Below are 57,671 nucleotides of genomic sequence, written 5' to 3' on the forward strand. Positions count from 1 at the left end.
AAGTGGCTCAATTAGTCTCACAGTAATTAGTTCGGATATGGTGATTCTTAGAATCTTCCCATTAGTTCGGATATGTGTAAATAATTCTGCATGGCTACTTACAAAGCATATATGGCGCTTTGCACCTTATTTTTTTATAATAGCTTTAGAAAGCTTTGCAAAATTTTATTGGTACTTAATGACAACTGTTTTACCGAGTCTTCGTGAAGATGCGATCGCAACCAGTGCAATAGGCAATGTTGAATCTAGCCTAGATAAACTATCTCCTAATCAACAACTTCTGCCGTTAACTGCCGTAGTTAATTCCCATGATCACCTCGAAATTGGTGGTTGTGATGTCGTTGAATTAGTACAGCAATATGGTTCTCCGCTTTATATTTTGGATGAAGTCAGTCTGAGAACTGGTTGTCAACAATATCGTGATGCTTTTACAAAGCATTATCAAGGCAAAGCACAGGTCTTGTATGCTTCCAAAGCTTGGAGTTGCCTTGCAGTTTGCGCTATTGTTGGCGCAGAAGGATTGGGCATTGATGTCGTTTCCGCAGGTGAAATTTTAACTGCTCTTAGATCTGGCGTTTCACCGAGCTTGATTTATTTCCATGGCAACAATAAATCCGTAGATGAGCTGATCTATGCCCTAGAGTCTAACTGCACGATCGTAGTAGACAACTGGCATGAGTTAAAAAATCTGGCGCGTCTTGCTGAAGAACAATCCATCGAAGCCAGCTTCGCAGCACCAAGGATCATGTTGCGCTTGACCCCTGGTATTGAATGTCACACCCATGAATATATTCAAACGGGGCATATTGATAGCAAATTTGGCTTTGATCCCAATGAAATCGAAACGGTATTCGCCTTTGTTGCTGATTCTAAACTCAATTGCATTGGCATTCACGCCCATATAGGCTCCCAAATTTTTGAACTGCAACCACATCAAGATATTGGTGGTGTAATGGTTGAGTGGTTCAAGTTGGCGGGAGATAAATATGGCTTAAAGTTCACTGAGCTAAATATTGGTGGTGGGTTAGGAATTCGCTATGTGGAATCCGATGATCCACCTAGCATTGAAGACTGGGTGAAGACTGTATGTGCAGGTGTCACTGATGCTTTTAATCATGCAGGTTTAGCTTTACCCAAATTACTCTGTGAACCTGGACGCTCATTAGTGGGGGCAACTTGTGTCACTGCTTACACGATTGGTGGTAGTAAAACCGTGCCTGACATTCGCACCTACATCACCGTTGATGGTGGTATGTCAGACAATCCTCGCCCAATCACCTATCAATCCAAGTATCGCGCTGTGGTTGCTAATCATATGAGTGCTGCCTTGACTCAAACTGTGACGATCGCAGGTAAGCATTGTGAATCAGGCGATATTTTAATTAAAGATATCCAAATGCCTGAAACTCAGGCTGGTGATACACTTGTTGTCTTCGGCACAGGAGCTTACAACTACAGCATGGCATCCAATTACAATCGTTTGCCAAAGCCTGCGGCAGTTGTTGTCAAGGGTGGTGAGTCCAGCTTGATCATCAAACGGGAAACTCGTGAAGATCTATTACGTCAAGACTGTTTGCCAGAAAGACTGCGTCAGTAGTCGCATTGCAACATGAGTGTTGTTGTTACGCTTTTGTGAGTTCAACAACCAATCCAATAATGACTTTCAAAACTAAAAATGGCTATGCCATTTTTAGTTTTGGTATAAGTGCTGTATATTTTTCAGTTGTGAACGAGAGGGCTATGGATGCAGTGGTTTATCAACATCAACTCAATTGCATTCATCACAAGGATGATCGATATCCTTGCTGTATTTGGATTGATCTACTTAATGCTGTCTCTCAGCAACGATCGCCGCACTTTGTTGATGGTGCGCGGCATTATTTTCCTTCTCATTGCTAGTGTTGTTAGCGATCGCTTTGGGCTCAGATTACTTAACTTTGTTCTTGATAAACTATTAGTAGGCGCAGCCGTTGCCATGGCCGTAATTTTGCAACCAGAATTGCGAAGGTTTCTAGAGCGGCTAGGACGAGGAGATTTACTTTCCTTAATTCAATCCACAACTAATCGTCGGTCTCCTGTAGAAACTGACTCAGTGGTTGAAGAGGTTATTGATGCTGTGATTGAACTATCTCAAAATCGGACGGGAGCATTGATGATTGTCGAGACGGGTGAACCGATTGATGATCGCGATTTTTCGGTGCCAGGGGTACGCCTGAACGCTTTATTATCAAAGGAGCTATTGCATACAATTTTTCAAACCTCAACCCTGTTACATGATGGAGCAGTGTTAATTCGTGAGGATCGTATTCTTGCTGCTGGTGTGATTTTACCAATTTCTGAAAGAGCAGCTTCAAGGGAGATTGGGACTCGACATCGGGCGGCTATGGGCATTACCGATCGTGTTAGAAATTGCTTTTGCATTGTTGTCTCTGAAGAAACAGGTTCAATTGCGATCGCAGAAAATGGCATATTAGATCGTCCCTTATCGAGCAGCCGCTTGCGTGAAATATTAGAAACTAAGCTGGGCAATTATCGTCCAACAACATTAGGAAGAACCGTACCAAGATTTAACTGGCTTTTGTCAAACTTAAATCTCAAAAATATAGTAAGTCGAAAATCGTCAGAAAAGAAATGACTGCTAAGCTATTACAAACTTTGCCACCTGATCTCGACCGCCAACGCCTACCCAAACATGTTGCCGTAATTATGGATGGCAATGGTCGCTGGGCAAAGCAAAGGGGATTGCCAAGAATTGCTGGACATAAGCAGGGGGTCGATGCCCTTAAGGATTTACTGCGCTGTTGCAAAGATTGGGGAATTGCTGCACTAACAGTCTATGCTTTTTCAACGGAAAATTGGAGTCGTCCTGCCCAAGAAGTTGATTTCTTGATGGTTCTATTTGAGCGGATGTTGCGCCGTGAACTGGATGAAATGTGTAGTGAAGGGGTACGCATTTCCTTTGTTGGCGATCTCGATACTTTGTCTGATTCTTTGCGATCGGAAATTTTGCGATCGCAAACTGCTACAGCCAATAATCAAGCTATTCATTTCACAGTGGCAATCAACTATGGCAGTCGTCGTGAAATCGTCAGAGTTTGCCGCCAAATCGCTGAAGACGTTCTTCATGGGGATATTAAACCTGAAAATATTGATGAAAATCTGTTTGAGCAGCATCTCTATACCGCAGGAACTAATCATCCCGATCTCCTAATTCGTACTAGTGGGGAAATGCGCTTGAGTAATTTTTTACTTTGGCAAATGGCATATACAGAGATGTATTTCACCAATACCCTTTGGCCAGATTTTAATCGCAAAGAATTTCATCTGGCTTTAATCGATTACCAAGAACGTGATCGTCGATTTGGTAAAGTCTAAAAAATATTTAAAAACTAAAATCTCACGTAGTGAGATTTTAGTTTTACAACCAATGTTTTGGATAAGTGCGGTCTTCAGCAAAATTATTAAAGATTACAGCGCATGTTACCAGAATTATTGAGCCTTCCAATGTCGGTGTGACGAGAAATTGCCAGTTAGGTTTAGTCATCATGACGACTAGAGCCACTGCACCTGAAGGAGGATGTAGGGTATTAGTAATTTGCATTGTGGCGATTACTGTGGCTACAGCTAAGCCCATGGACAAAGGAGAAGATCCAAAAATACTGAGAATCGTCAAGGCGATTAGCGCCGCTAAGAGATTTCCCCCGATCACATTGCGAGGCTGCGCGAAAGGACTTTCAGGTATGCCGAAGATTAAAACACTAGTAGCTCCAAAGGGAGCCATGATCAAAGGAGAATTGCTAATTGTCGCTAAATATGCCGTTATGGCGATCGCACAGCAACTGCCGAACCAACTCCAAAAAACATGCTTGCGATGTGGTCTTTCAATCGGACAAGTGATGGGACACGATCGCCATCTGCCAAAAAGTTTAAACCAGTAAGTCTGCCATTTTGATTGTAATTTTCGGAAATTCAACATGGATGGATGAGAAATATGGGAGTAAAATGTTATAATTCTTTGACATTTTACTCTCAAAATCAGAAATTTAGTTCTGCGAATGTAGCGATTTTTACAGATTTTTTGTGCTAAGTTATATGCCTTTAATTAAAAATAGATGGCTTAGCGAAGTCTCAGCTCTATTTTTTATTTGAATTATCTATAAGTAAATTGGCATAATTAAAACCCTAAAACCTGTAGCGCACACGCTGCGTGCGTCACAGGTTTTAGGGTTTTATATTTAATTGCGCCCAGTTGCTTAATCAATTTTTTAGTAATGATTACCAATTTTGCGGTGATGGGCAGCAGTCAGCGAATCAGGTTTAGAAACTCGACCTTCTTCCGCGATCGCATAGATAATCCAATGATCACTGCATTCCATTCTACTCATGACTTCACACTCGATAAAGGCAAGAGCATCAGTTAGGATTGGTGCGCCAAAGGACGATAACTGAGTCTTGACTCCTTCAAAACGATCAGCGCCGGGGGCAAATCGTTTTAGAAAATGTTGCATCAATTTGGAATAATTACCATCTTCGAGAACATTTAAGACAAAGCGATCACCCACCTGCATAAACGATTCGATCGCCCGATCCTTTGCTACAGCAACGGTAAAGCCAAGAGGTTTGAAACTAGCTTGAGCCACCCAAGAAGCCAACATCGCGCTACGTGCGCCGCCTTTAGCCGCCGAGATAATATACAAACCACCTGCTAAACGCCCCAAAGCTTTATCAAGATCGGCATCAATTGCCTTTAGTTGTTTGATATTTTGCTTACGGGTGAGTAACTGTCCCATATCTGTACCAGCTTCATCACAGGTTTGGTAAGTCGCTTCGTTAGGATTTTCGCGAACACGAATAGCAGGGAAAGCATTAACCACCCCCAGATCCTTAAATCGGTTATTTAGCAGATCAATGGATGAGTCTTGATCACCGTGAGGTTCATACAGACCGATTACTTGCTTTTCACTTGCTGAGGCAAGAATTGCGCCGATCGCAGTTTCCACATGACTATTCGATGCAGGGGGCGTGCAAACAACCAAGCCTGACGCATGACCAACTAATTCCCGTAATTCCTGTAAGTCAATTGCCTTGAGATCAACCATTTCTACGGCAACACCAGTTTTGGCAACCCCACGGGCAATAGATTGCGATAAGCGATCGCAATATCCATAGTCTGACACATAGCAAACCACGACATTGGTTTCACCCTTGGTTTGCGCTTGACTCCATTGGCGATAGTTTTCCGTTAGTTCTTTAACGTTATGTCGTAGCAAAGGTCCATGCCCATTGGCAACGATTTCCGCCTGTGGCAATTCATCCATCCGCTTCATGGCCGAGATAACCGATCGCGCATTGGGAGCCATCAAGCATTCATAATAAAAGCGATAATCGGGAGTAATTCTCTTTAGATCCTCGTCGTAGACAGCATCACTGCAATAGTGCATTCCAAAAATATCGCAGGTATACAGGATCGATGTCCCCAAATCAAAGGTCATCATCGTGTCTGGCCAGTGCAGATTCGGTGCATTCACAAACTGCAAAATGTGACCATTACCTAAATCAACCTGATCACTATTTTTGACAACCTGCTGCTTAAACGGCTGATTGATCAGCTCACCCAAGAATTGCAATGCTACCTTTGTCGCCACCACGGTGACATTGGGCGCTAACTCCAAAATTTCCTTCACCAATCCGCTATGGTCTGGCTCGGTATGGCTAATTACTAAATAATCAATCTGTGCAGGATCGATTTGCTCTTTGATTGTTTTGAGATATAGCTCACGAAACTTAGCATGGGATGTATCGACGAGAGCTAGTTTTTCGCCACGAATGATATAGGAGTTGTAAGTAGTACCATTTTGCAAACCAAATTCTATATCAAAACGATCTCGATCCCAGTCTAGCGATCGGATTGTGGTTGTGTCTGCGGCAATCTCAGCAACCTGAATTGTAAGTCTCTTTTCAGAAGGCTTTTCGGTCATTTCTGCATTAGACGGAATCTCAATAACAGCTACCACAGTTTTGTCTCCCTATCTCGTTTTTATCTCCCTCCAGTCTAATCCCTACTTTTAAACAAGTCCAATTGAATGTCCTGATTGGTATTATAAATAAGTAGAGGGGTCGCTAGCGACCCCTCTACTTATTTATGATTTGCCACTATGTCAGACCTTTACATTTCATGGGACGAATATCACGCCAAGATTGAACTTTTGGCAGTCCAAATCTATCGATCACAATGGGAATTTGATCAAATTCTTTGTTTAGCTAGGGGTGGCTTACGCATCGGTGACACGCTCTCACGCATTTATAACAAACCTTTGGCGATTCTCTCGACTTCTTCCTATGGTGGCAAAGACTTTCAAGAACGTGGGAAATTGACGATCGCAAATAATATCACTATGACAACAGCGACACTAGGCAAGAAGATTTTGCTAGTAGATGATTTGGTGGATTCGGGTGTAACCCTTGCCAGAATTCTTGAATGGTTAAAGGAACATGAAGAGTTTGCAGTTACTGAAGTGCGATCGGCAGTTATCTGGTTTAAGGCTGTTTCTATCGCCAAGCCCGATTATTATGTAGACTTTTTATCCGACAATCCTTGGATTCATCAGCCTTTTGAGAAATATGAAAAGATGAATCTCGGTGAACTATAAGCTTTGGTTGGTGTGTAACATTTGTTGAATTAGAGCATTTGATAAAAATGCCAAACCTATATCAGCATTTTTTTATAATCTATGCTTATTGTTTTTTCTCCAACAAATATGAAACACTGCCCAATATATTATGGTCAACCTTCCCGAATAGGCGATCGCAGCCGCAAATAACAGGAGCTTCTTTAAGCTTAGAACAAGATCAGCCCAGTTACTTACAAGTTACTGGGCGCAATTAAATATAAAACCCAGCGCTAATTATGTGATTTGCAAACATGTTTATTGCGTTAAATCTGGAATCTCTCCCATCGCCTTAAGCATCGGCTGCATCGTTAGCCCTTGCACAAATACCGAAAAGGCAACTACTCCAAACGTAACCGTAATAATTTCCGTGCGGTGGGGGATCTCTACGGGTAGTCCTAAGGCTAGGGCAAGCGCTAAAGCACCACGCAGACCACCCCAAAATAGAGCATGTTGATGGGTCATTTTTATCCGCAAATCCGACCAAGAGAATAGCGCACATAAGGGATAGATTGCTAAAGCTCTACCAAGTAATACCACTGCGATCGCAATCACAATTGGCACAATAAACAGACCAAAAGATTCTTGAGATTCTTGAATGCCAATCAAGATGAAAATTAAAGAATTAACTACAAAGGTCGCATATTCCCAAAATGCTTCTACGGACTTGCGTCCGCGATCGGAAATAGAGCCAAGAGAACCTAAATTTCCGACCATTAGCCCTGCCGTTAGTGAGGCAAGTACGCCTGAACAATGAAAATATTCAGCAAGAAAAAAAGAACCATAGGCTGCCACGGTTGTGAATGTAATCTCAACTAGGGGATCTTCAGTTTGCCCTGCTAATAGAAGCAGTCCACCTGCAACGATCGCACCACTGAGAATACCGCCACCAATGGTTGTGACTAGCAACATAACCGTGCTAGATAAATCGGTGGGTTGTCCCATAGCAAAGGCAACTGCGATACCAAAACCCACGGCAGCCGTACTGTCATTAAATAGACTTTCTGCTTCTACCAATAGCCTTAGACGACCTTCTACACCTGTCTCCTTAAAGGTGGCAATGACCGCTACAGGATCAGTTGCTGTGATTAGAATGCCAAAAACCATCGCTATTTGCCATGACCATCCTGCTAGATAGTGCATTCCTGTGGCGATAACTCCTGCGGACAACAACACGCCCACCGTAGCAAGGGTTAGTACAACCAGAAAATCTTCTTTTAATTCTTGCCATCGAATATAAAACGCTGCCTCAAATACAAGGGCGGGCAGAAAAATTACAAAAATTAGTTCTTTGGATAGTCCGACATCGCTAGAAAAAGGAATGAAGGCGATCGCCAGCCCCGCGATCACTAAGCCAATGGTATAAGGAATCTTAATTAGTCTTGCCACCATCGCTACAATCGCCGCGATAAATAGAAAGAACTCAACTTGCTCAATATTTAAATTCATATTTGGCTGTTGGTGATGTTCAGCATGACTCTGGTTCTATTCTAATGAGCGTATCTTTACTCTTGTGCTGCGATCGCTTGATTAAGGTGCAGTAGCTTTTCGAGTAGGTCGTCACTGTCGCTAAAGCCGTAAAGTTGCATTACCAGTTTGTCGAGCTTGGCATGAAGTTTATAGAGTTGGCTAGCGGGTTCGTGAAAATATTCGTTATAAAGTTTGGTGATACCCCATTGTTTGCTCTCCATCTGCTCTGTGCGATATTGATGTAGCTCTTGCATCGCGGTGCGAATTTTAGCGACTAGAGGACTAGTTTTATTTTGTGGAAATGGGAATGTCTCGAAGCAAGTGTTATGGGTATAGCGTGTTGTTTCGCCTAATGATGAGCTTTGAGCTTTTACCCATAGTCTATGAGCTTGTGATGTCAAAATCCCAAGCTTATAGAAATCATCAGAAGCGAAAACTATATTCAAGTCACCTGCTAACCAATTTTTAGGAAAAGGAATAAAAACCGCCCATTTAGAAACTCTTGGCACTGCAAAGGCAAATTCTAAAGGTGCGAGTGCTTTTCTCATTGCTTCATTAGTACGTTTAAATCGCCACCATTTCTCTCTCATGACAGCTTCACGATTATTTTCACGCTCAGGTTTAACATTTGTTTTTACATGAGCAAACGGTAATTTATATTCACTGACATCTTCTAAAGCAAGATTAGAAAAGTCGATAATCCATCTCTCAGGTTGACCATGTGGATTTGATGCTAAGTTATCTCCCATTGAAAAAAGTTTGAGAACTTCTTGATTTTTAGGATCTGCTTTAATCCATGCTTTAACTTTATCTTCAGTCACGATAAATCCTTTACCTACAGGAATTACACCTTGAAAACATTGATTTGAATTTGCTTTGAGTTTTGCTGCTTTAGTTACATCTATTTCAGCTTTTAGCGATGAATTAATAAATAAAACTTCTTTACTATCGAGAAATTTACGACTGGTTTCTTGCTTACACCAATTAACAATACTCACATAGACAGCCGCATCACCAGACCATTCTTGACTTGATACAGCATCATGAATAACACCACCATGATCGACTGCATACTCTAGCGAGACTTTACGGCTTTTACCTTGACTAATTGAGTTTGTACCAACTAAACCAGCTCTAGTATTTTCTGAAAGCAGATCATGAGTTAGGCGAAACCAGTAAGCACAAAAATCTACATCTTTGATATCTGGAAACTTAGCAAAAATGCGATCAATGTACTCATCACTGAGATTTAACCTCATGTGCTTTGCGCCCAAAAATGGCGGGTTGCCAATAATTGCATCAGCCTCAAACCAATCCGAAAACAAAGCATCCTGACAAACAATATTTTTATCCAACGTATCCAAAGGTAAAGCAGGTTCAGATAGACCATGCTTATCGATCGCCACTTTACGAGCGATCATCAAAGTTACCCTAGCCAACTCAACCGCAAACGGGTTTATATCCATGCCAAAAAACTGATTAGGCGTAACTAACCCCATTTGGACTTGCTGCGAGATTGTTTTTTGCTTACTGGCTAACTTGGCTAATAACATCACCTCGATCCGCTTTAGCTCTTGGTAAGCAAGATATAGGAAGTTTCCAGAACCACAGGCAGGATCTAAAACTCGATAGGCTTGTAACTCTAACTGCAAAGCATTGAGATCAGCGATCGTATTCGCCGCGTCGATCTTCTCTTCCCAATACCGTGTGATTGTCGGTACGACAATCTTCATGATGTCCACTTCAGACGTGAAATGCATCCCCCTTGCATGACGTTCCTTAGAGTCTGAAGTAGCCTCAAAAATACTGCCAAAAATAGCAGGTCTAATTTTGCCCCAATTTTCTCTAGCCGCTGTATCTAAAATTTTTAATTCTTCATAATTTAATTCGATTGGATAAATTTCTGCAAACAAACCACCATTAAAATAATCAACACCCTTATAACGTCCTGCGGGTGTAATGCCCTTAAGGTTCATCTCTTGAAATAAACGACCCAAAAGATCGTAAGAACTTTCCCCATTGAGGCAATCTTGCACACAGGCAACAAACAGATCATCAGGCAATAGCCCCCGATCTTCTGCAAACATCGCTAACACACATTGCAAAATAAACTTTTGAGCAATTAGCTCTGTAAACCCATCCTTAGCGGCTCTAGTCTTAAGTAACCGATAAAGCTCTCCTAACCTTTTAGCAGTGTTGATCGTCACCTCAACCTGATTATTTCTAAATACAGGTGTCGTATTGACCGCAATTTCCATAAAGCGAAACGCACTAGACCGATCTGGTAAGTCAGCGATCGCAATAGTATCTACAGGCGTATCAACTTGCAGATTAAAGTCATAAATCCAAAACTCATCAAAATTGCATAGCACTACATATCTGGGGCGATCGGGTACAAGATAAGTCCAATATTGAAAAGCTTGCGAATAATGCTTATTGAGATCCTCACCCCGTTTTTTCATCTCGATCAAAACGCCGCCCTTGCCATTACTCTCAGGACGTTTCCAGACTAGATCGGCAAAGCCCGTCTTCCCCTTAGCACTACCCTTTTTAACCCTTTGCTCATACACAGCCCCCGCTTCAATCGCGCCCTTATGATGAAATGCTTGAAAAAAACGATCTAAAAATATCTGAGATTCTGACTTTTCATCACCATTTAAAGTGGCATGGAACTTAACAAAGTCTTGGAGAGCATCGGGCATTTTGATTTTGGCTTGCTTTAATGCATTCAGATATTAATCAGGTATTAAATTAACACTTCTGCCATGCGATCGCAAATTGACTTAATCAATTTACCCTCAGTCTACCAAGATAAAAATGCCGCTTCAATGCCTTGTTCACGCTTAATCTTGGCATCTCGCTCCACCCACTTGAGGATCTGTTCTACGGTCAAGTCTTCAATGTGAGTGTTATAAGACTTCGCGATCGCAATTAATGCTTGCATCGCCGAAATTACCATGCGGGTGAGAAATTTTTCATGACTGGAAAGATTGGCAGGTGTAACTTCATCCTGCCGCGTATCCGCAAACTCCAAATCAGCATCAGGATGAGGCGAAGCCCATTTCAAAAAAGCTGCCTCTTCACCTTGCTCTTTGCGTATTAATGAATCTCGTTCAATCCATAGCACAATCTGTTTAGCCGATAGATCTTCTCCGTGAATTTGGATGTCTTGGGCAATTTTGGTGATGATCCGCAAAGAGGAAATGGTGATGCGGGTCATGAATTTTTCCATAGTTGACAGCAGAGCGCCATCAATGGCGTGAGCTTCCGCTAAGGTCAAAAACTGCATGGGATCTTGGGATGTTGTCATAAAGTCACCTTCACACAATAAATGCGGGGACACAACGTGTCCCCGCATTTATTTGATTTTGCTTAACCGATAATTTGTAACAAACCTTTGCCAGTTACTAGCTCAATTACAATCAAACCGACAAACCCTAACATTGCCAAGCGACCGTTGATTAGCTCAGCATATTCAGTAAATCCAAAGCGATTGCTGCTTTGCTCATCAACATACATTTTGGGTTCGATTGCCCAGTTGTTCAAAATGCCACGATCGTCTTTAGTAAAGGCTGTGCGAGGCTTGGTAGTAGTTTGTTCAGTCATGAATGTTTACCTTGTGTAAGTCTTTAAATTTTTATTTTTATAGCTAGCAAACTAGGACAAATCTTGAGAATTTACGATCAAAAACCTGACTCTTTACAATTGCTTAGTATTGCTACATGAATCTTAATCTCCAAACAATCTTAGCGCTTAATGCCAAAAATCCACAAATATCCAAGGAGGTAGATTGCGATCGCTAGTAAAGTAGAGATCGCGCAAAGCGCAGTATTTACTTGATCTTTTTTATGTCCCACTTTTCCCATTTATGTGACCATTGGCAAACCACCCTTAACTGGTTGCCAACCCCTGAGCAACTTGCCCAATTTGAAAAGCTATACGAATTGGTTTTAGAGGGCAATAGTAAGCAAAATCTCACGCGGATTACGGAACCAGATGATTTTTGGGAAAAGCATTTATGGGATTCTTTGCGTGGTGTATTAGCTTTTTGGGATCGCGAAAATATTAAGGTGATCGATATTGGTACAGGCGCAGGCTTTCCGGGGATACCGATTGCGATCGCAAAACCATCATGGCAAGTCACCTTAGTTGATAGCAAACAAAAAAAAGTTGCCTTTGCCGCGGAAACAATTGAAAACTTACAGCTACCGAATGCCATTGCCCAGTGGGGGCGTGGAGAAGACATTAATAAACTTGCACAGTACAAAAAAAAGTACGACTTGGCGGTTGTACGGGCAGTGGGCAAGCCAGATCTTTGCGCGAGCTATTGTTTGCCATTTCTAAAAAGAAGCGGCACAGCAGTCCTATATCGTGGTCAATGGCTACCCGAAGAAAGTGAACAGCTAGATATCTTTTGTAATCAGGAAGAGTTACAAGTTGTCAAGCAGGATCGCTTTCAAACTCCACTTACAGAGGGGATTCGGCATAGCGTTTATCTCTCACCGCGATCCACCTCCATCTCGAATTCGTAGGGGGAGGCGAAGTTAGAGGAGTCATACAAAAATCGGATGACTTCTTCTTCGAGGCGGTGAATGTTATGCACTTCCATGGCGTTGGCAAAGCGCAGGGCCGATAAGTAACCATCTAAAAAGAGTCTCATTTCATCGGTCGTGCGATAACCACGTTCTGACATTTCGACTAAGGAGTCTGTGATCTTTTGGTAATGACGAATGGCGATCGCGTCTTGAAGCATAGGTCAAGCTGGAATAACTACCGTCTTAGGTGGATTTGCTGAGGTAATAAAATGGTTCCCCTCTAATCCTAGCTAGCGATCGCTAGTTAAGAAAATTCAACTTTTATGATCCCTTAGCATCGTAATTCTACCACTTTACAAGGCTACAGGAGGGTGACGGATTTACACACCCTAAAAAACTAAATACGAAAAATGATTGGCAGCGCATCGCGCCGCTGATCACTTCTCTAATTGCTAATAAAAAAGGGCGCGATGCGCCCTTTTTATAACTATTCATAGATTGGCAAAATATCTTGCCAACTAGGATAAATTCCTGATTGCCATTGCTCATGGGCAATCGATAACAAACTTTCAGACAGCGATAGCGGTGGCTCGGATTGTTGTGATTGCCGCTCAATCGTATTGCAGTCAATTCCGTATAGAGGAACATTTAACTGCTCGGCGATGGTTCTGGCAACCACAACACCGATCCTTGTACCAGTAAAACTACCGATACCCGTTGCGATCGCTAAAAAGGCGACATCAATCCAAGCAATATCATCCATAAACACACTCAAGCAGTCATGTAACTGTACAGATAGCTCTCTGCCTAGTTCCCATGACTGCTGCTTACGGATGATGTAAATCTGAGAACTGCGATCAGAATTTGGGTTAACTTCTGCGATCGCAAGCTCTAATTTGGTAGTCGTCGTATGTAAGGCAAGGGCAAATTTTTGGGTCATGATCTCTAGAATACTGGGATAAAATCACCAGAATCCGAGTTAGAACTTGCCAATGCCAGCGCCAGTATCCGCAGCACCAGTATCGGCTGCACCAGTATCCGCAGCTCCATTGGATTCAGAATCTTCAGGATCGTTATAGCTGCCCATTGGTCTTCTGCGTCCAAAGCGACCCATAGGGGTGCGCTTACGAAACTTACGCGCATACGCTTGGTTGCGAAGAGCTTTTTCTTTTTTCTGATTGCGGCGCTTAGCCATTTTAACCTACTGTACCCCTTAGAGATTGAGTCTACTTAAGCTAACACAAAACGAGAACTAGACAAAGCTAAATTTTTCTATAGACTTGCTATTTTGCCCTTAATTGCCTAATCAATCCATTCGTTATCCAGCTTTTCATCACGAAACAAAATGCGATCAAAGCCTTCACTAAGACTAGGAGGGTGATAGGTTAGGGTGCGATACATATCCACCACGACATCTTCAGGAACAATGCGATCGCGATTTTCATTACGCGATAGACAAATCCATAGAGGTACATTGAGCCAAATTCCTGTAATCGGTTTGAAGCCATGCTCTTTAGCAAGGTCAATCACATCTTTGCGGTATTCACGCCGATAGTTTGTGGCATCATATATTACAGATTGTTGCGATTTTGCTGCATTTGTAAATTCCTGTTGCACCTGCGCCCAAATCTCTGCCCAATTGCCCTGCGTGGCGGCTGAGCCATACAAAGAGGCACGAATGCGATCGGGACTGATTAACTGAGTCTGCCCATGGGTGAGGCTGCTACTATCACGATCGGCACTCCGATTAGATGCACGTAGCATTTGTTCCGCAAGGCTAGATTTGCCACTTGCAGGTACACCAATCAGGATAATTACACTTGCCATGAAGATCGCAACGAAACGCTAAGTAAATGATGTTAGCAATTCTCAAACCCAGCTCACAAGGAAAATATGTCCACACTTTACGATCTCAAAGTTACCAATATCGACGGGCAACCAGTTGATCTCAGCCAATACAAAGGTAAGGTTGCTCTTGTCGTCAACGTTGCCTCTAAATGTGGTTATACCAAGCAATATAAGGGTCTAGAAGCTCTGTATCGTGAATACAAAGACAAGGGTTTCGAGATTCTTGGCTTCCCTAGCAATGACTTTGGCGCACAGGAGCCTGCTCCCGAAGCAGAAATCAAAAATTTCTGCTCACTCAACTATGATGTTACCTTTGATATGTTCAGCAAAGTGAAAGTCAGTGGCACAGGCATGACTGAAGCTTACAAGTACCTGACGGAAACGACAGGTAATCAAGTGCAATGGAACTTCAATAAGTTCTTGGTTGATAAAGAAGGCAAGGTCGTGAAATACTATCCTTCCAGCGTTGCTCCTGAAGATGCAGATCTGCGTAAGGATATTGACGCGCTTTTAGGCTAGGTTTTTGCAATATAGCTGCCGCCAATCGCTTTTGGGATTTTGAATTATCCTAGTGCATGTGACTACAGCTATATATCAAGTAAATAAAGAACAATGAAAATAGTCTGATATTCCTAAAAAGGAAAGGATTTATTGTAGTAAGGATGGGCGGCGCTTTGCGCCGCCCATCCTTACTTATTTAGCACTACCAATAGTCTCAATCATCGCCCTTTATTTACTTGATGGTGTTTAAGCTCACACAGTAATTTTCCATATTTCGCTAGTCTATAAGTATCTAAAAACCTCTGATGCGAGCGCCACAGGTTTTAGGATTTTATATTTAACCGAGCTATTTATAGCGGTTTTTAGTTTAGTAAGACACACATGGTTTTATCTAAGCTAGCTGAACAAAGGGCTTAAGCCACCTGTCTATAACTCACCTGTATGAGAATAGCTATATCAATAGAAATGTAAATTAGTTACTTTTCATTTGGAAAATAGCTGAGAATTAGTTAAACACAATAAATTAAGACGGTATCTTGATCTGTATGCCTAGACCTAAAAAAGATGTAAGCCAAATAAGTGTAGAAGTTAACCCAGCAGAATCTGACATAGTTGCGATTAAAACTGAGTCGGCAGAGGTCTCAGTATCTAAACTAGAAAAAGCGGTCAAAGGTACAAATTCAAACACAAATTTAAGCAAGTTAGAATTAATTGAGCCAGAATTTGAAACATCCCTAGATCAGTCAATTCCCTTGTTTAATCGTGAGCTAAGTTGGATTGCTTTTAATAAGAGGGTTTTAAGTGAGGGTATTGACTCTCGCACATCCTTACTAGAACGGGCTAAGTTTTTTGCGATTTTTAGCACTAACCTTGATGAGTTTTTTATGGTTAGAGTGGCAAGGGTCAAGAAAAAATTGGCTGAACAAATTGATGTTGTCTCCGACGACGGTCTCAGCCCTGAACAACAACTAGCGTTAATTCGTGAAGCACTAGTCCCGTTGATCACGATGCAGCATGAATTTTTTGAGAATACCCTGCGTCCTGAGTTATATAAACATGGTGTAAAGCTGCTGGACTATAAGGATATTGATAAAAAACATCAACGCTATCTCAAGAATTATTTCCAAGACAAGCTATTTCCTGTACTGACCCCCTTAGCTGTCGATCCTGCTCACCCATTTCCATATATTTCTAATCTCAGTCTCAATTTAGTGGTGATCGTTTGCGATCGCGAAACCAAGGAAAAAAACTTTGCGCGGGTCAAAGTCCCCAATGTATTGCCCAGATTTGTCAAAATCCCTGAAACCGATGACCATACCTTTGTCCCCCTAGAGCAGGTCATTGCCCATAACCTCGAAGCCTTATTTCCGGGTATGGAAATAGTCAGTTACTATCCATTTCGGATTACCCGCGATGCTCAGTTGGACATCGAAGAAGAAGAAGCTGACGATCTCATTTCCGCACTACAAGAGGAACTACGCAAGCAAAAGTTTGGATCTGTGGTGCGGATGGAAATTGCTAAGGATGTTCCCCCAGAAATTCGGAAGGAATTGATTGAACAACTGGGAATTACCGAAGCGGATGTCTATGATATTCCGGGGCTAATTGGCTTAGGTGGGTTGATGTCGATCGCATTTTTACCGATGGAAGAGTATCAAGACAAACCTTGGAAATCAGTCACCCATCCACGCCTCAAGGAAGGCTATGAAGAGGATAAAAGTTTTTTTGAAATCATCCAAGAAGGTGATTTTCTTGTCCATCATCCCTATCAATCCTTTACGACGACGGTACAGCGTTTTATCGAAGAAGCTGCCAATGATCCTGATGTCTTAGCGATTAAGCAAACCCTGTATCGCACCTCTGGCGACTCACCGATCGTTCATGCCTTGGTACGTGCTGCTGAAAATGGTAAGCAAGTAGCGGTGTTGGTCGAACTGAAGGCAAGATTTGATGAAGCAAATAATATTCTTTGGGCAAAGAAGCTAGAAAATGCAGGTGTGCATGTAGTTTATGGATTGAAAAATCTCAAAACTCACACCAAAACTGCTTTAGTTGTGCGTCAAGAAGGTGATCGCTTAGTTCGCTATGTCCATATCGGTACTGGCAATTACAATCCTAAAACAGCAAGATTTTATAGTGATCTAGGTATTTTTAGCTGTAATGATGATTTAGGCGCTGATCTTACCGATTTATTCAACTATTTGACTGGTTATTCGCGTCAGCGTAACTATCGCAAATTGCTCGTTGCTCCTGTGAATATGCGTGAGAAATTCTTGAAGCTAATTCATCGCGAAATTGAGCATCAAAGGCAGGGATATCCTTCCTATATCATTGCCAAGATGAATTCTTTGGTTGATCCTGAAATTATTAATGCCCTCTATGAAGCTTCACAGGTTGGTGTAAATATTGATTTAATTATTCGCGGTATTTGCTGCATTCGCCCAAAAGTAAAGGGACTAAGCGATCGCATTCGCGTCATTAGCGTAATTGGACGATTCCTAGAACATTCACGTATCTTTTACTTTAGCAATGCTGGCGAAGAGCAGGTGTATATCGGTAGTGCGGACTGGATGCCTCGAAACCTTGATGCAAGGGTTGAGGTAATTACACCCGTTGAAAGTCCAATTTTGGTAAAGGAACTCAAACAGATTCTGGAAATCATTCTTGCGGATAATCGTCAAGCTTGGGATCTTAAGGCAGATGGAACATATGTTCAGCGAATTCCACAACAGGGAGAACCAGAAATGAGTTCGCAAAAACATTTCATGTCTCAAGGCAGACCCGAATTCGCATAAAAAAAGCTCCCCTAGGGGAGCTTTTTTTATGCGAATTCCTTGGGTTTCACACCAAGTTTTTCAAACATAGCCACATCATCTTGCCAATCGGGATTGGCAGTTGTGAGTAATTTCTCGCTGGAAAAGATGGAGTTTGCACCAGCAAGGAAGCATAGGGCTTGATCGGATACACTGAGGCGATCGCGACCTGCGGATAGTCTCACCACCGCTTTTGGCATCAATATCCTCGCGGTTGCAACCATTCGCACTAACACTAGCGGATCAATTTCGGGAATATCGCCAAAGGGTGTACCTTCTACGGCAGAGAGGGCGTTAATGGGTACGGATTCTGGCTGTGGGTTGAGATTGGCGAGAGTGTGCAGAAGATCAATGCGATCGCAATCAGTTTCACCCATACCAACGATGCCACCACAGCAAACTTGAATACCTGCATCGGCAACATGCTGAATTGTTTCGAGACGCTCGCGATAGGTGCGCGTCGTAATGATTTCGGGATAGAAACTTTCAGAAGTGTCGAGATTGTGGTTGTAAGCGGTTAAACCTGCTTGAGCTAAACGTTGTGCTTGATCAGGACGCAACATCCCCATCGTCACACAGGCTTCCATTCCCATGCCTGCAACTGCTTCCACCATTTGTAATACCCGCTCAAACTCTTCACCATCAGGAGCATTGCGCCATGCTGCACCCATGCAAAATCTAGTCGCGCCATGCTGTTTGGCTTCTTGGGCTTGACTGATTACTTCATCAAGGGGCAATAGAGGATAATTTTCTACCCCCGTTGGATAGCGAGCGCTCTGAGGACAATACTTGCAATCTTCAGGACACCGCCCTGATTTAATATTCGATAAAGTACACATCTGCACGGCATCGGTTTGATGGTACTGGCGATGGATAGTCTGAGCCTCAAAGATCAGAGACAGCAGAGGACGATGGTAAATTTCGGTGACTAGTTCAAGGGAAATCAAGAGAGTATTTATGCTTACGACACAATGATTGCGATCGTTATTGTACTGCGAAGCAATGCCGTAGTCTTAGACACAAAGGTAAAAGTTTGTTAAATTAGGATGAGATGGGATGGCTTAATCGCATACATCTAAAACGAACGGGGAAACTTTCGTGTAGCATACTCATGCTGAGATTTAAATGATTCCTGCCCAAGAACCAACCAATGAACTAGAAAGGATCGCCGCTTTATATGAGTGCAGCATCCTAGATACCGAATCAGAGCAGGGCTTTGACGATATCACACAACTAGCTGCGGATATTTGTAAAACACCGATCGCATTGGTCAGTTTGATCGACAAGGATCGACAATGGTTTAAATCTAGGGTGGGTCTGGGTCAGACAGAAACCTCTAGACAGGTATCATTCTGCGCCCATGCCATTCTTCAAGATGACATTTTTATCGTTCATGACACTTTAACCGATCCAAGATTTGCGACAAATCCGCTAACTCTAGAACCACCCCATATCCGATTTTATGCAGGCGTGCCGATCAAAACTAGCGCAGGATATCCATTAGGTACACTCTGCATAATTGATCATCAACCTAGAGACTTGAATCAAGAGCAAATTAACGCACTTAAGGCTCTTGCCCGTCAGGTTGCTTATATTATTGATTCCCGTCGCAGCCTCTTAGCAATCAACCATTCAGTCCCCATCAGCGATCTTCAGAGCAATGTCCCTAAGGGAACTTTTGTGAAGAAAATTGCGTTATGGAGCATTACAGCGGCGGCGATGGTGACTGGTATGGGCATAACTGCCTTAATGAATATTGGCTATGTCGAGAAATCAAATAATGCAGTTATTCAGCAAAATGAGACTCTAAGTAAAATCAATCAGCCCCTCAATCATCTGCGCGATCTAAAAGTAGAGACTACTAACTATATTTTGTCAGGTAGTCCTGAAAGTTTATCAAAGCAGAAAATTTTGATTAAAAACTTAGAACTAGAATTAAAAGAACTAAAGGCAATATCTCAAGATTCGGGTTTAAAAAAATACACTCAATTACTAGAAAATCCTAAGTATAAGGCTCGGTTTCAATCAACAGTCTCTTTGTTGGCTGAGCAAATTGAGAAACAGTTAAATGAATCTCAGCAGATATCTATGCTGTATCAATCCGCAGGAACTGAGGCTATTCGCAAAAAAATATTTGATCTCAATAGTAGCTCTAATGAATTCAACATTGCTGTTACACAGTTAGAAGATCTAGTTGAGATCGAGAGCGCTGATTTAACAAAGCTACAGAAAGAAATTCAAGATTTGACTAGTAATTCTATACGCATTTCTATATTTACGTTAATTGCAACCTTGGGGGTAATCGGTCTATTATTTTACCTCGTACAACGGGAAGTCACTGCCCGTCGGCACCTAGCCAATAGACTAAAGCAGGAACGTGATTTTACAATTACGATTTTAGATAATGTCAGCGCACTGGCTTTTGTTTTAGATGCCAATGGACATATCATCAGATTTAATCGTGAATGCGAGAAAGTAACGGGCTATCACTACGAAGAGATTAGAAATCAATCCTTTTGTAAAATTCTTTTATTGCCTGAAGATGTTGATTCGGTTAGCAGTAGTCTTAGCAAGCCAGCACATAATAAAAAGCTTCTCAATTCCCTTGAAAATTATTGGGTCACAAAAAGTGGTGAGCATCGCTTGATTTCTTGGTCAACGACAGTATTGGTCAATCAGAATAATGAAACTCAATTTATTATTGGTACTGGCGTAGACATTAGCGATCGCAAACGGGTGGAAGAAGAAATCCGCCTTCAAAATTGGCGCGCCCTTGTTTCATCGCAAATCACCTTAAAGATTAGACAATCTCTTGACGTTGGGGAAATTTTGAGTACCACAGTCTCAGAGGTGCGAAAATTTCTCAGAGCTGATCGAGTCATTGTTTACAGCTTTAATGGCGAATGGGAAGGCAATGTAGAGGTGGAGTCGGTCATAGAGCCTTGGACTCCATCATTAGGTACAGAGGTAAAAGATTTATGCTTCCGTCATGGTCTATGGAGTGACTATCGCCAAGGTCGCAAGGTGGTCAATTCCGATGTTCCTAATTCCGATACGCCAGATTGCTACAAAAAATTGATGGCCCAGTTCCAAGTCCAAGCAAATATTGTTGTTCCTATTTTAGAGAGTGATCGTCTTTGGGGACTCCTGATTGCTCACCAATGCAGTGAGCCAAGACAATGGCGCAGTTTTGAAGTGGATTTTCTGACAGAAACAGCTAGCCAAGTGGGGATTGCCCTCTACCAAGCAACCCTACTAGAGCAAGAAACTTTACGCCGTAAGCAGCTTGCCCAGCAAAATATTGAATTAGAAGAAGCACGCCATCAAGCCGAAATTGCTACTCGCATGAAGAGCTCTTTCCTTGCCACGATGAGCCATGAAATTCGGACTCCTATGAATGCTGTGTTGGGGATGACGGGATTGTTGGCGGATACCGAGCTGTCTCAGTTGCAGCGTGACTTTGTCGAAACAGTGCGAATCAGTGGGGAGAATCTACTGACATTAATTAATGAAATTCTGGACTTTTCTAAGCTTGAAGCAAATGAAATGGAACTAGAGGAGATTAATTTTGATTTAAATACCTGTGTCGAAGAAGTAACCGATTTGTTAGCGATGTTGGCACAGTCAAAGGGCATAGAACTCGCTTCTTTAATCCATCAGAATGTGCCTATTTATCTGTGTGGTGATGTATCACGATTACGGCAAATATTAACTAATCTCGTTAGTAATGCAATCAAATTTACAGCCCAAGGCGAAGTTATAGTCAAAGTTTCGCTATTAGGTGAAACAGCATCGAATGCCAATATTGAATTTCGGGTTATTGACACAGGTATTGGGATATCTCCAGAATCACAGAAGAAACTTTTTCAGCCCTTTACTCAAGTTGATGCTTCTACAACCCGCAAGTATGGTGGCACTGGCTTAGGCTTGGCAATTTGCAAACAAATTGTTGATTTAATGGGTGGAGAAATCGGTATTGATAGCGAAGAAGGTAAAGGTTCACAGTTTTGGTTCAAGCTCCCGTTTGTTAAGCAGTCAGAAGCAGCAATCGTGGCTCGTAAACCAAGGCGAGATGTTGCTCTCAAAGATATTCGGGTTTTAGTAGTTGACGATAATAAGACGAATTGTAAAATTCTCTCCTATCAGCTTACTGCTTGGCAAATGCGCGTAGATGCAGTGCAGAGCGCCGTGGAAGCAATTCCGATCATCCGTGCCGCCATTACCGCAGGCGATCCTTACCAAATTGCCATTTTAGATATGCAGATGCCAGATCTTGATGGTGAAATGTTGGGCGCACAGATCAAGTCCGATCCCAGTCTTAAAGATACAAAGTTAATTATGCTCACCTCTTTAAATCAACGGGGTGGTGTACATCGCGTCAAAGAGATGGGCTTTGAATTCTATCTTGTCAAGCCAGTTAAGCAATCTCGTTTATTTGATGTCTTAATGGAAGTTGCTTCCTCCAATGCTCAACTTAATACAATCATGGATATTCCTACCCAGCCTGTGCCTCAACCAAAACCTACTAGTACATCTAAGCTCAAGATATTGATAGCTGAAGATAGTCCGATTAATCAAAAAGTGGCGCTACACCAATTACGCAATTTTGGCTACGACGCTGATGTTGCAGGTAATGGACATGAAGTTTTGCAATTGCTTGAGCATATCCACTATGACTTGATTTTGATGGATTGCCAAATGCCAGAGATGGATGGCTATGAAGCCACTAGGGCAATTCGGAATCTTGATTCTGAGAAGAGCAAAATTGCAATTGTGGCGATGACTGCTAATGCGATGAAAGAAGATCGCGATCGCTGTCTTGCCTGTGGTATGGATGATTATGTGAGCAAGCCCATTCGTAAAGAGGATCTTGCTCAGAAGATTGCTGAATGGGAGAAAAAAATCAATTCTAAGAATGTAAATATTGTGACTGAAGATAGTGCTTGCAGTCTTGACATCCACAAGTACGATGCTGTGCCGCTAATTGATTGGGACTATATTGATAGTCTGGTTGATGGTAATGACCATTTTAAAGAAGAGATATTTCAGACTTTTTGTGATGCGATCGCAAAAAACATAGGGCAGTTAGAGCAGCAGATTATGGCTAATGATTGGGGCGAAATCAAAAAAACTGCCCATATGATCAAAGGTTCTTGCAGTAGTTTAGGGGTTTTATCGATTGCTGCGATCGCATCTGATATCGAGAAAATGGGACAAGGTGAAAACCAAAGTAATCTCACCTCCTTATTCTTAAAAATGCAAGAATTCTTTGCTCAAATCCAAGACATTTACAAAAATGGATTCTAAGCAAAAAAACAAAGAGAGTTGCGGCGCTTCGCGCCGCAACTCTCTTTGTTTTTTTGCTGTAGCTATACCTAGAAAACTTGTTCGATTTCAGCAATTTCAGGAATCTCTTCCTTCAACTTGCGCTCAATTCCCATTCTTAAAGTCATAGCCGAGCTAGGACAAGAGCCACAAGCACCTTGCAAACGCAATCTGACAATTGGGCCTTCAATTTCAACTAGTTCTACATTCCCACCATCAGACATGAGATAGGGACGCAATTCATCGAGAACATTTTCAACGTTATCTTTGGTTAAAGTTAAACTCATATTTTTTCCTGTTGTGTTTTTTAACCGAGATATCGTACTGCCTGCGTAGCAGGCAGTACGATATCTCGGTTTTGGTTTATACCAATGCTAATTCAATTAGCATTGTTTGTGGATGTAAAGCGAATAACTAACAGCTATTCGCTTGATCATGGATTAAGTAACCACAGCGATGTTCTCCATCCACCATCCAGTGAGTCCGTTCCACAGGACAATCTAGGACTGTCGCAAACATTTCTAGCTCATGTCCACACACGCTAGGGAATGATTCGGCAACATGGGCAATCGCACAGTTATATTCTGTAAATATAAAATTCTGCTTTTGTTGATCATTTCCCTCAACAGGGAACCACTCTGTCACATAGCCCTCAGCGCGGCGAATTTCAGCTAATTTTTCTAGTCTGTGTTTGAGTGAACCGCTACCCAGTTGAGATTTGTAATGCTGGGCTTTGCGTTGCCATTGCTTCTGCAATACTTCAGATACTTGTTCTTTACCTAAAGTATCAATTAGCGTATCGAGGAAATTTACAGCAAATTGATTATAACTATCAGGAAAGCGATCTCGCCCCGCCGCCGTCAACGCGTAGATAAATTGAGGACGACCCATGCCCAACTGCTCAGCCGTATGATAAATCAATCCTTCAGTTTCTAAATCCTTTAAATGTTTCCGAATTGCCTGTGGGCTAATATCTAGCTTTTCTGCCAAGTCCTGCGCTGTGACCTCCCCACGTTTCAGCAAGTGCTGCAAAATATCATGCTTTGTGTCGTGCTTAGCATCTTGTTTGTGGTCTAGCTTTAGGTCTGGGTTACTGGAAATCATCTCAGCAACACCGATGGGAGTTTTCATGAATTATAAGCTCCTGATGGCAACTGACCCTATCCATAGAGTCAAAACTCAATTAAGTTACAAAGTCATCAGAAAATTGACTTTGACAACTCGTATGTTGTTAATGTAACCTACAATTAGTAAAGAAACAAGCAAGTTGTTTTAATCCCGTGATTACTGCGCTTCGCGCCTTAATCACCCATAAACTATCAGGAGCCTTAACTGACATGACTGCAACGGTTCAAGCACTTGTCAACCAACCATACAAATATGGATTTGTTACGTCCATTGAGTCGGACACTATCCCTCGCGGACTGAGCGAAGATGTCGTCCGCATGATTTCGGCTAAGAAAAATGAGCCAGAATATATGCTGGAATTCCGACTCAAAGCGTATCGCCAATGGTTAAAGATGCAAGAACCGACTTGGGCGCATGTGGATTATCCTGCGATCGATTATCAAGATATCGTTTACTATTCCGCACCCAAGCAGTCCAAGAAAAAGGCAAGTCTCGATGAAGTCGATCCCGAATTATTGGACACCTTTGAGAAGTTAGGTATTTCTCTCAACGAGCAAAAGCGTCTCGCCAATGTCGCCGTAGATGCGATCTTTGACAGCGTTTCTGTTGCCACGACATTTAAAAAAGATTTAGCCAAGGTCGGCGTGATCTTCTGCTCGATTTCCGAGGCAATGCACGAATATCCTGAACTAATCAAAAAATATTTAGGCAGTGTCGTACCAATCGCTGACAACTACTTCTCGGCACTAAACGCTGCCGTATTTAGCGATGGTTCTTTCGTATATATCCCTAAAGGCGTGAAATGTCCGATGGACTTGTCCACCTATTTCCGCATTAACAATGGGGATTCGGGACAGTTCGAGCGCACCCTGATCGTTGCTGAAGAAGGGGCCTATGTCAGCTATCTCGAAGGCTGTACTGCGCCAATGTTTGATACCAATCAACTTCATGCGGCCGTTGTCGAAATCGTTGCCCTTGATGATGCTGAGGTCAAATATTCCACAGTGCAGAACTGGTACGCTGGCGATAAAAATGGCAAAGGTGGAATTTATAACTTTGTGACCAAGCGCGGCTTGTGCCAAGGCAAAAACTCCAAAATCTCTTGGACGCAAGTAGAAACTGGCTCAGCGATTACTTGGAAATATCCAAGTTGTGTATTAGTTGGTGAAAATTCTGTTGGTGAGTTTTATTCGGTTGCTCTCACAAATAACAAGCAACAAGCGGATACAGGCTCAAAAATGGTGCATATTGGCAAAAATACCCGCAGCAAGATTGTTTCTAAGGGTATTTCCGCAGGTGGCTCGCAAAATAGCTACCGTGGCTTAGTAAAAATTTCGCCTAAAGCGGAAGGTGCAAGGAATTATTCACAATGTGACTCGATGCTAATCGGCGACTGCTCTCAGGCTAATACTTTCCCCTATATCCAAGTTCAAAACAATACGGCTAGGGTCGAGCATGAAGCTTCTACTTCCAAAATTGGTGAGGAGCAACTGTTTTACTTCCAACAACGTGGGATTGCGATGGAAGATGCTGTGTCTATGATCATTAGCGGATTTTGTAAGGAAGTATTTAATGTACTACCTATGGAGTTTGCAGTGGAAGCAGACAAGCTTTTAGCGTTGAAGCTAGAGAATAGCGTGGGTTAAAATAAAGTTGATGCTTTGCGTCAACTTTGCAGCTACTAACCACAAGTTAACAGGAGAGAAGTTAGATCAATTCGAGTCAACCTTAAAGCTGACTGGGATACGATGGCGATTAATTTATTTTTAGTTTGCTGAAGTTGCCCCATCTTTACTAAAGCATGGTCAGACAGAAGAGACTACAGCTCCGCTATTCGAGGCTTTGTTAAGATCAGAACGTCAAACTATGAATTGCAGTAATGCGATCGGCTATAGCACAATCTCTATTATTCAAAAGTGCTAAAATCTTGTCATGACTGTATCTGCAAACTAAAAGACATGAATACGGTAACGCTAAATCTTGCACCAATCGCGAAGTTGGCTGATGAGCAGTTTTATGAGTTATGTCTAGCCAATCCTGATATCAAGTTTGAGCGCAATTCTAGAGGAGAGATAGTTATTTTGGCTCCTACGGGTGGAGAGACAGGAATTTATAATGCAGGTTTGATTGCTCAGTTTTGGATTTGGAATAATCGCCTTAAGCTTGGAAAAGTGTTTGATTCATCGACTTGTTTTAAGTTGCCTAATAATGCTAATCGATCGCCTGATGTGTCGTGGATTAGTTTAGAGCGATGGAATGCGTTAACTAATTCTCAAAAAGAAAAGTTTCCACCGATTACACCTGATTTTGTTTTGGAGTTGATGTCACCAATGGATACGCGCAAGGAGACTCAAGCGAAAATGCAGGAATATGTCGAAAATGGCGCAAGGTTAGTTTGGTTACTAGATCGCAGGAAAAATATTGTTGAGATTTATCGCCAAAATCAAGCGGTGGAAGTTCTCACTAATCCTGATGTGTTATCTGGTGAGGATGTCTTGCCTGAGTTTAGTTTAGACTTGCGATCAATTTGAGAATAAATGTAGTAATGAGCTATGCAAACTGGAAAAATCTCCAAAAACTATGATTGTAATTAAAGCATCATAAAATCATCGATATAACTAATGAATTTCCCAAGACTAGGAATAATACCAGCAAGCTGCAAGTATAAAAATTCGTAATCTAAGTTTGAAACCACTCTATTTACCTGATTCTCTTTCTTTCTATAAGATTTACCCACAAGCTGATAAGCTTGATGTAAATCTTCGGCAGGATGATTTCTATTCTCCATATTGTCTACCTCAGGATTAAATCCCAGATTTGACTGGATTAACGATGTGGTGAGGTTTACGTCAATCTTCAAAAAGTGCTTCCACTCTGCCAAGAACCATGCTTCTACTTCCATTATAGCAAGTACTATATGTGAAGAAACACTTCCTCTTGGTAGTACTGTGCGTAAACTTCCCTCTAAAATACCCTTGTCTGCAATTGGAATTGGATAAACATCTCTTAAGCCAATTATCTTACTGTAACCAGAGCTAACCAAGCTAGCATACTGATCACGGATATCAGAAACAACACTATTATCACTGCCAGAATTACATATTAGAACGTAATATTTGGTTTGAGCAGTAACAGGATCACTCATAGTCAATACTGTGAATCTACTATTCTGTTTGCCTTGCATATCTTGCTCAGCAATAGCAATGTTGCTTTTACCTGCGATCTCTTCAAGCAATTTTCTAACAAAAATTTTCTCTGTTTGTCCCTCTACAAAAATCGCAAGTCTTTTCACTAATTTTCTATCTCCTCTTCACCAAACCCGTCAAGATAAAACTGAGAAGAGAAAAAGTCAAAATTGTTCAACCCCGTAAACTTGAAGTCATCAAAAATTTGTTTTGAATTATACATGTTATGTAGTTTTGCTAAGCTAGATTTACGCTCAATTACTGACCAGTACTCAAGAGGAACACCATTCATAATAAAGCGATCGTTAGTTGTCATTATTAGTTGCACTAAACCAGATTCTGCTTTGCTAATCAGTACTTTAATCATAGCTGAAGCTCTCTCAAAATCAAGACCTTCGCCAATGTCATCAATTAATATACAGCTAGGTTTTTCAGCAAGAAGTGAATAGTTAATTTGAATTATTAGAGATAATGCTCTGAACATTCCTTGTGACATAGATCCCTGTTCAGTTTTTTCTGTCAGATCAACTTCCTGAACATATAAACATTGAGCTTCTCCTTCTGACCAAACCTCCTCACTTTCATTAAGTATAAATGAAGGGATCTTAGTTCCAATATCAGATATTGTATAACCTACGAGCTTCATATCCAACTTTATATTTTCAATAAAACTATCTCCCAATTCTTCTCCTAACTTGAAAATACCAATTACTTGATCGGCATCTTTAAAGTTTATACTTTCTCTGATAGCATCAAGTTTTTGGGTTCTCATAACGATCAAGCTAGATCTACCTAAATCTGTTCCAAATTGATAGTATCTTAAAGAACTAGCCCAATTATAGATTTCCTCAAAAAAAGGATGTTGAATAGAGTCCCTTCGTTTTAGAGCAGCTACTTCATCAACTGGAGTTTGAAAATCTATATCCTGATTTAATCTCTCCGCCCAAACTTTACCTATACCAGATGTTTGTCGATTTAGGTATTGCTTTGCTCCAACAGTAAAACTCTCTTCAACTACTTTCCCAGACTCGATTTTTAATACATACACTTTTTTGTTTTCTTCGTCATGAGTGTCAAAGAAAAGCTTCCACTTTCTTGAACCTCGGCTCGGTTTAAGATCTGCTTCACCTGATAATATTCCTGCTATAAGGTTAATAGCTCTAAGAATTTTGGTTTTGCCTGATGCATTTTTACCAACAATTAAGTTGATATTACCTAACTGACATCCTTCTAGAAGCCACTTGTCAGGTAAACCATCATTTTGGCAGTAATACATTAAATCTAGTTTCATATGGCATTATCTCGTTAAAATCTCTTTTTAGATATGGATTTAAAACATTTTGATAAAATTTAGATGCTATCTACTAAATTTTACCAAGCTAATATCTAGCATCCACTAACTTACAGCCCATTCTATTTGGAAATACCTTATTAGCGTTTTTGATGGTTGGAAATAGAGAAACTACGATTAGCTCATTATCTAAGCAAATCTTATCGACATCATTAAAGACTATACTGTAAAAATATGACAACTTAGTTAAAGAAAAGCAAAATATCATGTTAGCTCTAAGTTATCCACATATCGAAAAAAGCGACAACCAACCCGCAAGACTACAACGTTTACCGCGCATTCGAGTAGCGCAAATCGTCATGGACTATCTCGCCTATGGTTGGTCAGTCGAAGAAATATGTCGTCAGCACCTTTACCTAACACCCGCCGAAGCTCATGCAGCAATGGGTTATTACTTCGATCATCAAAAAGAGATTGGCCAAGAAATCAAAGAAGAATGGGAGAAAGTCCAAGGAAGTACTAGCCAATCTATGCGATCGCCATTTTATATCAGGATGAAAGCTCAAGGAGTTCCCTAAATCAACTGAACTGTTTAACAGAGATCTCGATCGTCAAAATTTGGTTTACACATCCATGCCAAAGCATTTAGCAACCAGTCCACAGGAGGGACTACATATTCTTCTAAATCTATAGTTAAATTTTGTTCCTTTAGTTGTAAAAACAGCCAGCGATTCCCACTAGTCACACAGCCAAAAATCCTGTCAATAGTATTCTCTCTATTCAAGTTAAATCTTTGTGCGGCAACCATTTCAGCAATACATTGACCTAAACCTGACTTCAAGTCATCCTTTTTCGCTTCCACGATCGCAACTACAGGTGCTTCTACAAAAAGTTGCTCGGTTGAACGACTAACCAAGAAATCACAAACCCCATTTAAACCAATGCTTTCATCAACATTAAACTCCTCTCCTGAAAAAAAGCTAATTTGACGATTAAGCTGTTTTCTCACTTCAAATAGAATTGGCGAAATAATTAATTCTGATCGTGCTTTTTCTGATCCCATCGCGATCGCCAAAGGAATACTTTCCTGTAGAAACTCAATCAAATTAGCACTGGGAGTAATTACATTTAAGTCAGGTAAAAATCTCACCCCTTCGACAAAATTGAGATTTAATTCTTCCTTAGCTTTGCGTAACGTAAAAGCGCTGTAAGCCATAGTTTCTCTCCCTTTTTATGCCAATATCTGTCCACTACATATTACAATATGAGATAGCCGTTAACAAAAAAGAAATGATTGTCGAAAATAGTGAAGTGATTTTATCAGTCAAGGATTTGACTGCCGAAGTTGATGGAGTCCAGATTCTCAAGGGGCTAAATCTAGAGATTAAAGCTGGAGAAGTCCATGCAATTATGGGACCCAATGGATCTGGCAAAAGTACATTCTCGAAGATTTTAGCAGGACATCCTGCCTATACAGTCACAGGTGGCGAGATTATCTATAAAGGTAAAAATCTTTTAGATTTAGAACCTGAAATTAGATCCAGAGAAGGTGTATTCCTTGCCTTCCAATATCCTCTCGAAATTCCAGGGGTAACTAACTCTGACTTCTTGCGCTTGTCCTACAACAATTTGAGAAAGCACAAGGGCTTAGAAGAATTGGATATCATTGATTTTGATGATTTCATCCAAGAAAAACTGGAAATTGTAGAAATGAATCCTTCTTTCTTGAGCCGTAGTGTTAATGAAGGATTTTCTGGAGGAGAAAAGAAGCGCAATGAGATTTTGCAAATGGCAATTCTAGAACCCACCTTGGCGATTCTTGATGAAACTGACTCAGGCTTAGATATTGATGCTTTGAGAATTGTGGCGGGTGGTGTTAATAAGCTTTCCACTCCCCAAAATTCTTCATTGGTAATCACTCACTATCAGCGCTTGCTCAACTACATCATTCCAGACTTCATTCATGTAATGGAGAATGGCAAGATTATTCTTACGGGTGGCAAAGACTTGGCACTAGAACTCGAAGAAAAAGGCTATGACTGGCTCAAGGAAGAAGAGGCGGTGTTAGCGTAATGACTATTCAAGTTTCTGAACAATTGGCAGACCAAGCAGAATTTAAAGGTGCTTCTAGTAATCGCAGTAAATTAGCAGTAAATGGTCAACAATTTGTGAATCAAATTGTCAATTTAGGTGCTGATATCTCTGCGGGTCAAGATACCAGTAACTTTGTCAAAGAGTTACGTCAATTGGCTAGTGATCATCTAGCGACGCTGCCTTTCCCAACTACCAAGGATGAAGAATGGAAATATACCGATATTTCTAGCTTAGGGAGGTTTCAGTTTACTGAGCATGAGCTGTCCTCACCTAAGGCAGAGGAACTATTGGCGACACATATGGCTCCTGAAGCAATTGGAAATTGCTTAGTGTTTGTGAATGGCAAATATAGTCAAGAATTCTCAGATCTGACCAATGTAAGTGAAGGCTTAATATTTGGAACTTTGTCTACCTTGGGCGATCGCATTTTGCCAAAACTGCGATCACATTTAGCGCAGCATCCCGATGCGAATGACTATTTTGCGAGTCTGAATACAGCTTGTCTGTCAGATGTTGCTGTAATTATTGTTCCTAAAAATTTAGTTGTCGAAAACCCAATTCAGATTTTATCGATCGCAGTTCCCAAAGAAGGCGATACAACCCTAGTCACCCAACCCCGCTGCTTAGTAATCGCAGAAAATCATAGCGAGTTGACCTTTATTCAAACCTTTGTTGGTAATGACGATCAGCCATATTTTAGTAATGCGGTGACCGAAGTTTGGTTGGCTGAGGGCGCACAAATAAACCATACCAAGGTGCAGCGGCAGGGCAACGAGGCGATCCACATTAATACAACTGCGATCGCACAGGCAAACAATAGTGTTTATAAAAACCAATCGATTGGATTTGGGGCGAAGATCTCGCGCCAGAATTTGCTAGTGCAGCAGATGGCTGAGCAGACGGAAACATCCCTAACTGGTTTGGCAATTACAGATGGTGAACAACTTGCCGATACACATTCTGCGATCGCCCACAATTATCCCCATGGCTCTAGTAAGCAGTTGCATAAGTGTATTGCGGATGGACGTTCCCATGCTGTTTTTAGCGGCAAAATCCAAGTTGCGAAATTAGCACAACAAACTGATTCGGCGCAGCTTAGTCGCAATTTATTGCTATCGGGCAAGGCGAGAATTGATACGAAGCCACAATTAGAAATTTTTGCGGATAATGTCAAATGCGCCCATGGGGCAACAGTCAGCCAGTTAGATGCTGATGAGATCTTCTATTTACAAAGTCGTGCCATTGATGCGGAGAGTGCTGCTAAGTTGCTCACCTATGCTTTTGCTGCGGAAGCAATCAGCCAAATTCCGATTGTGTCTGTCCAGAGATCATTAAGTAACTTTGTACTGGAAAAAACAAAGGCTTAAGATATTAGCAACAAAAAAGAGTTACTGCTCAGCAGTAGCTCTTTTTTGTTGCTAGTTCTAAGGAATGACTATACAAGGCTAGGGCTGATTAATATGATTTGTTCAGGATAACTTAGTTGGCGCAATCGTCGGCAAATTCCAATGGATTGATAATCTTGAATATCTACAATAATCTTGCTAGCAATAGCCTCGGCAAAGTTCACTGGTACAGCATTTCCCACCATCTTATAGCCATCATTAATATTTTTATATTTAAAAATAAATTCGTCGGGAAAACTTTGAATTCTTGCACATTCTCTAACTGATAAACGACGGTAAGGCTTAGGTGAATGAGGATCAAATATGCGCTTATCTTTCCCCATAAGTATCATTTTATTTGCTTGAGGATGAATTGGCGCATGTCTACCTCCTGCTTGAATTGTAAATGATGGCTCATTCCAAGTTCTCACCCGATTTCTAGACATGTAAATACTCGAAAAGCTACTATCTAAATATTCATGATTCGGAATTGGCGACACAATGTGACTTGAGCTTTTACTAGCAATCGGCTCAACTAAACTTAGATCATAGATAACATCTCTAAGCGTAGGAATTTTAGTATTTTCTTTCGGGAACTCGAAAACACCTCCAATATCACTACGATAGCCCACAATAATTACTCTTTTGCGGTCCTGAGCAACGTTAAAATTAGCAGCATTTAGTAATTTATAAGTTACTTCATAACCAGAATCCCTAAACATTCCCAAAATATTAGTAAAAGCTTGATGATGTTTTTCGGCTAGAATACCACTAACATTTTCAGCGACAAAAAATAATGGCTTTTTATCATTGACAATCCTTATATATTCATAAAAGACCTCTCCTCTTGAGTCATTAATTCCTCTCCCCGCACCAGCTTCACTCCAACTTTGACAAGGTGGTCCCCCAATAATACCAATACAATCAGGTATGTCTGAAGATGGGATATCTCTAATATTTCTGCGATCTAAGTGGCTATTTATATGGTTAGCTTCATAAGTTTCCCAGATTGATTTGTCATATTCGTTAGCAAAGATAATATTAAATCCTGCTTTTTGAAAACCAAGGTCTAAACCACCACATCCAGAAAATAGCGATACAATATTCATCTTTATTTTTTGTAAATAATTATTTTTGAATTTAGGATTTTAGCAGGATTATTTGGAGACTTAATCTTAATATCTCTAATTTTGATTTGATTAGTATCAGCTAGATTTTCTATTGCTTGCCTGTGTTGTTTAGAAAAAGATAAATACTTGCTTTCTTGCATGATAGCAATCATTTGAAAATTGCAGCTTTCATCATATTCTAAATCAAGATAATTATAGATACTGATAGGGTTTTCTATTCCCCACATACCCCTAACTCTTAGGTAGGTTATACCTAGAGGATCAACCCGATTAACCCTTGCTAGCTCATTAGTCTCGGCAAATTCAATCCCTGCGATTTGATTGACCCCATCGCAAATACCATTTCTAATTCTTTCATAGACTTGTTTTTCGGCGGCAAAGCAATCTCCATATACAAACCAGAGGAATTTTAAACGATTTTGTTGCTTAGGGACTACACCTATGGTGTAAATAATATCTTTTACCTTCCACGCATTTTCACAACTCCGACAGGCATTCGTAATCATGGAATCATTCGCAAAAAGCTGTGCCTTGGGATATGAGCTGTTTAATGCGATCGCAGTCTTCAGTGACTCTATTTTCTTAACCTCTACGGCATCCCCATCTTTTAAAATTAAATCGGGAGGATTATTGGAATTTCCTTCATAGGAGAAAAACTGCGGATAAACGTTGACACTTTTTTGTTTAATCTCCAGATTAAAAGAGTTACAGAAAGCATCTTTGATGAAAAACTCTAAACCGTCACCCACAGCATTAATTCTATTGTTGCTTTTAAAATAACTAGTTAAACTCAACTGATTGTTATTTACAATATTGATGATTGCAGTTAGTAAGTTAGTCATGCTTCTAAATGGATCTAGAGTTTAGTCAAAAATATTTATGCAAAATACTCGTCTTAGCACAATTGTTAGTGTCAGTGCTGCCCAACTCGCCAGATGGTCTAATAATCCTTGGCGGCGGACTTCTTTGATCATCATTAGCTTACTCGCAGGATTCTTTTTAGCATCTGTGATTTCTACATTTTCAGGAGTAAAATCTGAGCAAGATGTTGTCTCTGCTGCCATTGTGTTACTGCTAGTAGAACTGACTAATCGCTATGTCTATAGCACTAGGCGGATTCCCCTCAGTGATGGCAGCTTAGCACCAAGACTACTGACAACAGAAATATTGAATTCTATTAAATTGGGATTAGTATATGGTCTATTTCTCGAAGCCTTTAAGCTTGGCTCATAGATACTAACGATTAGCAACGCTTTGCCAATCGATTCTAGGTTTTAATTGCGCCGATGCGTAACTTGATCAGCATAGTCCGCCACACTCGTTGGCATTGATGAACCTGTGACAATAATATTGACCTTAGGCGATCGCATTTTTAGCACTTCTAACAACTCTTCTTCAGTAATTAGCGATCGCAATACCAATAAGTTCGCTTCATCAAGAATCACCAAACCTGCGCCCGCCGATTCAATGATTTTTTTAGCATAATGCCACAGTTCCAGCACTGCCGACTTTTCCGTATCAGTTAAGTCAATCCCATCCTTGGATATGTCACGCTCAGCTTCACAGCGCAGCCATTGCAAATTTTCGACAAGCTGTCTGGGATTGCCTAAGCCTTGGCTGATTCCTGTCTGAAAAAATTGAACTAGTAAAACCTGTGTACCCTGTCCTGCTACGCGCAGACCTTGGGCAATAATATCAGTGTAGAGATTACGGTGGGGTGCAATAAACACCTGTACGTTGCCTTGAAGTTGAGCCACCATAAACAAATTTAGCTTGTAAATTTCCACACAGGATCATAGCAGATGCGAAACTCAAAACGTCCTTTAAGCAGGCAAGAATCGTCAACCAAAACTCTAGATCTGACTTCTCTTCTTACTTTCTCTAATTCCACCAGAATTAAGTAGTTCAGCATAAACAACCTTAAACCCCAGAAGCGTGATTCGATTGCGAAACGAGCAAATCACGCTCTGATTTTTGGTTTTAATTATGTTTAGCCACTTAACAATTCATTGTATGATCTAAACCAGTTCATAACCTCATCAAGATTTTAATATGCTAGACAATCGTGACTATACGCTGATCATCGATAAAAGCGGCAGCATGTCGAACACCGATAGAGGCACAAACAAAAGTCGTTGGGAAATTGTTAAGGAGTCAACTCTTGCCCTTGCACGCAAATGTGATCAATTAGATCCTGATGGAATTACTGTCTATCTCTTTTCAGGTAAATTTAAGCGCTATGACAAAGTGACAGCCGCCAAGGTAGAGCAGATATTCCAAGAGAATGAACCGATGGGCGGAACCAACTTAACTGCTGTCCTCCAAGATGCTGTTAATCAGTTTTTTCAGCGTAAAAAAGCTGGTCAAGCCAAGGGGGGAGAGACAATTCTCATTATTACGGATGGAGAACCTGACGATCGTCGCTCTGTTTTTGAGGTGATTATTGAGACAACTAAACGGATGGATTCTGATGAGGAATTGGGACTTTCTTTCATTCAAGTTGGTTCAGATTCTGGTGCGACAGACTTTCTCAAAGCATTAGATGACCGACTCATGAGCATTGGTGCTAACTTCGATATTGTTGATACTGTAACCATCAGCGATATGGAAGATATGACCATTGCCGAAGTATTACTGAGTGCTATTAGTGACTAAATAATCATTATAGATGCCTGCTAATCGGGCATCTGTAATGGCTACTGCTCAGCAAGGCTATCGATTTTTTCACGAATTGATAACTGAACTAGAGAGCGAATTAATCCTAATCCAGAGAACCCTGCTCCCATAAAAATAGCTATTGCCCAGCCTCCATAAGCGTTAGTTCCTACCAATAACACAGCACCTGACAAAGCCAGAAATCCTGTTAAACAAGCATAAATTAGTGCTTTCACGGCAATATTAATACGTTTAAGGGTGCGATCGCTTTCTATGGACTTAACCTGAATCATCAATTCTCCGCGTTCTAGTCTTTCCTCCAATCGATCCAATAAAATTTCCATGCGACTAGGCTTGTTGAGTTGATAAATCAGGAAATCTTTTGCTTGTTGTGCCAAAGCACCCAAGGTGTTTCCTCTTCCCTTTGCCAATACAATGCTCTTGACAAATGGCTGAGCCGCAGTCGTAAAGTTATATTCTGGATCGAGAATTCTAGCGATACCATCGAGAGTTGTGAGAGATTTGAGCAAATAGGTCATTTGCGGTGGCAAACGGAAGGGCTGTTTTTCAAAAATAGCGACTACTTCCCCTTTAATTTGTTCAAATTCATAGATATTCACAGGACGCTCGGTAAAGCGATCTAAAACGAATTTAAGCATTCTTTTCACTGGACTCATATCTGCCACTGGCTCAATGAAACCCATACTCATCAAAGTGTCAACCACTTCATTTGTGTCCTTCCGCAACACCGCAAAGAAAGTCTTCACCATTTGATCCTTTGCCATGGTTTTCACTTCTGCCATCATGCCGTAGTCATAGAAAATTAGGCTTCCATCTTGACTAACGGCAAGATTGCCAGGATGAGGGTCAGCATGGAAAAAACCATCCTGTAGTAATTGTTTAAGATAGCAACAAATTCCCAATTGATTGATTTCTTTGGGATTTAGTCCACAGGCTTCCAGCGCTTGTCGATCATCAATCTTGATGCCTGGAACATATTCTAAGGTCAATACTTTGGATGTAGAATATTCCCAATAGACCTTAGGAACAACTATCCGTGGATAGCCTTCAAAATTTTTACGGAAGCGATCAGCATTATTCCCCTCGATCACATAATCAATTTCTTGATAAAGCACTGTAAAAAATTCTTTGTAAATCCCCTCAAGATTATATTTACGAGTCCAAGGCAAATAGCGGCGAAATATTTTGAGGAGCTTACCAACTGCGAGAAGATCTAGATCGAATAGATTCTTTAATCCTGCCCGCTGCACTTTAACGACAACCTCTTCGCCTGTGTGTAGCGTGGCGCGATGTACCTGTCCTAGACTTGCGGCGGCAAGTGGCACTTCATCAAAATCACGATAAATGATGTACAGAGACTTGCCTAACTCTAGTTCGATGATATCCCTAGCTTCTTTGGCACTAAAGGCAGGAACTTTATCCTGAAGTTGCGACAAATTACTAATGTACTCAACGGGTAGCAAATCCACACGGGTTGACAGGGACTGACCAATTTTGATGAAGGTTGGTCCCAATTCGAGCATGTTCCGCACTAGCCACTCGGCTCTTTTATTGCGGCTATAGGGTGTATCAATTTGCCAAAATTTATCCCACCAAATAAAAAACAAAAAAGTAAAAGAGGCTAGAAAAACTTCACGTTGTCGCGCAAGTGACGAATTTTTGAGTCTTTGCCAGCGTAGTTTTTTGGGAAATGATGTGGCGATCGCAGACATGATGTGCCGAACCAGATTTGTTTTTTAATTCCCAAAGATATCGTCACATTTTTGGGGATTGGTATGTAGCGCTTTTCAATCAAGGGGCAGAGTTGCTGCACCGCATTTGACGGTGCAGCAACTCTGAGTCAGAAACGCTATAACTAGCATGACAGAGATTCGTAAAGTTAGCTGCTCATCGCCAACTTTACGGATAGGAATTGATTATGTTCCTTCAGTCCATGAGTTGAGGTAGTGAATTTGCTCGGGGGTGAGAGTATCAATGGTGATGCCCATAGCTTGTAGTTTCAAGCGAGCAATTTCTTGGTCCACATCCTTAGGAATTGGGACAACACCTGCGGGCAAGTTGCCTTTGTTCTTAACCAAATATTCGCAAGCAAGGGCTTGATTGGCAAAGCTCATGTCCATAACGCTAGCAGGGTGACCTTCGGCAGCCGCGAGGTTAACTAGACGACCTTCACCGATGACGATGATCGACTTGCCAGACTTGAGCTTGTACTCTTGGGTAAAGTTGCGAACGAAGCTGGAGGAATCGGTAAGATTGTTGAGGGCAACGAGGTCGATTTCTAAGTCAAAGTGACCAGAGTTAGCGACGATTGCGCCATCTTTCATGGTTTCAAAATGTTCATGACGGATGACATGCTTGTTGCCTGTGACGGTGATGAAGATATCACCGACCTTAGCTGCTTCTGCCATAGGCATAACACTAAAGCCATCCATTGCGGCTTCTATAGCGGCAACTGGGTTGATTTCAGTGACAACGACGTTTGCACCCATACCACGAGCGCGGAGGGCTACACCCTTACCACACCAGCCATAGCCAGCCACAACAATGACCTTACCAGCTAAAAGAATGTTGGTAGCACGGATAATGCCGTCGAGGGTGGATTGACCAGTACCATAGCGGTTATCGAAGAAGTGCTTGGTTTCTGCGTCATTAACTGCGATCGCAGGGAAGGTCAGCTTGCCATCTCTAAACATGGCATTGAGGCGGACGATGCCTGTGGTGGTTTCTTCGGTAGTACCGATGATGTCAGCAACTTGATCAGCGTGGTGCAGTACCAAGCTGGTGGTTACATCACTACCGTCATCAACGATGATGTGGGGACGGTGAGCTAGTGCCATTTCGACGTGGCGGTGATAGGTGGCATTGTCTTCACCTTTGATGGCGAATACGGAAATACCGTGATCGTAAACCAATGATGCAGCAACGTCGTCTTGTGTGGAGAGGGGGTTGCTAGCAATCAACACGGCATCTGCGCCTGCGGCTTTCAAGGCGATCGCAAGGTTAGCGGTTTCGGTGGTGACGTGGCAGCAAGCCGCAATGCGGATACCTGCAAGGGGCTTTTCAGCAGCAAAGCGATCACGAATCTGACGCAACACGGGCATTTCGCGGCTTGCCCACTCGATGCGTTGTTTGCCTAGTGGTGCAAGAGTGATGTCCTTAATCTCGTGCTTAACGGTCACGGTTTCGGGCGCAATGGTAGTAGTCATGTATTGATTTGAATTTTTTACAAAATTTAACTTTATTATAAGTCACGCTCTCCAGATTACAGAGCTTGGCACTGAATTAAAACGCAGAGAAATTTTTGCTTAGGAAATAAACCCAAGAAGATGAGTTGCGGCGCGAATCGCCGCAACTCATCTTCTTGGGTTTTAGGCTAAAATAAGCAACCCAGAAGCACCTCACAATTCTCCCATGGACGCAAACGCACAAAATCATCCCACATTCCTATTAGTTGACGGACATTCCCTCGCGTTTAGAGCCTTTTATGCGTTTGGAAAACATCCTGAGGGTGGTTTGCGAACTTCGACGGGTATTCCGACTAGTATTTGTTTTGGCTTTTTGAAAGCATTGATCGAGATGCTCGATCGCGAAAAACCCACGGCAGTTGCGATCGCATTTGATCTGGCAACGCCAACATTTCGCCATGAAATTGATGACACCTATAAAGCCAATCGTGCCGAAACTCCTGAAAGTTTTATTCCTGATATGCAAAACTTGCAGCGAGTTTTAGCAGCAATGAATTTGCCTGCCATTACTCAAGCAGGTTTTGAGGCTGATGACGTTCTGGGGACTCTATCGCAAGCGGCGAGTGCCGAAGGCTACACCGTCAAAATTTTGAGTGGCGATCGCGATTTATTTCAATTAATTGATGCCGATAAGCGTATCTCTGTGTTGAACTTGGGACAGAAAGACAAGATTGTGGAATATCATGCGGATCAAGTCAAAGAGAGGCTGGGCGTATTACCCGCCCAAGTTGTTGACTACAAAGCACTCTGTGGTGATGCTTCCGATAATATTGCAGGTGTCAGGGGCATCGGGGAGAAAACCGCAGTTAAATTAATTGAAGAATATGGCAGTTTAGAGAATATTTTGGCAGCAGTTCCCCAGATGAAGGGAGCGATAAAAACTAAGCTAGAGCAGGGGATTGAAGCGGCAAAACATTCGCAGTTTATGGCGAGAATTAAAACCGATGTGCCGTTACCAATTGCGATCGCAGATTGTAAGTTGACGGGTTTTGATACTAATGAGTTAGTACCGTTATTGGAAGAACTAGAGCTAAAAGCCTTTGTCAATCGTGTGGATCAGATTCAATCTAAGCTATCGGGAAATTACGAAAAATCCTCGCCACAGGTTAAACATCAGGTTGTCCCCAAGTCTGAGCCAACAGAAGATGACGAGTTATGGTTTGATTTTGCTAAGCAGGAAGCAGAATCTGCGATCGCAAACTCTGCTTCTCTAAAACTAGATGTACAGATTATTGACACGAGCGCCAAATTGGAAAAGCTATGTGCAGATCTTCGCAATAGCAAAGAGCCTGTCGCATGGGATACGGAAACCTCGGCGCTCAATCCCTTTGACGCAGAATTAGTCGGAATTGGCTGCTGTTGGGGGAATGACATTGATCAGATTGCCTATATTCCGCTCAGTCATCAAGAGGGAAAAAATCTGCCATGGTCAGAGGCCAGAGATTTTCTCAAACCCATCCTCGAAGATGCCAGTTATCCAAAATACTTACAAAATGCTAAGTTCGATCGGCTGATGTTTAAGTCCGCAGGGATTGAACTAGCAGGCGTAGTTTTTGACACAATGATTGCCAGTTATGTGATCGACCCCGAAGCCAGTCATAAACTCGATGATCTGGCGATGGATTTACTCCAGATTCGCACCGTTAGTTACAAAAATCTGGTGGGCAAGCGTAAATCTATTGCGGAAGTAGATATTCCATCGGTTGCTCAATATTGCGGTATGGATACCTACATCACCTATCAGCTTGTGCCGATTTTGCGATCGCAATTAATTGCCGTGCCAGAACTTTGGGATTTGTTCCAAAATCTCGAAATGCCCCTAGAGCCACTTTTGGCAGCAATGGAATGGCGCGGCATCAGAATCGACAAAGACTATTTAGGTCTATTTTCCCAAGAACTCGAAAAAGATTTAGATAAGCTGGCGATCGCTGCTTATGCACAGGCAGGTCGAGAGTTTAACCTCAATTCCCCTAAGCAATTGAGCGAAATTTTAGTGGAGAAGCTGGGTGAAAAATTTACTAAGAAATCACGCAAAAGTAAAACGGGTTACTCCACCGATGTCGTGGTACTTAATAAGCTGGAAGGTGAAGATCCTCTCATTGACACCATTCTCGAAAACCGTACCCTTGCCAAACTTAAATCTACCTACGTGGATGCTTTACCATCACTGGTGCAGACTCAAACAGGGCGAGTACATACTGACTTCAATCAAACGGTTACAGCGACAGGTAGATTGAGTAGTTCCAATCCTAATTTACAAAATATTCCCATTCGCACTGCTTTTAGTAAGCGCATCAGAGCAGGGTTTATTCCTGAACAGAATTGGGTTTTAATGGCTGCCGATTATTCGCAAATAGAGCTGCGGATTTTGGCACACCTAAGTCAAGAGCCTGAACTAATTCGCGCTTTTAACGCGGGCGAAGATGTGCATACAGTCACGGCTCAGCTTCTATTAGAAAAACAAGAAGTTAGTAGCGAAGATCGTCGCCTTGCCAAAATTATTAACTATGGCGTGATTTATGGCATGGGCGCACAAAAATTTAGTCGTGATATCGGTGTTCCCATCAAGGTTGCCAAGCAATTCATCGAGAAATTTAACCAGCGCTACGAACGCATCTTTACCTACATGCAAAGCGTAGAAGTGGAAGCAGAACGCGATGGCTATGTGAAGACAGTATTAGGACGGCGGCGTTATTTCCGTGGGTTAAGTCAAATCAATGGCTATCAGAAAGCTGCTTTATTGCGATCGGCAGTCAACGCTCCAATTCAGGGAACTAGCGCTGATATCATCAAAGTGGCGATGCTGCGGGTAGATGATATTTTGCAAAACTATCAAGCTCGCCTATTGTTACAAGTGCATGATGAACTCGTATTTGAAGTTCCCCCTGACGAGGTTGATGAGTTACAACCCAAAATCAAAGCAGCGATGGAATCAGCCGTCGAGCTTTCCGTTAAGCTGGAAGTAGATATTCATACGGGCAGAAATTGGATGGAGGCGAAGTAATCCATTCGCGATAAACTCTACTTAGCAAAAACTAGCAAAAATCCCTATCATGCAAGGCAAATCTATACTGAATCCCCCGATCCACTTTGGTACTGACGGCTGGAGAGGGATCATTGCCGACGATTTTACATTTGATCGTCTTGCTGCGGTTGCCCCCATCGCCGCCCATATTTTAAAACAAACCTATGGTGCATCGGGCAGTAATACGATTATTGTTGGCTACGATCGCAGATTCATGTCCGATGCCTTTGCCCAAAAAACTGCCGCAGCCGTGGCGGCGATTGGCTTCGATGTCTTGATTGCTGAGGACTTTGCGCCCACCCCCGCCTTCAGTTGGGCAGCCTGCGATCGCAAAGCCCTCGGCGCATTAGTAATTACCGCTAGTCATAACCCTGCCAATTATTCGGGTTTAAAAATTAAGGGTGCTTTTGGCGGTTCTGTATCTCCTGATATCACTGCCAAAGTCGAGGAAATTCTCGCAAGCGGAGACTTTGTTTATAGCAGCAATCAAGCAGGTACGATCACCACCTTTGACCCATGGGCGAGCTATTGCCAAGCCTTACGCAGCAAAGTAAATATTGATGCCATCAAAACTGCGATCGCAGATGGCAAGTTAACCGTTTTCGCTGATGTGATGCACGGAGCGGCTGCTAGCGGTTTATCTCGCATTTTAGAACTACCATCCGCAACTGCTAAAAATCTAATTGAAATTAATGGCAACAGCGATCCTCTCTTCGGCGGCGGCGCACCTGAGCCACTTCCACGTTATATTGCCGAGCTATTCCGTCAAGTCAAAACCTACCATCGTGACCACCCAGAGAAAACACTAGTTGGTTTTGTGTTTGATGGCGATGCTGACCGCATTGCCGCCGTTGATAGTGAAGGTAATTTCCTCAGCTCTCAAATCCTGATCCCAATCCTACTAGAACATCTCGCCAAACATCGTGGATTTAAAGGGGAATTAATCAAAACCATTAGTGGTTCTGACCTAATGCCCAAGGTCGCTGCATGTTTTGATCTTCCCGTTTACGAAACTCCCGTTGGATACAAATACATTGCCGAGAGAATGCTATCAGGGATTCCTTGCCTCCTTGGTGGCGAAGAATCTGGGGGCATCGGCTATGGCAATCACATTCCTGAGCGTGATGCTCTACTCTCGGCTCTGTATGTATTAGAAGCGATCGCAATATCAGGCAAAGATTTAAGTGTGTTGTATCGCAATTTGCAAGCGCAAACCAACTTCTTTTCTCACTATGATCGCATCGACAAAAAATTGTCAGGCATGGCTGCTCGCTCAAGGTTAGTTAAAAACCTTGAGCAATCATCATTACAGGAAATTGCAGGCATTAAAGTGATCGATGTCCAAGCCCCCGATGGTTTCAAGTTTCGGCTAGAAGATGGCAGTTGGCTATTGATTCGCTTTAGCGGTACTGAGCCTTTGCTACGCCTATATTGCGAAGCTGCTACTCCTGAACTTGTGCATCAAAGTCTTCATTGGATTTCCAATTGGGCAGAACAATTTAACTAGGAAGACTAGAAGATTGTAAAGCCCACATAAATGAAGGCGGCACAAAGCGTTGTCTTCATTTATGTGGCGATTTCTTGCATGGCTAAAGAAGCAGATTTTTTAGATAGGGAGAGATCTGAAGGTAAAACAACGGTAAACTTTGTGCCCATATTAACTTCGCTTTCTACAGTAATCTTGCCATGGTGTGCTTCCACTGCTTGCTTGACAATATACAGCCCCATGCCCAAGCCTTTGATACTACCAACATTTTCTGCTCTCAGAAATGGCAGGAACAAATCATTGAGATATTGCTCAGGAATACCAATACCCTGATCGGCAATACTTAAAACCAAGCTTTTATCAGTACATTCAATCTCAATCTCAATAGTTCCGCCATTGTAAGAATATTTGATTGCATTAGAAATTAAGTTCATAAAGATATGCCAAAGCAGCTTTTTATCAACCTTGATTTTTTGGCATTCTCCCTTACTATGAAATTTAATTTGACATTTACGCGAATTCTCTTCGGTTTGGAGATTTTCAACTAGTTGTTGGCAATAGCTAATGGCATCAACACTTTCAGGCTTAAATGGAAATTTTCCCGATTCAGAACAAGCAATAAATTTAATTTCTTCAAGCAACCAATTAATATCTTTAATCGCTGACTGAATAGAATCGAAGTTTTTAGCTCTTCCCTCCTTTGTGAGTTGCTCTTCAAAGTTTTGCAATTTCCAGATCAATAACCGAATCACTGACATTGGCGTGGAAAATTCATGGGAAGCCATGGCAAGTAAACGTGACTTGAGAATATGTAATTCTTTCTCTTTTTCTAATGCTTCCTGTAGTAGTTGTTCTTCACGATGCTTTTTTAAAGCCAGCATAATTGCGACATTAACTTCACCATACCTTAGGGGCTTGGTGAGATATCCATAGGGAGAAGTTGCGATCGCTTTTTGCAAAGTATCCGCATCACTAAAGGCAGTTAAATAAATAACAGGAACTGGCGAAATTTTATGGATTTCATTGGTGGCAATGATGCCACTATCCGCTCCCTTTAGCTTGATGTCCATTAAAATAACATCTGGCATATGAGCCTTGGCCGCACTGATTGCTTTATCGCTGCTATCAACTATCTCTAGAACTTTATACCCTAAATCTGATAGGACATCAGCAAGTGCGTTTGCCGTTACTAGTTCATCTTCAACTATCAACACATCAGCGATCGTATCGGTTTTCACTGCCATGTTCTTTAACCTATCTTTAGTGATATCAGAATATAAAAATCTAAAAATTACTTATATTTTAATTATACGATTAATATATAAAATTAGGAAATGTGACGGAGCTGTAAATCAATCTATGGCTGTAGGCAAGTAAGTTAAGCCCAAAAGCCAAATAGAGAGTTGCGGCGCTTTGCGCCGCAACTCTCTATTTGGCTTTTGTTTTTGTCCTAACATAATTAGCTGTAAAGATATATATTCCATATTACTTAACCATACCCTAAATAATCGTGAAAGTCTTCACATCTAAGGTTTTGAGGATATTTATTTGCTCTAGCTAGCGTCTGTATTGCTATGCGCTCAGGGCTGTAAAAAATATTAATCAATGCTCCTAACAGGATATAATAGTAAATCCTTGCTTCTAAACTTTAAAATAATTAAAGCTAACTGAAGCCAAAATACTGACCGTAAGGAAGAAATTAAATGACAGTTAAGCGTTTGTACGAAACCATGTATATCTTGCGTCCTGACCTTCCTGATCAGGAAGCCGACGCAGCGATCGCAAAATATCAAGACTTCTTAGTACAGCAAGAAGCTGAAGATATCACGATTCAGCACCGTGGTAGACGGAGATTAGCCTATGACATTAAGGGGCATCGTGAAGGTATTTACATTCAAGTAAATTACACCGCAACTCCACAAACCATTGAAAGCTTAGAGAAATCAATGCGTTTGGCTGACGATGTAATTCGTTATATGACAATCAAACTCGATCCAGAAGCTCTTGAAGTAGAAGATGCTGAAGCAGTTATCCCTGATGCTGAAGAGCCAGTAGCTGTTGCTGCTGAATAAAAACAAAATCTAAGTATTGGCTTGCAATACTTAGATTTCGAGCATAAAAAAGCCGCGCAATGCGCGGCTTTTTTATGCTCGAAATATCAAAAAGACTTATAGAAGACCCCAGAAGTGGAGTACGCCTTGACCGCTAATTAGTTCAATTGCTAATGCTGATACAAAGCCAATCATTGCTAGGCGACCATTCCAGTTTTCTGCACCAGAAGTAAAGCCCCAATTCCATACATTACGGTTTTCGTCAGACATAATCGAATTACTTTGTTTGTGAGTTTACTTACATCTAGAAATGTAACAGATAGCTTTATGATTCGCAATCTTTCTTCATGTTTTCTGCCTTTAGGCAGATAAAATTGATATTCGTAAAGTAAGTCAAATACTATCTTTAGCTGCGATCGCTAACTTATTGGGTAGAATCTCAAAGACATTACCCACAATAATCGACGCAAGGAAGAACTTAACTATGCGAAAAATATGGATGAGGCTGCTAGCTGGATGCTTAGCGGTGTTGCTGAATCTCACCACCACAGGCTCAGCATGGGCTGCTATGCCTCAAAGGACTGGAGATCCTAAGTTTCAGGGCATACCTCTTCAGTGTTTTGTGTCATTGGCAGATGCAAGTCCATCCCCTGAGTCTAAAGTTGCTGCCTATACGGAAATTTCAGGTAAGTATCTGGAATTAGGGAAACCAGAGCAATCCAAGAAGGTTTTAGAAAAGAGCTTAGTTGCATCTAAGGATATTACGACACCATCCCTAAAAGCTTTTGCCTTGTTAGATACCGCAGGTCGTCTTACGAAAGCATCTCAAACCAAGTTGGCAGTGAGCGCCCTTGATGATGCACTGGCGATCGCAAAAACGTTACCTGAACCTGTTGATCGAGTTTTTGCCAATATCAAAATTGCTCAAGCCTATGGTGATGCTGGTAAGAAGGAGAAAGCGCAAAATCTTCTTGCTGATGCCACTCAAGGTACACCTGAGATCATTGATGCCTATGCTCGCTCTAGGGCTTTTGCCGCGATTGCCAATGTTTATACAGAACTTGGTGATGACTTCAACTCAGAAGCTTCTATTTCCGCTGCAACGGACTTGTTGCCGATGATAGACGATCGCAATACTAAAGCAAGAGCCAGAGTAGAAATTGCTGGTAGCTATGCTCAAGCAGGGAATCATGCGAAGGCAGTTGCTTCATTGGATGCCGTATTTCAAGAATTCGATGCAATTCGTGACAATGTAATTACATCCGCCAAAGAAGCTGCTAGCAAAGCCGCCAAGAATATCAAAAAAACTGCACCGAAGTTAGCCAACAAAGCTTTAAAGGATAGTGTACCCACTAAAGACGTAACTCCCGCCGATCCTAAAGTTGTGGAACAAACTGCCAATGCTAATGCCGAGATGCTAAAAATGCGATCGCTATTTTTAGTGGCTAGCCAATATATTACTTCCAAGCAATATGACAAAGCTTTAGAGGTAATCGGCAATCTTGATCAAAACTCCGTTGAGAAAAGTGTTGGTATCGCTAATGTGGCGATTGCCTATGCCAAGGACAAAAAAACAGATGAGGCAATCAAATTATTTGATCAAAGTCTTCAAGGTTTAAGTACGATGAATCCTTCAATCGATGTGTTCACGCTATTGGTTGAGGTTGGTCGTCAGTATCACAATATTCAGGCTACTGAACTTGCCAACAAAGCTTTTGAGCAATCTCTCACCATCGCCCAAAAGCTAACCCAACCGATTGATCGTCTTTTTGCTCTGAATATTATTGGTAGCACCTATGGTGAGTTCGGCATCACGGATAAAGTAGATGCAATTTTGCAAGATAGCCTTGCGATCGCAAAAACTGCCCCCGATCCAAACATTCGCTCCAGAGCTTACTCCGATATCAGCAGTGCCTATTGGTCAATAGGTCAACGGGATAAAGCCAAAGAAATCGCTCAAACTATCGAAAATCCTAGCGAAAAAGAACAGCTAGAAAAGTTATTTGCCTGTGCTAAGTAGCTGAGTGCAATTAAATAAAAAAGCGGCGCATCGCGCCGCTTTTTTATTCAAACAATTTTAGGGAATTTAACGCAGCCCATCGCTTGTCTACAGTAGTTTCTGAATTGGTAGCAGCATCAGTTACCTCAAGCGCTGGGGCATCAGGGGCAATTTTAGGATAGGGAATCGCCAATATTAATTGCTCGTATAACCAAGCCAAAGGATCAAAGTAGCCATTAGGCGATAATGACTCCAGCAGATCATCAGATTCAATTTCCCTCTCTTTGGGATATTCTCCCTCAGGCAAAGGCTCGGCTAAGCAAATCATCTCGGAATTATCGATCGCTAAACGGTAGTTGAACTGCACCAAAGTGCGATCGCAAGTCAAAGTAATAATCGTAGAAGCCTTGGCAGTCACTTCTAAAAACGAGCCAACATGGCGGACACTGATCACGCCACTGACGGGAGTTAAGGTTTCTAACCCTTCAATAAATTCTTTAAATTCAAAGGTTTCCGTTGCTTCTACAGCTCTAGCAATCTGAGGTATATATAATTTTTCCATTAGCTTTGCACTAACTTAACGACCAAATGACGATTAGGTTCTTTGCCTTGACTTTGGGTACTGATATCAGCAAATTCCTCTAAAAGCTGATGAATATATCGACGATCCGCAGCAGATAGCTGTTTAATCGCAAATTCAGCACCAGTTTCCCTCACTTGCTGCACAGCATTATCTGCCAAAGCCTGTAAGTTAGCGATGCGCTTTGTCTGATAACCATCTAACTCAACCGTATAAAAATTACGATTTAAATTACGATCTAGAGATGATTCGCTATCTGTTGTTAGAGGATAATTTAAAAGAACGCTAGCGAGATATTGCAAAGAATCAATCACTGCGCCATCTTTACCAATCAAGCTCTGAATCTGTGCATCCTGTAAAGTATGCGTATTAATCTCTAGCCAGTAGTTCTGGGAGTTAGGATCAGGTTTTGGGGTTAATGCTTCTACAATTCGAGCATCAACCGAAGTTTCATAACCCATTAATCCTAAAAGCTCTTGCAGCCAATTTGCACTTGTTGAAGCATTGTCCATACTGACCTAACCAATCGATTTCAACGCAAATATATTCAATAATACAGCGCTTCTTGCTGAATTAAAACAAAGATAAACATTAGAAAGCGCCGCTAAACGGCGCTTTCTAATGTTTATCTAGACTAAATTATGAACCCTTTTTCTTTTTCTTAGAAGAGTTTGGCTCAAAGGGCAGAGCCGATTTGGTTGGAGACTTACTGTCTTTATCTTTATTGTCAACCACAGTTGCTGGCTTAGACTTTGGATCCAATGGGATTTTGCTTGCTTCAGTCTTACCTGATGTGATCGCTTTGTTATCTGACTTAGAGCTAGACTGACCCGACGCACTAGAAGACACTGCAACTAGCTTTTGGAGGTTTTCAGGCAATGGCTCTTTTGCCACAATAAACGCTTGCAATGTCTGGAAAATATTAGCAATCAACATGTAAAGCATTACGCCAGATGGCAAAGGGAAGAACAAAAACATACCAGAAAAAATAATTGGTGTGAGTTTGTTCATGGTTTCCTGTTGAGATGTCTCAGGAGATGGCTCACTAGATTTAGGGGTTGAGCCACTGGAAATAGTTTGGTTAGCATAAAGGCTAAGTCCAAATCCCAAAACCATAATCACAATGTCCCAGTTAATGCTGCCATCGGTATTAGTAACACCAGTTTTACCAAGAGCTTTAATAAACAGGAATCCCTTATTAGATGCAAGTCCGGGAACTGTCGCTTGAACTGTTACATCACCTGCTTGCTTCGCAACTACAGTACCATCCTCTAAAACTTCAACTAGATCTTCACCCTTGGTAACTTTCCATCGTGTTTTCAAGTCCACATCTGGATATTCTGTAGCGAGAACTTGGAAATCCTGACCTTGAGCAGTTTGTAAAATAATCTTTGATTGTTCGCCCACTGCTAGGGTTGTGCCATTAGTCGCAGTTGCTAAAACTGGGTAATGGACGCGATCGGCAAAGTAAACGTTTTGGCTAGGCGAGGTGAATGGCTGATGCTGGAGTTGTGCAGCGTTATCAGGATTAGAAATTTGGAAATTGAGGGAGTAGTTGATGTCTGCGAAGGGCGATCCTCTCAAGGTTGCAAACAAAGCAAACAGGATTGGCAATTGAACGATGGCAGGTAGGCATCCCGATAGAGGATTTCCAAATTCTTTGAAATTTGCCGAGTTGACCTTCGCTAGCTCTTCTTGCTGCTTAGCGGGATCATTCTTGTATCTCTCTTGAACTTCCTTGATCCTTTTTTGCATTACGGGGTTAGCGATCTTCATGCGACGCATACTGCGAAGCTGATTGGCACTAACGGGAAACAACACAAAACGTACAACCAACGTTAATGCAATAATTGCCAATCCATAGTTCGGCACGATGCCGTAGAAAAAATCTAGGAAAGGCAACATTATGTTGTTGGAAAGAAAACCTACACCGAAATCCATTTTCTACTTTACTGTTGGGTTTGCATCCGAGTGATAACAATATCACTCATGAAAATTAGACATTCATTAACAATGAGGATCGTTCAGGATTTAATTCCCAAGAACGATCCATCCATGTTTTAGGCTTTGCCACCGATCGCGCCACTTACATCTTGCGCTTTCAGGCTTAGCTTTGATTCAATGTATTCGTATGTTTCACGAAATTTTGGCAAAGATTTAAGTTCTAGACGAGAACCATCTTTAAGCGTTAGTACCATATCGCCCCAAGTGCCTAAACCACGAGGAACTGTGACGATCTTGGCAATTTCCGCATACACGATGTCAGTACGGGTGTTTCCCATCCATCCACCTGTGACAGTAATCCGTCGGTTAGTAATGCGATAACGTAACCATAATGCTCTTGTAATAGCGGCAATACCAAAGGGAATTGTGATCACAAAAATACTCATCAGCAAGCTGATGATTAGATCACCAATGTGAGGTGCGCCTTCGTAATAAACTTCCTCGTTAATTGCCATGCAGAACCTTCGCCTTTGCTAATATATTCTTGAGATCATCCCCAAGTTCTTGATAATTCGGCTTGCTTGCAACAGTAGTAACTGTTACAACTATTTGCAATCCATCTTTTAATTGTGACAGAAGTTGACGAAAAATGGCGCGAAGTTGGCGCTTAAATCGGTTACGGGTTACCGCCAACTTGCTGACTTTTTTGCTTACAACTATGCCAATCCTTGTATATGTGGTATTGCTATCAAACAGAATCTTCAAGCTTAAGTATGTGCCTCTGTAGCGATCGCCCTTAGCATATACTTTTGCGAAGTCTTCTCGCCGCCTTAGACGGTTTTGATTAGGAAGCACAGGAAAGTTAATTAAAAAATTAACAAGAAAATTAACAAATACAAATAGGTTGATCAGCTAGATTTGGCAATCGCTGGTCTATTGAAACTAACTTATACAGTTGTGAGGCGAACACGACCTCTGCTACGACGAGCTTTGATGACTCGACGACCTGTAGGGGTTTCCATTCTGGCACGAAATCCAGAGGTGCGCTTCTTTTTGCGGACACTACCGCGTAGAGTACGTTTTGTCATAACCGTTACTTACTTATTTAGTTTCAAAGGATGTCATTTTTTCACAGGCTTCTCAGTATAACATCTCTGTTTAGCCTATGTACAGTTTTATTCATAATCTCTATCCCGCAAGTCAAAAATCAATTTACAAAGTAAGGCACTGGAATGTTAAAGAGTGATAAGTCGCTTGAAGTATTTCTGGGTAAACTTTTCACAGATATTGCCACTCAATCATCATAAATTTTTACTGGATAAGCCTTGTAGCTATTCATCACTTTTTTAGCAACCAGTGCCTAGTTTCTCAGGCTAGGCGACTGACTCAAAATACCGATTATTTCAAATCGAGTGCGATCAATAGTGATTTCCCATCCTGCATAGTCATACTCGCTTTTAACATAGCAACGCTTGAGTAAATGTTCGAGAAGTTTTGGTAGCCTTCCTCTTAACTCGCGCCGATCTCTACCTGCCAAGCCTTCCAACTCCTCTACCAGATTTTCAATATCGAGGTTTTCCAAATTGCCACTTTTTAATTGCGCGATCGCTGTTTCCAGCCACAAATTAAGATCTTGATCATAAAGTGATATTTTTCTTGCAACTGTTTGAGTCATCGGGTTTACTCCTGTGATCGCTTACCCCAGTTTATTCTAAATCTCGATTTAATTATGAGCGATCGCTTTTACAGCAATTATCCAAATAACGATTTAGCGACAATCTCATAAAACAAACGCTTGTTTACTCTCTTTCCACTGAGGAAATAGGCATATACAGCCAAGAAATAGAGATGCACGGCGAAGCCGTGCATCTCTATTTCTTGGCTGGGAAGTAATTAACATCATTTAAAGCGATCGCAATTTTACTTTTAGCAAATTGCGATCACAGCAATCATTCCAGTAAGTCGCAACAAATTAGCGAATGTACTCTTTTAAAACGCTATTACGATTAGGATGGCGCAACTTACGAAGAGCCTTAGCTTCAATTTGACGAATGCGTTCACGGGTGACGTTAAAGATTTGACCGATCTCTTCAAGGGTCTTCATCCGACCATCATCCAATCCATAGCGCAGACGTAAGACATCACGTTCTCTAGGGCTGAGAGTGCCTAATACACTTTCCAGATCTTCACGTAGGAGGCTCTTGGCAACTTGATCATCAGGGGTTTCACCTTCGGACTCAATAAAGTCACCGAGGCGAGAATCTTCTTCCTTACCGATGGGGGTTTCGAGGGAGATCGGTAACTGAGCAGATTTGGCAATAAACCGCAGCTTTTCGATCGTCATCTCCATACGGGTGGCGATTTCCTCTTCAGTTGGCTTGCGTCCCATTTCCTGCGATAGCAACTTAGTAGTTTTCTTAATCCGCGAAATGGTTTCGTAAAGGTGAACAGGCAGACGGATTGTGCGTGATTGGTCAGCGATTGCACGGGTAATAGCTTGACGAATCCACCATGTCGCGTAGGTGGAGAACTTGTAACCCTTTTCATGATCAAATTTCTCAGCCGCACGAATCAAACCTAAACTGCCTTCTTGGATCAGATCTTGGAAAGACAAGCCACGATTCATGTATTTTTTGGCGATCGATACCACCAGTCTTAGGTTAGACTGCACCATTTTGTCTTTGGCGCGACGACCCGAGTGGAGGCGTTTACGAAATTCGCCAAGGGGCATCCCCATCTTGACAGCCCAGTCTGGCTCTCTGACATCATCAGGATGGCAGTCAACTTCAGTAGCTAACTCTTCGCGTTTTAGCTCTAGTTCTAGTAAATCGGCAATTTTACGAGCTAATTCAATTTCTTCGTCGGCTCTAAGTAGGCGAATACGACCGATTTCTTGTAGGTAAAGACGAATTGAGTCTTCGGTAAAATGCTTTTTCTTAGTTTGACTGGCTCTTTTTTTAGTCCCCCTCGCTTTGCCAGTTTTATCAGGGTCGTCGTCAATGTCAGAGTCTTCGTCTGAGTCATCAATTAAGTCATCCTTTTCGAGTTCAATGTCATCATCTAAGTCGTCAAGGTCTTCTTCAATTTCTTCAATATCTCCAGCAAGCTTACCAACAGGTAACTTGATGTCAATAGGTAGGTCGATGGCTGCTTTGCTCATGCCAGATTCCTCAGATCCGTAGTCTCTAAAACTTTTTTTGCGGGGAATTACACCTAGATGATTGTAGCTTGCCAAATATAAAAATGGTGATATGAGCTACTTAGAATTGTGAAAAACCAGTCTAAAGGGTAATTTACAATTCTAGAATTTAGTTATTGTGATGTAATTCCTACTTATACATTTATAGTCTAAGCATGGTAATCCTTGTTATAAAAATTTTTAGACTGACAGCTTAGAAGGGGATTTTCACGATATCAAAAAAAATATTTGCGAAATAGCTACACCTAACAGATACATTTATTAAGTATTATTAATTTTTGATCATGCTTAGACTCAACAAGATATCACTAGCTTCAATTGGTTTATATGTCGGCGGTGTTTTATTTTTAGTTGGATTTTGGGCTTACTCTAAGGGTAACTCAACCTTGAATTTAGTCGGTTTTTTCTATGGATTTCCGATTTTATTAGGTGGATTTGCCTTTAAGTCTTCAGAGGTTACTCCTGTACCTGTATTAGTGCCTGAATCTGCAGAAATTGTGGCTTTGCGTCAAGCACAAGAAACTCCGACCCAAAAGCAACTGCGTAAGGATGTTACTCGTTATCGCTATGGCATCAAGGCGCATCTTGATGAGGTTTTAGAAAAGCTGGGCATGAGTCCTACTGATGAGGAGCGTCCTGTGTTAGTGGGTATCTATGAAGAAATTTCACAGGCTGAAGCAACTAAAGATGCTTATAGTTTAGTTTTGAGATTTGATTCGCCTTTGATGGACTTTGCCGCTTGGCAAGAAAAGCAGGAAAAGTTGACGCGATTTTTTGGCCCTGGAATTGTGGCTGTGGTATCGGAGTTAGATAACAAACAGGTTGATGTACGCTTGATTTCAGAATCTGCGATCGCAGTTGCTTAGATCGTTAGCGTAAATTATCAATTAGCAAAAAATGTGGCGGTAGCATTAGGGAAATTAGGAGAAAATCAGGAATAGTGGCTTTAGTTTCTTTTGCAAGTCTAGTCGCAGGGGCAAGATCGGGTAAATTAGTGAGTTTCCCCACCGATACTGTTCCTGCTTTGGCAGTGCGTCCCGATCGCAGTGCGGATGTGTTTCAACTAAAACAGCGATCGCAAGATAAACCACTGATCTTGATGGCATCAAATTGGGAGAGTTTTTTACCGTTTTTAGATACTGATCATCCTGCTTTGTCGGTATGGCAACAAATGGCACAGCAGTATTTTGCGGGTGCAGTTACGCTAGTTTTACCAGCTAGCCAGCGTGGTGGTAAACTAAACCAAGGTTTTAAAACCTTGGGAGTCCGTATTCCTGACAACAAGATTGCGATCGCAATCCTGCAACAGACAGGGGCAATGTTAACAACTAGTGCGAATAAAAGTAATCAGCCACCATTACGGAAAATGCTGGAAATCAGTACAAGTTTTCCCTCAGTCAATACATTGGGTGATGGCATTGATATTAACGAGCTAACGGGAAGTGGTTTACCCTCAACTGTAATTGAATGGACAATGGAGGGTTGGCTAGTACGTCGTCAGGGGGCTGTCCAAATTGGCTAGATCAAAACAAGCTTGCGCTGCAAGCTTGTTTTGATGTTTTTGAGATTAGGTAGAAGCTTTTGAGGGATTGCTTGTGGGAATAAAGATGGATGCGATGGGCTTTGGGAAAGGCTCTTTGGTATTGTCCACTGAATCTAAACTCTCTTCGTTAAGGGATATTTGAGGAGCTAATTCCTGTAGCTTTTGCCATGTCTGAGCACCGACTTTACCATCAATAGTTAAACTATTTGCCCTTTGAAAAGCGACAATCGCATCCCTTGTCTTCATGCCAAAGTCGCCATCAACTTGACCTTGGTAATAGCCCTGATTCTTGAGTAATTGTTGAGCTTGAGCAACTGCTGTACCTGTAGCACCCGATAGCAATATTGGTAATAAGGATGATGTTGGTGCAGTAGTTGAATTACTAACACTACTGCCCTGATTTGATGTTGCATCCATAAGGTAGTCCAGAATTTTCGATGTTTTGACTAAAAGTAAAGCACCCTTGCATCGACTCCTTGCGATCGCAAAAAATGCTTTAAGGACTCCGCCGCATCTCTATTTGTATAGCCACCCGCATAGATATAATCACCCAGCTCAGACTTTGAGATAAAAGCATTGGGAATAAATTGTCTTATTCTTGCTAGAGATGTCATATCGCCAGAGCGAACGGGAACACCAGTGATATAGCGATATTGGCTAGGATTATTATTAATAGCGGCTGGGCTGGTGGGCAAGTAGCTAGGCAATGTCACATAGGGATTATTACTAACTGGTTGGTTAGGCTGAAACATCGCAGAGTTTTGATAGCCTAACTGGGCAGCTAATCCACGTCTTTGTAATTCTCTGGCCACAAAATCTGCAGTTTGAGCATCAAACGAGCCAGCGACAATCGAAGTTCTCCCATTGACCGAGGCAATGATCGGATTGGTAACCACCTGTCTAGTGACATCGAGGGTCACAGGATTATTGCCTGCTATATATACGACCACGTTGCCAACTTGGGCATTCACCTCTGCGATCGCAATATTCATAAAACCTAAACTTGCGATCACCATGGGAATAGATTGTTTTAGCCAGCCAAACGTCCTCATATTTTCAGACCTAATGCTAGAGCGACTTAAATGTTCATGAACCTAATTTAATTCTATCGCAAGAAGTCAGTTGCAAGATGACGCTCTGGGGCTTAGTTCAATTGCCAACCTTTAGCTCGTAATTGATGCGATATTGACTGCTCCCAGTTTGCTAGCACGATACCAAATTCTTCTGTATGTAAGCCTTTGCACCATAAAACTAGGGCATCTTCTCCCGTTACTTCATAATATTTCTCTCTTCTGCCAATTGTCTTAAAGCCAAATTTCTCATAAATTGCGATCGCAATTTGATTAGATGCTCGTACTTCTAGGGTTGCCCATTCTAAATTGCGATCGCGGGCTTGCTTGAGCAATCCCCAGACAAGCGCTTTACCCAGTCCCTGTCCCTGATATTCGGGGCGAACTGCTAAAACTGTAATATGTGCCTCCTCAAGAATTTCCCACAAGCAACCAAATCCCAATAATTCATGGTTATCCGTAGTTAGTCCCAAAACATGGCTACGCGGACTATCAATTTCCTGCTGATAGGTTTTCAAACTCCAAAAATCCCCAAGGCAAGCACAATCGATTGCCCGCAACTGTGATAAAAACTTTTGGTTAATTTCACTCAAATAAATTTGGGTCAATGGATTCATGTGGTAATAAATATTTAGCTCAATTTAGCTCAACAAAAGCAATCTCAAGTTTAGGATGGTTAGCACCCAAACTTTGTAGTCTATCCACATAGAACGGAAAGGTATTGTTTATAAATGTCAGAAATTATGCCAATTGTCTATCTCAGTGTGGTTAGCTTTTTTTCTTGGATTGTGAGTACCTTGGCTGGTGGGGGCAGTCCCTTCATTTTAATTCCGCTAGTTAACCTCCTGATGGGCGCAGCCGCAGTCCCCCCCGTCATTACGATTGGCATGTTTTTGGGAAATGCCCATCGAGTTTTACTATTCTGGCGTGACATCGACTGGTTATTAACAGCTTGGTATACCCCGGGAGCGATCGCAGGAGCTATTTTGGGTGCATATACCTTTACGCGCATTCATCTGGACTGGCTGCAAATAGTAATCGCCATATTTCTGATTGTGAGTGCCGTTTTATTTGAATTAGAAAAAAATCCTGCCAAAGTCCTCGATGAAGACAATGTCAAACATATAAAACTCACCGATAACTCCCAAGAACTAGAAGATCTAGAGGCGCTTATTGAAATCAATCAGCTAGGTGAGTTGAGTGAATTGATCGCTATAGAGAAATCAGAACTAATACCTGCTCAGGTAAAACCCAAGTTTCAACTTCAAGCTTGGCATATTCTGCCCGCAGGTTTCCTCAAAGCCTATGTATCTGGTTTAGTCGGCACAACGGGACCAGTGTTAAATCCTTTCTATCTGCGCTATGGCTTAGTTAAGGAAAAAATGCTAGCTACCAAGGCGGCTCACATGACGATTATTCATCTAGTTAAAATCTTTGCCTATGGTGCGTTGGCCGTTATGTCTCAGCAATATATTGTGGC

At 41.7% G+C, this 57,671-nt stretch carries 56 protein-coding genes (1 of these 56 running past the window's edge); 22 read left to right on the forward strand and 34 right to left on the reverse strand.

Features of this window, described 5'->3' with window-relative positions:
• The first annotated feature begins 178 nt into the window (after positions 1-178).
• From lysA to uppS, 3 genes are all read left to right on the forward strand, one after another.
• Complete coding sequence (lysA, locus tag H6F41_RS09960) at positions 179-1,597, forward strand: diaminopimelate decarboxylase (protein ID WP_190403331.1); 1,419 nt, start codon at positions 179-181, stop codon at positions 1,595-1,597.
• Positions 1,598-1,744: 147 nt separating this feature from the next.
• Positions 1,745-2,635 (forward strand): diadenylate cyclase CdaA, encoded by an 891-nt coding sequence (cdaA, locus tag H6F41_RS09965; protein ID WP_190403332.1) that lies wholly within the window; start codon positions 1,745-1,747, stop codon positions 2,633-2,635.
• The gene (gene uppS / locus H6F41_RS09970) at positions 2,632-3,375 is read left to right on the forward strand and encodes a polyprenyl diphosphate synthase (protein ID WP_190403333.1); all 744 of its coding nucleotides are present in this window, start codon (positions 2,632-2,634) and stop codon (positions 3,373-3,375) included. Before cdaA ends, uppS begins: the two co-directional genes overlap by 4 nt.
• Positions 3,376-3,418: 43 nt before the next feature.
• Here the strand turns inward: uppS and H6F41_RS09975 are convergent, their stop codons facing one another.
• Positions 3,419-3,976: an HPP family protein gene (locus tag H6F41_RS09975; protein ID WP_190403334.1), complete on the reverse strand. Its 558-nt coding sequence runs from the start codon at positions 3,974-3,976 to the stop codon at positions 3,419-3,421.
• 289 nt (positions 3,977-4,265) lie between these two features.
• The gene (locus H6F41_RS09980) at positions 4,266-5,978 is read right to left on the reverse strand and encodes a diflavin flavoprotein (RefSeq protein ID WP_190403391.1); all 1,713 of its coding nucleotides are present in this window, start codon (positions 5,976-5,978) and stop codon (positions 4,266-4,268) included.
• Between the two features lie 177 nt (positions 5,979-6,155).
• Between H6F41_RS09980 and H6F41_RS09985 the strand changes: the two genes are divergently transcribed.
• Complete coding sequence (locus H6F41_RS09985) at positions 6,156-6,650, forward strand: phosphoribosyltransferase (RefSeq protein ID WP_190403335.1); 495 nt, start codon at positions 6,156-6,158, stop codon at positions 6,648-6,650.
• Between the two features lie 276 nt (positions 6,651-6,926).
• Here the strand turns inward: H6F41_RS09985 and H6F41_RS09990 are convergent, their stop codons facing one another.
• The 4 genes from H6F41_RS09990 to H6F41_RS10005 all read right to left on the reverse strand — a co-directional run bounded on the left by H6F41_RS09990 (position 6,927) and on the right by H6F41_RS10005 (position 11,744).
• A complete protein-coding gene (locus H6F41_RS09990; RefSeq protein WP_190403336.1) occupies positions 6,927-8,117 on the reverse strand; it encodes a cation:proton antiporter in 1,191 nt (396 codons plus the stop codon).
• A 56-nt stretch (positions 8,118-8,173) separates the two neighbouring features.
• Positions 8,174-10,840, reverse strand: coding sequence for a DNA methyltransferase (locus H6F41_RS09995; protein ID WP_190403337.1), 2,667 nt, complete (start codon positions 10,838-10,840; stop codon positions 8,174-8,176).
• A gap of 101 nt (positions 10,841-10,941) precedes the next feature.
• The gene (locus H6F41_RS10000; protein WP_190403338.1) at positions 10,942-11,448 is read right to left on the reverse strand and encodes a hypothetical protein; all 507 of its coding nucleotides are present in this window, start codon (positions 11,446-11,448) and stop codon (positions 10,942-10,944) included.
• A 62-nt stretch (positions 11,449-11,510) separates the two neighbouring features.
• A complete protein-coding gene (locus H6F41_RS10005; RefSeq protein ID WP_190403339.1) occupies positions 11,511-11,744 on the reverse strand; it encodes a chlorophyll a/b-binding protein in 234 nt (77 codons plus the stop codon).
• 242 nt (positions 11,745-11,986) lie between these two features.
• Here H6F41_RS10005 and rsmG point away from each other — a divergent pair, with 242 nt between their 5' ends.
• On the forward strand, positions 11,987-12,670 hold the full coding sequence (rsmG, locus tag H6F41_RS10010) for a 16S rRNA (guanine(527)-N(7))-methyltransferase RsmG (protein WP_190403340.1): 684 nt from the start codon (positions 11,987-11,989) through the stop codon (positions 12,668-12,670).
• On the opposite strand, the gene H6F41_RS10015 is transcribed toward rsmG, so the two are convergent.
• From H6F41_RS10015 to H6F41_RS10030, 4 genes are all read right to left on the reverse strand, one after another.
• A complete protein-coding gene (locus H6F41_RS10015) occupies positions 12,631-12,891 on the reverse strand; it encodes a DUF6761 family protein (RefSeq protein WP_190403341.1) in 261 nt (86 codons plus the stop codon). The two genes, rsmG and H6F41_RS10015, sit on opposite strands and share 40 nt — an antisense overlap.
• Before the next feature lie 269 nt (positions 12,892-13,160).
• Positions 13,161-13,613 carry a hypothetical protein gene (locus tag H6F41_RS10020; RefSeq protein WP_190403342.1) on the reverse strand — a complete coding sequence of 151 codons (453 nt, stop codon included), beginning with the start codon at positions 13,611-13,613 and terminating at the stop codon, positions 13,161-13,163.
• A 39-nt stretch (positions 13,614-13,652) separates the two neighbouring features.
• Positions 13,653-13,868 carry a hypothetical protein gene (locus tag H6F41_RS10025; protein WP_009625842.1) on the reverse strand — a complete coding sequence of 72 codons (216 nt, stop codon included), beginning with the start codon at positions 13,866-13,868 and terminating at the stop codon, positions 13,653-13,655.
• A 107-nt stretch (positions 13,869-13,975) separates the two neighbouring features.
• Positions 13,976-14,500 (reverse strand): AAA family ATPase, encoded by a 525-nt coding sequence (locus H6F41_RS10030; protein WP_190403343.1) that lies wholly within the window; start codon positions 14,498-14,500, stop codon positions 13,976-13,978.
• A 66-nt stretch (positions 14,501-14,566) separates the two neighbouring features.
• Between H6F41_RS10030 and H6F41_RS10035 the strand changes: the two genes are divergently transcribed.
• Positions 14,567-15,040: a glutathione peroxidase gene (locus H6F41_RS10035; RefSeq protein WP_190403344.1), complete on the forward strand. Its 474-nt coding sequence runs from the start codon at positions 14,567-14,569 to the stop codon at positions 15,038-15,040.
• A 527-nt stretch (positions 15,041-15,567) separates the two neighbouring features.
• The gene (ppk1, locus tag H6F41_RS10040; RefSeq protein WP_199288730.1) at positions 15,568-17,817 is read left to right on the forward strand and encodes a polyphosphate kinase 1; all 2,250 of its coding nucleotides are present in this window, start codon (positions 15,568-15,570) and stop codon (positions 17,815-17,817) included.
• A 26-nt stretch (positions 17,818-17,843) separates the two neighbouring features.
• On the opposite strand, the gene bioB is transcribed toward ppk1, so the two are convergent.
• Positions 17,844-18,782, reverse strand: coding sequence for a biotin synthase BioB (gene bioB / locus H6F41_RS10045; RefSeq protein WP_190403345.1), 939 nt, complete (start codon positions 18,780-18,782; stop codon positions 17,844-17,846).
• 178 nt (positions 18,783-18,960) lie between these two features.
• On the opposite strand from bioB, the gene H6F41_RS10050 reads away from it, so the two are divergent.
• On the forward strand, positions 18,961-23,142 hold the full coding sequence (locus H6F41_RS10050) for a response regulator (protein ID WP_190403346.1): 4,182 nt from the start codon (positions 18,961-18,963) through the stop codon (positions 23,140-23,142).
• Between the two features lie 68 nt (positions 23,143-23,210).
• Here H6F41_RS10050 and H6F41_RS10055 read toward each other — a convergent pair whose 3' ends face one another.
• The gene (locus H6F41_RS10055; RefSeq protein WP_126386298.1) at positions 23,211-23,447 is read right to left on the reverse strand and encodes a NifU family protein; all 237 of its coding nucleotides are present in this window, start codon (positions 23,445-23,447) and stop codon (positions 23,211-23,213) included.
• A gap of 127 nt (positions 23,448-23,574) precedes the next feature.
• A complete protein-coding gene (gene sufR / locus H6F41_RS10060) occupies positions 23,575-24,264 on the reverse strand; it encodes an iron-sulfur cluster biosynthesis transcriptional regulator SufR (protein WP_408962539.1) in 690 nt (229 codons plus the stop codon).
• A 233-nt stretch (positions 24,265-24,497) separates the two neighbouring features.
• On the opposite strand from sufR, the gene sufB reads away from it, so the two are divergent.
• Together sufB and H6F41_RS10070 are read left to right on the forward strand one after the other, a co-directional pair.
• Positions 24,498-25,934: a Fe-S cluster assembly protein SufB gene (gene sufB, locus H6F41_RS10065; protein ID WP_190403393.1), complete on the forward strand. Its 1,437-nt coding sequence runs from the start codon at positions 24,498-24,500 to the stop codon at positions 25,932-25,934.
• 312 nt (positions 25,935-26,246) lie between these two features.
• Positions 26,247-26,819 carry a Uma2 family endonuclease gene (locus H6F41_RS10070; protein ID WP_190403348.1) on the forward strand — a complete coding sequence of 191 codons (573 nt, stop codon included), beginning with the start codon at positions 26,247-26,249 and terminating at the stop codon, positions 26,817-26,819.
• Between the two features lie 59 nt (positions 26,820-26,878).
• Here the strand turns inward: H6F41_RS10070 and H6F41_RS10075 are convergent, their stop codons facing one another.
• Both H6F41_RS10075 and H6F41_RS10080 read right to left on the reverse strand, forming a co-directional pair.
• Entirely contained in the window at positions 26,879-27,580 is a 702-nt protein-coding gene (locus H6F41_RS10075; RefSeq protein WP_190403349.1) for a DUF4276 family protein, read from the reverse strand.
• Positions 27,580-28,764 carry an ATP-binding protein gene (locus H6F41_RS10080; protein ID WP_190403350.1) on the reverse strand — a complete coding sequence of 395 codons (1,185 nt, stop codon included), beginning with the start codon at positions 28,762-28,764 and terminating at the stop codon, positions 27,580-27,582. Before H6F41_RS10080 ends, H6F41_RS10075 begins: the two co-directional genes overlap by 1 nt.
• 266 nt (positions 28,765-29,030) lie before the next feature.
• On the opposite strand from H6F41_RS10080, the gene H6F41_RS10085 reads away from it, so the two are divergent.
• Complete coding sequence (locus tag H6F41_RS10085) at positions 29,031-29,342, forward strand: DUF433 domain-containing protein (RefSeq protein ID WP_190403351.1); 312 nt, start codon at positions 29,031-29,033, stop codon at positions 29,340-29,342.
• 14 nt (positions 29,343-29,356) lie between these two features.
• Here the strand turns inward: H6F41_RS10085 and H6F41_RS10090 are convergent, their stop codons facing one another.
• Positions 29,357-29,980, reverse strand: a complete 624-nt coding sequence (locus tag H6F41_RS10090) for a hypothetical protein (RefSeq protein WP_190403352.1) — start codon at positions 29,978-29,980, stop codon at positions 29,357-29,359.
• A 74-nt stretch (positions 29,981-30,054) separates the two neighbouring features.
• Between H6F41_RS10090 and sufC the strand changes: the two genes are divergently transcribed.
• Positions 30,055-30,837, forward strand: coding sequence for a Fe-S cluster assembly ATPase SufC (gene sufC / locus H6F41_RS10095; protein WP_190403353.1), 783 nt, complete (start codon positions 30,055-30,057; stop codon positions 30,835-30,837).
• A complete protein-coding gene (sufD, locus tag H6F41_RS10100) occupies positions 30,837-32,225 on the forward strand; it encodes a Fe-S cluster assembly protein SufD (RefSeq protein ID WP_190403354.1) in 1,389 nt (462 codons plus the stop codon). Before sufC ends, sufD begins: the two co-directional genes overlap by 1 nt.
• Before the next feature lie 68 nt (positions 32,226-32,293).
• On the opposite strand, the gene H6F41_RS10105 is transcribed toward sufD, so the two are convergent.
• Positions 32,294-33,352, reverse strand: coding sequence for a DNA cytosine methyltransferase (locus tag H6F41_RS10105; RefSeq protein ID WP_190403355.1), 1,059 nt, complete (start codon positions 33,350-33,352; stop codon positions 32,294-32,296).
• A gap of 2 nt (positions 33,353-33,354) precedes the next feature.
• The gene (locus H6F41_RS10110; protein WP_190403356.1) at positions 33,355-34,215 is read right to left on the reverse strand and encodes an NgoPII family restriction endonuclease; all 861 of its coding nucleotides are present in this window, start codon (positions 34,213-34,215) and stop codon (positions 33,355-33,357) included.
• Between the two features lie 37 nt (positions 34,216-34,252).
• Between H6F41_RS10110 and H6F41_RS10115 the strand changes: the two genes are divergently transcribed.
• Entirely contained in the window at positions 34,253-34,606 is a 354-nt protein-coding gene (locus H6F41_RS10115) for a DUF565 domain-containing protein (protein WP_190403357.1), read from the forward strand.
• A 41-nt stretch (positions 34,607-34,647) separates the two neighbouring features.
• Here H6F41_RS10115 and H6F41_RS10120 read toward each other — a convergent pair whose 3' ends face one another.
• Positions 34,648-35,133, reverse strand: coding sequence for a cob(I)yrinic acid a,c-diamide adenosyltransferase (locus H6F41_RS10120; RefSeq protein WP_190403358.1), 486 nt, complete (start codon positions 35,131-35,133; stop codon positions 34,648-34,650).
• A gap of 292 nt (positions 35,134-35,425) precedes the next feature.
• Between H6F41_RS10120 and H6F41_RS10125 the strand changes: the two genes are divergently transcribed.
• On the forward strand, positions 35,426-36,028 hold the full coding sequence (locus H6F41_RS10125; protein ID WP_190403359.1) for a vWA domain-containing protein: 603 nt from the start codon (positions 35,426-35,428) through the stop codon (positions 36,026-36,028).
• A 41-nt stretch (positions 36,029-36,069) separates the two neighbouring features.
• Here the strand turns inward: H6F41_RS10125 and H6F41_RS10130 are convergent, their stop codons facing one another.
• Together H6F41_RS10130 and ahcY are read right to left on the reverse strand one after the other, a co-directional pair.
• Positions 36,070-37,761 carry an ABC1 kinase family protein gene (locus H6F41_RS10130; RefSeq protein WP_190403360.1) on the reverse strand — a complete coding sequence of 564 codons (1,692 nt, stop codon included), beginning with the start codon at positions 37,759-37,761 and terminating at the stop codon, positions 36,070-36,072.
• Between the two features lie 204 nt (positions 37,762-37,965).
• Positions 37,966-39,255, reverse strand: coding sequence for an adenosylhomocysteinase (gene ahcY / locus H6F41_RS10135; protein WP_190403361.1), 1,290 nt, complete (start codon positions 39,253-39,255; stop codon positions 37,966-37,968).
• A gap of 205 nt (positions 39,256-39,460) precedes the next feature.
• On the opposite strand from ahcY, the gene polA reads away from it, so the two are divergent.
• Complete coding sequence (gene polA, locus H6F41_RS10140; RefSeq protein ID WP_190403362.1) at positions 39,461-42,298, forward strand: DNA polymerase I; 2,838 nt, start codon at positions 39,461-39,463, stop codon at positions 42,296-42,298.
• Between the two features lie 49 nt (positions 42,299-42,347).
• On the forward strand, positions 42,348-43,826 hold the full coding sequence (locus tag H6F41_RS10145; RefSeq protein WP_190403363.1) for a phosphoglucomutase/phosphomannomutase family protein: 1,479 nt from the start codon (positions 42,348-42,350) through the stop codon (positions 43,824-43,826).
• A gap of 59 nt (positions 43,827-43,885) precedes the next feature.
• Here the strand turns inward: H6F41_RS10145 and H6F41_RS10150 are convergent, their stop codons facing one another.
• On the reverse strand, positions 43,886-45,049 hold the full coding sequence (locus H6F41_RS10150) for a hybrid sensor histidine kinase/response regulator (protein ID WP_190403364.1): 1,164 nt from the start codon (positions 45,047-45,049) through the stop codon (positions 43,886-43,888).
• Between the two features lie 459 nt (positions 45,050-45,508).
• Here H6F41_RS10150 and rpsF point away from each other — a divergent pair, with 459 nt between their 5' ends.
• Positions 45,509-45,877: a 30S ribosomal protein S6 gene (gene rpsF / locus H6F41_RS10155; RefSeq protein ID WP_190403365.1), complete on the forward strand. Its 369-nt coding sequence runs from the start codon at positions 45,509-45,511 to the stop codon at positions 45,875-45,877.
• Positions 45,878-45,973: 96 nt separating this feature from the next.
• On the opposite strand, the gene H6F41_RS10160 is transcribed toward rpsF, so the two are convergent.
• Positions 45,974-46,126, reverse strand: coding sequence for a chlorophyll A-B binding protein (locus H6F41_RS10160; protein WP_190403366.1), 153 nt, complete (start codon positions 46,124-46,126; stop codon positions 45,974-45,976).
• A 214-nt stretch (positions 46,127-46,340) separates the two neighbouring features.
• Between H6F41_RS10160 and H6F41_RS10165 the strand changes: the two genes are divergently transcribed.
• The gene (locus tag H6F41_RS10165) at positions 46,341-47,876 is read left to right on the forward strand and encodes a tetratricopeptide repeat protein (protein WP_190403367.1); all 1,536 of its coding nucleotides are present in this window, start codon (positions 46,341-46,343) and stop codon (positions 47,874-47,876) included.
• Positions 47,877-47,919: 43 nt separating this feature from the next.
• Here the strand turns inward: H6F41_RS10165 and H6F41_RS10170 are convergent, their stop codons facing one another.
• The 8 genes from H6F41_RS10170 to rpoD form a co-directional block, all read right to left on the reverse strand.
• Complete coding sequence (locus H6F41_RS10170) at positions 47,920-48,417, reverse strand: YceD family protein (RefSeq protein ID WP_190403368.1); 498 nt, start codon at positions 48,415-48,417, stop codon at positions 47,920-47,922.
• The gene (locus H6F41_RS10175; protein WP_190403369.1) at positions 48,417-48,947 is read right to left on the reverse strand and encodes a Jag family protein; all 531 of its coding nucleotides are present in this window, start codon (positions 48,945-48,947) and stop codon (positions 48,417-48,419) included. Before H6F41_RS10175 ends, H6F41_RS10170 begins: the two co-directional genes overlap by 1 nt.
• 127 nt (positions 48,948-49,074) lie before the next feature.
• The gene (gene yidC / locus H6F41_RS10180; RefSeq protein WP_190403370.1) at positions 49,075-50,376 is read right to left on the reverse strand and encodes a membrane protein insertase YidC; all 1,302 of its coding nucleotides are present in this window, start codon (positions 50,374-50,376) and stop codon (positions 49,075-49,077) included.
• A gap of 119 nt (positions 50,377-50,495) precedes the next feature.
• Complete coding sequence (locus H6F41_RS10185; protein ID WP_190403371.1) at positions 50,496-50,894, reverse strand: PH domain-containing protein; 399 nt, start codon at positions 50,892-50,894, stop codon at positions 50,496-50,498.
• Positions 50,884-51,234, reverse strand: coding sequence for a ribonuclease P protein component (rnpA, locus tag H6F41_RS10190; RefSeq protein ID WP_190403372.1), 351 nt, complete (start codon positions 51,232-51,234; stop codon positions 50,884-50,886). Before rnpA ends, H6F41_RS10185 begins: the two co-directional genes overlap by 11 nt.
• Positions 51,235-51,326: 92 nt before the next feature.
• The gene (gene rpmH / locus H6F41_RS10195; protein WP_094534927.1) at positions 51,327-51,467 is read right to left on the reverse strand and encodes a 50S ribosomal protein L34; all 141 of its coding nucleotides are present in this window, start codon (positions 51,465-51,467) and stop codon (positions 51,327-51,329) included.
• 272 nt (positions 51,468-51,739) lie between these two features.
• On the reverse strand, positions 51,740-52,054 hold the full coding sequence (locus tag H6F41_RS10200; RefSeq protein ID WP_190403373.1) for a DUF29 domain-containing protein: 315 nt from the start codon (positions 52,052-52,054) through the stop codon (positions 51,740-51,742).
• A gap of 297 nt (positions 52,055-52,351) precedes the next feature.
• Positions 52,352-53,539 carry an RNA polymerase sigma factor RpoD gene (gene rpoD, locus H6F41_RS10205; RefSeq protein ID WP_190403374.1) on the reverse strand — a complete coding sequence of 396 codons (1,188 nt, stop codon included), beginning with the start codon at positions 53,537-53,539 and terminating at the stop codon, positions 52,352-52,354.
• Positions 53,540-53,862: 323 nt separating this feature from the next.
• On the opposite strand from rpoD, the gene H6F41_RS10210 reads away from it, so the two are divergent.
• Both H6F41_RS10210 and H6F41_RS10215 read left to right on the forward strand, forming a co-directional pair.
• Positions 53,863-54,444, forward strand: a complete 582-nt coding sequence (locus H6F41_RS10210; protein WP_190403375.1) for a DUF2854 domain-containing protein — start codon at positions 53,863-53,865, stop codon at positions 54,442-54,444.
• Between the two features lie 74 nt (positions 54,445-54,518).
• Positions 54,519-55,100 carry an L-threonylcarbamoyladenylate synthase gene (locus H6F41_RS10215; protein WP_190403376.1) on the forward strand — a complete coding sequence of 194 codons (582 nt, stop codon included), beginning with the start codon at positions 54,519-54,521 and terminating at the stop codon, positions 55,098-55,100.
• A gap of 45 nt (positions 55,101-55,145) precedes the next feature.
• Here H6F41_RS10215 and H6F41_RS10220 read toward each other — a convergent pair whose 3' ends face one another.
• The 3 genes from H6F41_RS10220 to rimI all read right to left on the reverse strand — a co-directional run bounded on the left by H6F41_RS10220 (position 55,146) and on the right by rimI (position 56,808).
• Entirely contained in the window at positions 55,146-55,538 is a 393-nt protein-coding gene (locus tag H6F41_RS10220) for a peptidoglycan-binding domain-containing protein (RefSeq protein ID WP_190403377.1), read from the reverse strand.
• 29 nt (positions 55,539-55,567) lie between these two features.
• Positions 55,568-56,173 carry a hypothetical protein gene (locus H6F41_RS10225; protein ID WP_190403378.1) on the reverse strand — a complete coding sequence of 202 codons (606 nt, stop codon included), beginning with the start codon at positions 56,171-56,173 and terminating at the stop codon, positions 55,568-55,570.
• A 92-nt stretch (positions 56,174-56,265) separates the two neighbouring features.
• A complete protein-coding gene (gene rimI, locus H6F41_RS10230; RefSeq protein ID WP_190403379.1) occupies positions 56,266-56,808 on the reverse strand; it encodes a ribosomal protein S18-alanine N-acetyltransferase in 543 nt (180 codons plus the stop codon).
• A gap of 114 nt (positions 56,809-56,922) precedes the next feature.
• Here rimI and H6F41_RS10235 point away from each other — a divergent pair, with 114 nt between their 5' ends.
• Positions 56,923-57,671 carry the 5' portion of a sulfite exporter TauE/SafE family protein gene (locus tag H6F41_RS10235; RefSeq protein ID WP_242023007.1) on the forward strand. 166 nt of this gene lie beyond the right edge of the window, so only the first 749 of its 915 coding nucleotides appear in the window; the start codon lies at positions 56,923-56,925; its stop codon lies off the right edge, out of view.

The organism is Pseudanabaena mucicola FACHB-723 (assembly GCF_014696385.1).
Classification (GTDB): domain Bacteria; phylum Cyanobacteriota; class Cyanobacteriia; order Pseudanabaenales; family Pseudanabaenaceae; genus Pseudanabaena.

Coding starts and splice junctions, on each gene's coding strand:
- lysA (WP_190403331.1), top strand. CDS start 179: ATGACAACTGTTTTACCGAGTCTTCGTGAAGATGCGATCGCAACCAGT.
- cdaA (WP_190403332.1), top strand. CDS start 1,745: ATGCAGTGGTTTATCAACATCAACTCAATTGCATTCATCACAAGGATG.
- uppS (WP_190403333.1), top strand. CDS start 2,632: ATGACTGCTAAGCTATTACAAACTTTGCCACCTGATCTCGACCGCCAA.
- H6F41_RS09975 (WP_190403334.1), bottom strand. CDS start 3,976: ATGTTGAATTTCCGAAAATTACAATCAAAATGGCAGACTTACTGGTTT.
- H6F41_RS09980 (WP_190403391.1), bottom strand. CDS start 5,978: ATGACCGAAAAGCCTTCTGAAAAGAGACTTACAATTCAGGTTGCTGAG.
- H6F41_RS09985 (WP_190403335.1), top strand. CDS start 6,156: ATGTCAGACCTTTACATTTCATGGGACGAATATCACGCCAAGATTGAA.
- H6F41_RS09990 (WP_190403336.1), bottom strand. CDS start 8,117: ATGAATTTAAATATTGAGCAAGTTGAGTTCTTTCTATTTATCGCGGCG.
- H6F41_RS09995 (WP_190403337.1), bottom strand. CDS start 10,840: ATGCCCGATGCTCTCCAAGACTTTGTTAAGTTCCATGCCACTTTAAAT.
- H6F41_RS10000 (WP_190403338.1), bottom strand. CDS start 11,448: ATGACAACATCCCAAGATCCCATGCAGTTTTTGACCTTAGCGGAAGCT.
- H6F41_RS10005 (WP_190403339.1), bottom strand. CDS start 11,744: ATGACTGAACAAACTACTACCAAGCCTCGCACAGCCTTTACTAAAGAC.
- rsmG (WP_190403340.1), top strand. CDS start 11,987: ATGTCCCACTTTTCCCATTTATGTGACCATTGGCAAACCACCCTTAAC.
- H6F41_RS10015 (WP_190403341.1), bottom strand. CDS start 12,891: ATGCTTCAAGACGCGATCGCCATTCGTCATTACCAAAAGATCACAGAC.
- H6F41_RS10020 (WP_190403342.1), bottom strand. CDS start 13,613: ATGACCCAAAAATTTGCCCTTGCCTTACATACGACGACTACCAAATTA.
- H6F41_RS10025 (WP_009625842.1), bottom strand. CDS start 13,868: ATGGCTAAGCGCCGCAATCAGAAAAAAGAAAAAGCTCTTCGCAACCAA.
- H6F41_RS10030 (WP_190403343.1), bottom strand. CDS start 14,500: ATGGCAAGTGTAATTATCCTGATTGGTGTACCTGCAAGTGGCAAATCT.
- H6F41_RS10035 (WP_190403344.1), top strand. CDS start 14,567: ATGTCCACACTTTACGATCTCAAAGTTACCAATATCGACGGGCAACCA.
- ppk1 (WP_199288730.1), top strand. CDS start 15,568: ATGCCTAGACCTAAAAAAGATGTAAGCCAAATAAGTGTAGAAGTTAAC.
- H6F41_RS10050 (WP_190403346.1), top strand. CDS start 18,961: ATGATTCCTGCCCAAGAACCAACCAATGAACTAGAAAGGATCGCCGCT.
- H6F41_RS10055 (WP_126386298.1), bottom strand. CDS start 23,447: ATGAGTTTAACTTTAACCAAAGATAACGTTGAAAATGTTCTCGATGAA.
- sufR (WP_408962539.1), bottom strand. CDS start 24,264: ATGATTTCCAGTAACCCAGACCTAAAGCTAGACCACAAACAAGATGCT.
- sufB (WP_190403393.1), top strand. CDS start 24,498: ATGACTGCAACGGTTCAAGCACTTGTCAACCAACCATACAAATATGGA.
- H6F41_RS10070 (WP_190403348.1), top strand. CDS start 26,247: ATGAATACGGTAACGCTAAATCTTGCACCAATCGCGAAGTTGGCTGAT.
- H6F41_RS10080 (WP_190403350.1), bottom strand. CDS start 28,764: ATGAAACTAGATTTAATGTATTACTGCCAAAATGATGGTTTACCTGAC.
- H6F41_RS10085 (WP_190403351.1), top strand. CDS start 29,031: ATGTTAGCTCTAAGTTATCCACATATCGAAAAAAGCGACAACCAACCC.
- H6F41_RS10090 (WP_190403352.1), bottom strand. CDS start 29,980: ATGGCTTACAGCGCTTTTACGTTACGCAAAGCTAAGGAAGAATTAAAT.
- sufC (WP_190403353.1), top strand. CDS start 30,055: ATGATTGTCGAAAATAGTGAAGTGATTTTATCAGTCAAGGATTTGACT.
- sufD (WP_190403354.1), top strand. CDS start 30,837: ATGACTATTCAAGTTTCTGAACAATTGGCAGACCAAGCAGAATTTAAA.
- H6F41_RS10105 (WP_190403355.1), bottom strand. CDS start 33,352: ATGAATATTGTATCGCTATTTTCTGGATGTGGTGGTTTAGACCTTGGT.
- H6F41_RS10110 (WP_190403356.1), bottom strand. CDS start 34,215: ATGACTAACTTACTAACTGCAATCATCAATATTGTAAATAACAATCAG.
- H6F41_RS10115 (WP_190403357.1), top strand. CDS start 34,253: ATGCAAAATACTCGTCTTAGCACAATTGTTAGTGTCAGTGCTGCCCAA.
- H6F41_RS10120 (WP_190403358.1), bottom strand. CDS start 35,133: ATGGTGGCTCAACTTCAAGGCAACGTACAGGTGTTTATTGCACCCCAC.
- H6F41_RS10125 (WP_190403359.1), top strand. CDS start 35,426: ATGCTAGACAATCGTGACTATACGCTGATCATCGATAAAAGCGGCAGC.
- H6F41_RS10130 (WP_190403360.1), bottom strand. CDS start 37,761: ATGTCTGCGATCGCCACATCATTTCCCAAAAAACTACGCTGGCAAAGA.
- ahcY (WP_190403361.1), bottom strand. CDS start 39,255: ATGACTACTACCATTGCGCCCGAAACCGTGACCGTTAAGCACGAGATT.
- polA (WP_190403362.1), top strand. CDS start 39,461: ATGGACGCAAACGCACAAAATCATCCCACATTCCTATTAGTTGACGGA.
- H6F41_RS10145 (WP_190403363.1), top strand. CDS start 42,348: ATGCAAGGCAAATCTATACTGAATCCCCCGATCCACTTTGGTACTGAC.
- H6F41_RS10150 (WP_190403364.1), bottom strand. CDS start 45,049: ATGGCAGTGAAAACCGATACGATCGCTGATGTGTTGATAGTTGAAGAT.
- rpsF (WP_190403365.1), top strand. CDS start 45,509: ATGACAGTTAAGCGTTTGTACGAAACCATGTATATCTTGCGTCCTGAC.
- H6F41_RS10160 (WP_190403366.1), bottom strand. CDS start 46,126: ATGTCTGACGAAAACCGTAATGTATGGAATTGGGGCTTTACTTCTGGT.
- H6F41_RS10165 (WP_190403367.1), top strand. CDS start 46,341: ATGCGAAAAATATGGATGAGGCTGCTAGCTGGATGCTTAGCGGTGTTG.
- H6F41_RS10170 (WP_190403368.1), bottom strand. CDS start 48,417: ATGGAAAAATTATATATACCTCAGATTGCTAGAGCTGTAGAAGCAACG.
- H6F41_RS10175 (WP_190403369.1), bottom strand. CDS start 48,947: ATGGACAATGCTTCAACAAGTGCAAATTGGCTGCAAGAGCTTTTAGGA.
- yidC (WP_190403370.1), bottom strand. CDS start 50,376: ATGGATTTCGGTGTAGGTTTTCTTTCCAACAACATAATGTTGCCTTTC.
- H6F41_RS10185 (WP_190403371.1), bottom strand. CDS start 50,894: ATGGCAATTAACGAGGAAGTTTATTACGAAGGCGCACCTCACATTGGT.
- rpmH (WP_094534927.1), bottom strand. CDS start 51,467: ATGACAAAACGTACTCTACGCGGTAGTGTCCGCAAAAAGAAGCGCACC.
- H6F41_RS10200 (WP_190403373.1), bottom strand. CDS start 52,054: ATGACTCAAACAGTTGCAAGAAAAATATCACTTTATGATCAAGATCTT.
- rpoD (WP_190403374.1), bottom strand. CDS start 53,539: ATGAGCAAAGCAGCCATCGACCTACCTATTGACATCAAGTTACCTGTT.
- H6F41_RS10210 (WP_190403375.1), top strand. CDS start 53,863: ATGCTTAGACTCAACAAGATATCACTAGCTTCAATTGGTTTATATGTC.
- H6F41_RS10220 (WP_190403377.1), bottom strand. CDS start 55,538: ATGGATGCAACATCAAATCAGGGCAGTAGTGTTAGTAATTCAACTACT.
- H6F41_RS10225 (WP_190403378.1), bottom strand. CDS start 56,173: ATGAGGACGTTTGGCTGGCTAAAACAATCTATTCCCATGGTGATCGCA.
- rimI (WP_190403379.1), bottom strand. CDS start 56,808: ATGAATCCATTGACCCAAATTTATTTGAGTGAAATTAACCAAAAGTTT.